This window comes from Lysinibacillus sp. UBA6686, from assembly GCF_002455205.1.
GTDB lineage: Bacteria > Bacillota > Bacilli > Bacillales_A > Planococcaceae > Lysinibacillus > Lysinibacillus pakistanensis.
Genome location: NZ_DKJS01000006.1, coordinates 57,672 through 104,426, shown reverse-complemented (window position 1 = coordinate 104,426; position 46,755 = coordinate 57,672). Strand labels below are relative to the sequence as shown.

At 36.7% G+C, this 46,755-nt stretch carries 44 protein-coding genes and 1 pseudogene (1 of these 45 cut by a window edge); 34 read left to right on the top strand and 11 right to left on the bottom strand.

What is annotated here, in order from left to right:
- Nucleotides 1-457: 457 nt before the first annotated feature.
- The 8 genes and pseudogenes from B2R82_RS01790 to dnaA all read right to left on the bottom strand — a co-directional run.
- Nucleotides 458-596 (bottom strand): annotated as a pseudogene (locus tag B2R82_RS01790) (IS4 family transposase); the annotation flags it as partial.
- A 130-nt stretch (nucleotides 597-726) separates the two neighbouring features.
- Nucleotides 727-1,809, bottom strand: coding sequence for an HD-GYP domain-containing protein (locus B2R82_RS01785; protein WP_286923234.1), 1,083 nt, complete (start codon nucleotides 1,807-1,809; stop codon nucleotides 727-729).
- Nucleotides 1,810-1,952: 143 nt separating this feature from the next.
- Complete coding sequence (gene gyrA / locus B2R82_RS01780; protein WP_286923233.1) at nucleotides 1,953-4,421, bottom strand: DNA gyrase subunit A; 2,469 nt, start codon at nucleotides 4,419-4,421, stop codon at nucleotides 1,953-1,955.
- Nucleotides 4,422-4,446: 25 nt separating this feature from the next.
- On the bottom strand, nucleotides 4,447-6,381 hold the full coding sequence (gene gyrB, locus B2R82_RS01775; protein ID WP_286923232.1) for a DNA topoisomerase (ATP-hydrolyzing) subunit B: 1,935 nt from the start codon (nucleotides 6,379-6,381) through the stop codon (nucleotides 4,447-4,449).
- 91 nt (nucleotides 6,382-6,472) lie between these two features.
- Nucleotides 6,473-7,588, bottom strand: a complete 1,116-nt coding sequence (recF, locus tag B2R82_RS01770; protein ID WP_286923231.1) for a DNA replication/repair protein RecF — start codon at nucleotides 7,586-7,588, stop codon at nucleotides 6,473-6,475.
- Nucleotides 7,589-7,591: 3 nt separating this feature from the next.
- On the bottom strand, nucleotides 7,592-7,816 hold the full coding sequence (gene yaaA / locus B2R82_RS01765) for a S4 domain-containing protein YaaA (protein ID WP_054771591.1): 225 nt from the start codon (nucleotides 7,814-7,816) through the stop codon (nucleotides 7,592-7,594).
- Between the two features lie 141 nt (nucleotides 7,817-7,957).
- Nucleotides 7,958-9,094, bottom strand: a complete 1,137-nt coding sequence (gene dnaN / locus B2R82_RS01760) for a DNA polymerase III subunit beta (RefSeq protein ID WP_286923230.1) — start codon at nucleotides 9,092-9,094, stop codon at nucleotides 7,958-7,960.
- Between the two features lie 168 nt (nucleotides 9,095-9,262).
- The gene (gene dnaA / locus B2R82_RS01755; protein WP_283870210.1) at nucleotides 9,263-10,612 is read right to left on the bottom strand and encodes a chromosomal replication initiator protein DnaA; all 1,350 of its coding nucleotides are present in this window, start codon (nucleotides 10,610-10,612) and stop codon (nucleotides 9,263-9,265) included.
- A 628-nt stretch (nucleotides 10,613-11,240) separates the two neighbouring features.
- Between dnaA and rpmH the strand changes: the two genes are divergently transcribed.
- The 11 genes from rpmH (at nucleotide 11,241) to B2R82_RS01700 (ending at nucleotide 22,135) form a co-directional block, all read left to right on the top strand.
- Nucleotides 11,241-11,375: a 50S ribosomal protein L34 gene (rpmH, locus tag B2R82_RS01750; RefSeq protein WP_004233310.1), complete on the top strand. Its 135-nt coding sequence runs from the start codon at nucleotides 11,241-11,243 to the stop codon at nucleotides 11,373-11,375.
- Nucleotides 11,376-11,473: 98 nt separating this feature from the next.
- The gene (gene rnpA / locus B2R82_RS01745; RefSeq protein ID WP_286923229.1) at nucleotides 11,474-11,818 is read left to right on the top strand and encodes a ribonuclease P protein component; all 345 of its coding nucleotides are present in this window, start codon (nucleotides 11,474-11,476) and stop codon (nucleotides 11,816-11,818) included.
- A 294-nt stretch (nucleotides 11,819-12,112) separates the two neighbouring features.
- On the top strand, nucleotides 12,113-12,883 hold the full coding sequence (gene yidC / locus B2R82_RS01740) for a membrane protein insertase YidC (protein ID WP_286923228.1): 771 nt from the start codon (nucleotides 12,113-12,115) through the stop codon (nucleotides 12,881-12,883).
- Nucleotides 12,880-13,680: an RNA-binding cell elongation regulator Jag/EloR gene (jag, locus tag B2R82_RS01735; protein WP_286923227.1), complete on the top strand. Its 801-nt coding sequence runs from the start codon at nucleotides 12,880-12,882 to the stop codon at nucleotides 13,678-13,680. The genes yidC and jag overlap by 4 nt, the downstream gene beginning before the upstream one ends.
- 201 nt (nucleotides 13,681-13,881) lie before the next feature.
- The gene (gene mnmE / locus B2R82_RS01730) at nucleotides 13,882-15,267 is read left to right on the top strand and encodes a tRNA uridine-5-carboxymethylaminomethyl(34) synthesis GTPase MnmE (RefSeq protein WP_283870206.1); all 1,386 of its coding nucleotides are present in this window, start codon (nucleotides 13,882-13,884) and stop codon (nucleotides 15,265-15,267) included.
- Nucleotides 15,268-15,295: 28 nt separating this feature from the next.
- On the top strand, nucleotides 15,296-17,188 hold the full coding sequence (gene mnmG / locus B2R82_RS01725) for a tRNA uridine-5-carboxymethylaminomethyl(34) synthesis enzyme MnmG (RefSeq protein WP_286923237.1): 1,893 nt from the start codon (nucleotides 15,296-15,298) through the stop codon (nucleotides 17,186-17,188).
- Between the two features lie 120 nt (nucleotides 17,189-17,308).
- Complete coding sequence (rsmG, locus tag B2R82_RS01720) at nucleotides 17,309-18,025, top strand: 16S rRNA (guanine(527)-N(7))-methyltransferase RsmG (protein WP_286923226.1); 717 nt, start codon at nucleotides 17,309-17,311, stop codon at nucleotides 18,023-18,025.
- Between the two features lie 179 nt (nucleotides 18,026-18,204).
- Nucleotides 18,205-19,104: a nucleoid occlusion protein gene (gene noc, locus B2R82_RS01715; protein ID WP_283870203.1), complete on the top strand. Its 900-nt coding sequence runs from the start codon at nucleotides 18,205-18,207 to the stop codon at nucleotides 19,102-19,104.
- Between the two features lie 632 nt (nucleotides 19,105-19,736).
- Complete coding sequence (locus B2R82_RS01710; RefSeq protein WP_283870202.1) at nucleotides 19,737-20,498, top strand: ParA family protein; 762 nt, start codon at nucleotides 19,737-19,739, stop codon at nucleotides 20,496-20,498.
- Nucleotides 20,491-21,339, top strand: coding sequence for a ParB/RepB/Spo0J family partition protein (locus B2R82_RS01705; RefSeq protein ID WP_286923225.1), 849 nt, complete (start codon nucleotides 20,491-20,493; stop codon nucleotides 21,337-21,339). Before B2R82_RS01710 ends, B2R82_RS01705 begins: the two co-directional genes overlap by 8 nt.
- 79 nt (nucleotides 21,340-21,418) lie before the next feature.
- Nucleotides 21,419-22,135 (top strand): DUF554 domain-containing protein, encoded by a 717-nt coding sequence (locus tag B2R82_RS01700; RefSeq protein WP_286923224.1) that lies wholly within the window; start codon nucleotides 21,419-21,421, stop codon nucleotides 22,133-22,135.
- On the opposite strand, the gene yyaC is transcribed toward B2R82_RS01700, so the two are convergent.
- Nucleotides 22,052-22,684 carry a spore protease YyaC gene (gene yyaC, locus B2R82_RS01695; protein WP_286923223.1) on the bottom strand — a complete coding sequence of 211 codons (633 nt, stop codon included), beginning with the start codon at nucleotides 22,682-22,684 and terminating at the stop codon, nucleotides 22,052-22,054. The two genes, B2R82_RS01700 and yyaC, sit on opposite strands and share 84 nt — an antisense overlap.
- 114 nt (nucleotides 22,685-22,798) lie before the next feature.
- On the opposite strand from yyaC, the gene B2R82_RS01690 reads away from it, so the two are divergent.
- From B2R82_RS01690 to B2R82_RS01675, 4 genes are all read left to right on the top strand, one after another.
- Nucleotides 22,799-23,653, top strand: coding sequence for a mechanosensitive ion channel family protein (locus B2R82_RS01690; protein WP_286923222.1), 855 nt, complete (start codon nucleotides 22,799-22,801; stop codon nucleotides 23,651-23,653).
- On the top strand, nucleotides 23,653-23,853 hold the full coding sequence (locus B2R82_RS01685) for a DUF951 domain-containing protein (protein WP_054771598.1): 201 nt from the start codon (nucleotides 23,653-23,655) through the stop codon (nucleotides 23,851-23,853). Before B2R82_RS01690 ends, B2R82_RS01685 begins: the two co-directional genes overlap by 1 nt.
- Before the next feature lie 96 nt (nucleotides 23,854-23,949).
- A complete protein-coding gene (gene ychF / locus B2R82_RS01680) occupies nucleotides 23,950-25,050 on the top strand; it encodes a redox-regulated ATPase YchF (RefSeq protein ID WP_286923221.1) in 1,101 nt (366 codons plus the stop codon).
- Between the two features lie 79 nt (nucleotides 25,051-25,129).
- Nucleotides 25,130-26,170: an acyl-CoA dehydrogenase family protein gene (locus B2R82_RS01675; RefSeq protein ID WP_286923220.1), complete on the top strand. Its 1,041-nt coding sequence runs from the start codon at nucleotides 25,130-25,132 to the stop codon at nucleotides 26,168-26,170.
- 88 nt (nucleotides 26,171-26,258) lie between these two features.
- On the opposite strand, the gene B2R82_RS01670 is transcribed toward B2R82_RS01675, so the two are convergent.
- Nucleotides 26,259-26,819 (bottom strand): DUF3267 domain-containing protein, encoded by a 561-nt coding sequence (locus B2R82_RS01670; protein WP_286923219.1) that lies wholly within the window; start codon nucleotides 26,817-26,819, stop codon nucleotides 26,259-26,261.
- A 172-nt stretch (nucleotides 26,820-26,991) separates the two neighbouring features.
- Between B2R82_RS01670 and rpsF the strand changes: the two genes are divergently transcribed.
- From rpsF to B2R82_RS01625, 9 genes are all read left to right on the top strand, one after another.
- The gene (gene rpsF / locus B2R82_RS01665) at nucleotides 26,992-27,282 is read left to right on the top strand and encodes a 30S ribosomal protein S6 (protein WP_054771600.1); all 291 of its coding nucleotides are present in this window, start codon (nucleotides 26,992-26,994) and stop codon (nucleotides 27,280-27,282) included.
- Nucleotides 27,283-27,318: 36 nt separating this feature from the next.
- On the top strand, nucleotides 27,319-27,897 hold the full coding sequence (ssb, locus tag B2R82_RS01660; RefSeq protein ID WP_286923218.1) for a single-stranded DNA-binding protein: 579 nt from the start codon (nucleotides 27,319-27,321) through the stop codon (nucleotides 27,895-27,897).
- Between the two features lie 40 nt (nucleotides 27,898-27,937).
- Nucleotides 27,938-28,174, top strand: coding sequence for a 30S ribosomal protein S18 (gene rpsR, locus B2R82_RS01655; protein ID WP_012296211.1), 237 nt, complete (start codon nucleotides 27,938-27,940; stop codon nucleotides 28,172-28,174).
- A gap of 287 nt (nucleotides 28,175-28,461) precedes the next feature.
- Entirely contained in the window at nucleotides 28,462-29,403 is a 942-nt protein-coding gene (locus tag B2R82_RS01650; RefSeq protein WP_286923217.1) for a YybS family protein, read from the top strand.
- A 12-nt stretch (nucleotides 29,404-29,415) separates the two neighbouring features.
- Nucleotides 29,416-31,389: a DHH family phosphoesterase gene (locus tag B2R82_RS01645; RefSeq protein WP_286923216.1), complete on the top strand. Its 1,974-nt coding sequence runs from the start codon at nucleotides 29,416-29,418 to the stop codon at nucleotides 31,387-31,389.
- Entirely contained in the window at nucleotides 31,386-31,832 is a 447-nt protein-coding gene (rplI, locus tag B2R82_RS01640; RefSeq protein ID WP_283870191.1) for a 50S ribosomal protein L9, read from the top strand. The genes B2R82_RS01645 and rplI overlap by 4 nt, the downstream gene beginning before the upstream one ends.
- Before the next feature lie 13 nt (nucleotides 31,833-31,845).
- Nucleotides 31,846-33,207: a replicative DNA helicase gene (gene dnaB, locus B2R82_RS01635; RefSeq protein ID WP_283870190.1), complete on the top strand. Its 1,362-nt coding sequence runs from the start codon at nucleotides 31,846-31,848 to the stop codon at nucleotides 33,205-33,207.
- Nucleotides 33,208-33,414: 207 nt separating this feature from the next.
- Entirely contained in the window at nucleotides 33,415-34,704 is a 1,290-nt protein-coding gene (locus B2R82_RS01630; protein ID WP_286923215.1) for an adenylosuccinate synthase, read from the top strand.
- A 3-nt stretch (nucleotides 34,705-34,707) separates the two neighbouring features.
- Entirely contained in the window at nucleotides 34,708-34,932 is a 225-nt protein-coding gene (locus B2R82_RS01625) for a hypothetical protein (protein WP_286923214.1), read from the top strand.
- A 156-nt stretch (nucleotides 34,933-35,088) separates the two neighbouring features.
- Here the strand turns inward: B2R82_RS01625 and B2R82_RS01620 are convergent, their stop codons facing one another.
- Nucleotides 35,089-35,901, bottom strand: coding sequence for a YitT family protein (locus B2R82_RS01620; RefSeq protein WP_286923236.1), 813 nt, complete (start codon nucleotides 35,899-35,901; stop codon nucleotides 35,089-35,091).
- A gap of 411 nt (nucleotides 35,902-36,312) precedes the next feature.
- Between B2R82_RS01620 and B2R82_RS01615 the strand changes: the two genes are divergently transcribed.
- The 10 genes from B2R82_RS01615 to B2R82_RS01570 form a co-directional block, all read left to right on the top strand.
- Complete coding sequence (locus B2R82_RS01615) at nucleotides 36,313-37,776, top strand: LysM peptidoglycan-binding domain-containing M23 family metallopeptidase (protein WP_286923213.1); 1,464 nt, start codon at nucleotides 36,313-36,315, stop codon at nucleotides 37,774-37,776.
- Nucleotides 37,777-38,264: 488 nt separating this feature from the next.
- Entirely contained in the window at nucleotides 38,265-38,978 is a 714-nt protein-coding gene (gene yycF, locus B2R82_RS01610; RefSeq protein ID WP_286923212.1) for a response regulator YycF, read from the top strand.
- A 5-nt stretch (nucleotides 38,979-38,983) separates the two neighbouring features.
- Nucleotides 38,984-40,849 carry a cell wall metabolism sensor histidine kinase WalK gene (gene walK, locus B2R82_RS01605; protein ID WP_286923211.1) on the top strand — a complete coding sequence of 622 codons (1,866 nt, stop codon included), beginning with the start codon at nucleotides 38,984-38,986 and terminating at the stop codon, nucleotides 40,847-40,849.
- Nucleotides 40,846-42,168, top strand: a complete 1,323-nt coding sequence (locus tag B2R82_RS01600) for a YycH family regulatory protein (RefSeq protein WP_286923210.1) — start codon at nucleotides 40,846-40,848, stop codon at nucleotides 42,166-42,168. Before walK ends, B2R82_RS01600 begins: the two co-directional genes overlap by 4 nt.
- Entirely contained in the window at nucleotides 42,155-42,979 is an 825-nt protein-coding gene (locus B2R82_RS01595; protein ID WP_286923209.1) for a two-component system regulatory protein YycI, read from the top strand. The genes B2R82_RS01600 and B2R82_RS01595 overlap by 14 nt, the downstream gene beginning before the upstream one ends.
- Entirely contained in the window at nucleotides 42,979-43,767 is a 789-nt protein-coding gene (locus B2R82_RS01590; protein WP_286923208.1) for an MBL fold metallo-hydrolase, read from the top strand. Before B2R82_RS01595 ends, B2R82_RS01590 begins: the two co-directional genes overlap by 1 nt.
- Nucleotides 43,768-43,931: 164 nt before the next feature.
- Complete coding sequence (locus B2R82_RS01585) at nucleotides 43,932-45,233, top strand: S1C family serine protease (RefSeq protein ID WP_286923207.1); 1,302 nt, start codon at nucleotides 43,932-43,934, stop codon at nucleotides 45,231-45,233.
- 246 nt (nucleotides 45,234-45,479) lie between these two features.
- Nucleotides 45,480-45,644: a CxxH/CxxC protein gene (locus B2R82_RS01580; RefSeq protein WP_283870180.1), complete on the top strand. Its 165-nt coding sequence runs from the start codon at nucleotides 45,480-45,482 to the stop codon at nucleotides 45,642-45,644.
- Between the two features lie 90 nt (nucleotides 45,645-45,734).
- Complete coding sequence (gene rlmH / locus B2R82_RS01575; protein ID WP_286923205.1) at nucleotides 45,735-46,214, top strand: 23S rRNA (pseudouridine(1915)-N(3))-methyltransferase RlmH; 480 nt, start codon at nucleotides 45,735-45,737, stop codon at nucleotides 46,212-46,214.
- A 218-nt stretch (nucleotides 46,215-46,432) separates the two neighbouring features.
- Nucleotides 46,433-46,755, top strand: partial view of a protein kinase domain-containing protein gene (locus B2R82_RS01570; protein WP_286923203.1) — the 5' end (the start) only. 619 nt of this gene lie beyond the right edge of the window; the window shows 323 of its 942 coding nt (coding positions 1-323); it begins with the start codon at nucleotides 46,433-46,435; its stop codon lies off the right edge, out of view.

Sequence of the window (46,755 nt, the reverse complement as noted above, 5' to 3'; positions counted from 1 at the left end):
GTTTCGTTCACTAGCAAAAGCTTGCTACTAAAAACTATATTGATTACGTTTTGCTTGTTCAGTTTTCAAGGTTCATTTACTTTATTTTCAGCGTCACCTCTTGGCGACTCATTAATAATATCAATATTCTATAACTATGTCAACACTTTCTCAAAAGAATTATATTGTTTTTTTATAATTAACTATTTCATTTCTATACTATCTTAATTAGAAAACAATAACATGCTCATTAACGGTGTATGAATTTCAATTAAATTTCTGTCTCTTTATTTCTTGCGTTTTTAAGAAAGCGAAGACAGTTAAACAAAAGTAGTTAACACTTAATTTTTTACTTTAAACTTTGACTTATGCAATGGACCGTTCTCAATCCTTATGAAACCATATTTCCTTCTATTTTTTCGAAGTAAAATACGTGTCTATTTTCATAATACTACTTTTGAGTATCTACTAATTTGTAGTTTGTATGAAGTTGTGCCAGCGCATTTAAGCAGTATACAATCATCGCAATGTTCCCTCGATAAGTGCACAGCTTGGTTGCTTTGCCCGTAGAACTTTTTAATATTCAGATGTTGTTTCATCCACACTTTAAAAAATACAGTCTCTTTCCTTATAAAGCTTACCTTCTTTGCTAATAGAAAAATCCCCTCCAGGCAGAATTGTATTGACTATTACTGTAGCCATTTTTCAACTCCTACTTAGAAGGGATAATATATCCTCATATTGCCTTTATAAATTTGTAATAATACGTGAAATATAGAATGTACGATGTTTCCCTAAATCAAAAATCTCACCTGAAAGGCATAATTTGATAAGTGGTCGTGTTGGTGCAAATTTATTTACAAACATTACTTCTCCGCGTTCCAAATTAGACAATTCTACGATTGTTCCTATTGGTAGGTCAGCAACAATATCAATAAGTGCTCGAACTACTTTAATATCAAATTTTCCAAATTCGGATTCATTAATCATTTCGATTACTTTAAAGGATGATTGTTTAGCTCTATATACACGTTCGCAAGTCATTGCATGAAATACATCTGCAACCGCTATAATTTGAGCAAACATCGAAATATTTGCGATTTTCTCAGCCTTTGGGTAACCGCTTCCGTTTAAGCGTTCATGGTGTTGAAAAATGGCTTCCTTCATTGTATCCTTTAAGATCGTTAAATCCTTGACCATATTATAACTATAGGTCGGATGCTTATAAATTTCATCAAATTCCTTCTCTGTTAAGGTTGTTTTCTTATCGCGAATCCTAGGGTGAATTTTTGCCATTCCACAATCAGCTAACAGTCCCCCAATTGCAACTTGAATGGTTGTTCCTCTATCATAGCCTAATTTTTGTGCTATCACTGCTGAAATCAAGGCCGTTGCAACACAATGATGATATAAATAATCTTTAGGGTTTGAATACTCATTTAAATCAAAAATGATTGTTCTATCCTCTAACACCATTTCCACTAACGGTAAAATAATTGAACGTGCTTTGGCAATATCAACTTTTGCACCAGCTTCCCAATTTTTAAATTCCTTTTTAAATTGTTCAACAGAATTATCATAGACCCTCTTAAATGTTGGAACTGCCTCAGGTGGTGCAACTAATTCGGTATCATTGACCTCTGATTGATGGTCCGTGCCATCCTTGTAAACAGAAACTCTTGAAATATTAAAAGCAAAAAAAACTTGTAAATGCTCATGGGAAATGATTGTGTTTTTAAATATTATAGGATATTGTGTATTTGCAAAAATATCCTCTGAAATTACTTTACCTACACGCAACTCCGATATTGGGACATGTATAGTTTCCATGCAATTAACACCTCTTCACTATTTCTCTTGCTTTAACAGTTAATTTCATTTTATCATGGAATTCAAAATAATTACTTATTTTTCATGAATTATGCTAAAAAACCGATGAACGGCAATTTTAGCTGCCGTCATCGGTCCCTTTATTATTCTTCTACTTCATCATTTTCTTCATTAGGCTCATCTTCTTTTTCAACTTTTGCTACAGTTGCAACAAGCTCGTCATCCCCTAAACGAATTAAACGAACTCCCTGTGTACTACGACCAATTAATGAAATATCATTGACATCCATACGAATCAACATGCCATTAATGGTAATAAGCATTAAATCCTCAGATCCATCAACAGTTTTTACAGCTACCATTGGACCGTTTTTATCAGTGATTTGCATGGTTTTCAACCCTACACCACCACGGCTCTGCAAACGATATTCTTCTTCAGAAGTACGTTTACCGTATCCTTTTTCTGTAACAACTAGGATTTCCTGACCTGGCTCTATAATTTCCATACCAACTACTTCATCACCATCACGTAGTTTGATACCACGTACACCGCCTGCAGTACGTCCCATTGAACGGATATCATCTTCTTGGAAACGAACAAGCATCCCATCGCGAGTACCTATTATGACTTGCTTGTCGCCATCTGTTAAACGAACTGAAATTAGATCATCATCTTCTCGTAAACTAATAGCTATTAACCCATTGGTGCGGATATTGGCAAATTGAGATATTGGTGTACGCTTTGTAATACCTGTCTTAGTAGTAAAGATGAAGTATGCCTCTTCATCATCAAATGAACCTACACGGATCATTGCTGTTACTTTTTCACCTTTTTCAATATTAAGTAAGTTAACAATTGGTAATCCCTTCGCTGTACGACCGAATTCTGGAATCTCATAACCTTTTGCTCTAAATACTTTTCCTTTTGAAGTGAAAAATAAAATTGTATCATGTGTGGATGTATTCATAAGATGCTCTACAAAATCGTCTTCATTGGTACCCATACCTTGCACACCACGACCACCACGTTTTTGACTGCGATATGTGTTTGCAGCTAGACGTTTAATATATCCATTATGCGTTAAGGTTACGACCGAATTTTCAACTGGAATTAAATCTTCGTCCTCAATCATTTCTAGACCGCCAGAAGTAATTTCAGTTCGACGTTTATCGTTAAAGCGTTCTTTCAATTCTAAGATTTCTGTACGAATAATATCGACAATTTTCGCCTCATCTGCAAGAATTGCCTTCAATTCAGCAATTAGTACTTGAAGCTCTTGATATTCAGCTTCAATTTTTTCACGCTCTAATCCACTTAAACGGACTAAACGCATATCTAAAATTGCTTGTGCTTGACGTTCCGATAAATTAAAACGCTCCATTAATTGTGGTTTCGCTTCTTCACCACTACGAGAACCACGAATAATAGCAATAATTTCGTCGATATGATCAAGCGCAATACGCAAACCCTCTAAGATATGCGCACGATCTTCAGCTTTCCTTAAGTCAAATTCTGTACGACGACGAATAATAACCTTTTGGTGCTCTAAATAATGATGCAACATCTCTTTAAGGCCCATCACTTTTGGCTGACCATTTACTAAAGACAGCATATTAATACCGAAGCTCGATTGCATTGCTGTTTGTTTATATAAATTATTTAATACTACATTGGCATTCGAATCTTTACGTATTTCTATGACTACTCGCATACCACGACGATCAGATTCATCACGTAGATTTGTAATACCTTCAACTTTTTTATCGCGTACAAGCTCTGCTATTTTTTCAATAAGCTTAGCTTTATTTACTTGGTACGGTAACTCATGAATAAGAATTGTTTCCTTACCATTCGATTTTTGTTCAATCTCTACTTTCGCACGAATAATAATTGAGCCACGACCTGTTTCGTATGCACGACGAATACCGCTTCGACCTAAAATCAATCCACCCGTTGGAAAATCAGGTCCAGGGATGATTTCCATTAATTCTTCAGTCGTAATTGCAGGATTTTCAGAAAGTGCTATTACCGCATCTATCGTTTCCCCAAGCTGATGTGGTGGAATATTCGTGGCCATACCAACAGCAATCCCTGCCGCTCCATTTACTAATAAGTTAGGATAACGACTTGGTAGCACAATAGGCTCTTTCTCTGAACCATCATAGTTATCTGTATAGTCAATTGTATCTTTATTAATATCGCGAAGCATTTCCATAGCAATACGAGACATACGTGACTCCGTATAACGCATTGCAGCTGCTCCATCACCATCCACAGATCCAAAGTTACCATGACCATCAACTAACATGTAACGATAGCTGAAATCTTGCGCCATACGAACCATCGCATCATAGATAGAAGAGTCACCATGTGGGTGGTATTTACCCATTACATCCCCAACGATACGTGCGGATTTTTTGTATGCTTTATCTGCTGTATTTCCAAGCTCCTGCATACCATATAAAATACGGCGGTGTACAGGTTTTAATCCATCACGTACATCAGGTAATGCACGTGAAACAATTACACTCATTGCATAATCAAGAAAGGATGTTTCAATTTCTTCTGTGATATTAACTCCTTTAACACCGGAGCGTTCTTGTTCTGACAAAGTGTAGACCTCCTCTCAAGAAAAATTAAATATCTAAATTAGCGTATACAGCATTTTCTTCAATAAATTGACGACGAGGTTCAACTTCATCGCCCATTAAGCGCTCAAATGCTTGGTTTGCTTTAATAGCATCATCTAATTCTACTTGTAATAATGTACGATGTTCAGGATCCATTGTCGTTTCCCAAAGCTGTTCTGCATTCATTTCACCTAAACCTTTATAACGCTGTACATTTGGTTTTGGCATTTTTGGTAGTCGCTCAAGAATAGCCTTTAATGTTTCATCATCATAGCAATACTCAACATGTTTGCCCTGCTTTACTTGATAAAGTGGTGGCTGGGCAATATAAATAAAGCCTGCCTCTATCAAAGGACGAAGGAAACGGAAGAAGAATGTTAACAATAATGTACGAATATGTGCACCATCAACATCGGCATCTGTCATAATGATAATTTTATGGTAACGAGTCTTTTCTAAATTAAATTCTTCCCCAATACCTGTACCAAATGCTGTAATCATTGCACGTATTTCAGCATTCGATAAAATTTTATCTAATCTTGCTTTTTCAACATTCAAGATTTTACCACGTAACGGTAGGATTGCTTGAAAATGACGGTCACGTCCAGATTTAGCAGAACCACCAGCGGAATCACCCTCAACGATATAAATTTCACATTCTGCCGGATTTGTCGAAGAGCAATCTGCTAATTTACCAGGTAAGCTAGATACTTCAAGAGCATTTTTACGGCGTGTAAATTCACGTGCTTTCTTTGCAGCTACACGAGCACGAGCAGCCATTAAACCTTTTTCAACAATTTTACGAGCAACTGTTGGATTCTCTAACATAAAACGTTCAAAACCATCTGAGAATAGAGAATTGGTAATTTGGCTTACCTCAGAGTTACCAAGTTTAGTTTTAGTTTGCCCCTCAAACTGTGGATCAGGGTGCTTAACAGATACAATTGCTGTTAACCCCTCACGAACATCCTCACCAGTAAGATTAGCATCTGATTCCTTTAACAGACTGCTTTTGCGGGCGTAATCATTAATAACACGTGTAAGGGCTGTTTTAAAACCAGATTCATGTGTACCGCCTTCATACGTATTAATATTATTAGCAAATGAAAAAATATTAGAGGAGAATCCAGCATTATACTGCATAGCAATTTCAACTGAAATACCATCCTTTTCTCCAAGAACATCAATTGGATCATGGATAGGCTCTTTCGATTGATTTAAATGCTCTACATAAGAACGAATACCACCTTCATAGTGATATGTAGTAGAACGCTCCTCACCTTCACGCTCATCAGCAATCGTAATCTTTATCCCACGATTTAAATAAGCTAATTCACGAATACGATGTGCTAAAATGTCATATTCATAGACAGTGGTTTCTTTAAATATTTCAGGGTCGGCTTTAAAACGTGTAGTTGTGCCATTATGGTCTGTATCTCCAATAATTGTTAGCTGTTGTACAGTTTGACCGCGCTCAAATTTAATCTCATGAATATGACCTTCACGATGTACTTGAACAATCGTTTCAACTGATAATGCATTCACAACAGATGCCCCAACACCATGAAGTCCACCAGATACTTTGTAGCCACCGCCACCGAACTTACCACCCGCATGCAGTACTGTCATAATAACCTCTACAGCAGGCTTACCCATTTTTTCTTGAATACTTACTGGTATACCACGACCATTATCTTCTACTCGAATCCAATTGTCTTTTTCTATCGTTACTTTTATATCTGTACAAAATCCTGCTAGTGCCTCGTCAATACTATTATCAACAATTTCCCATACTAAGTGGTGAAGCCCTTTAGAACTTGTTGAACCGATATACATACCTGGTCTTTTACGTACGGCTTCTAAACCTTCTAATACCTGTATCTGATCAGCCTCATAAGCTTGATTTTGTAAACCTTCGTTCTCTATAGCCACGGCTTTCATCTACTCCTTCATAACATCATTTGTGTAAATGAATGAACAGTCAACCGAGCTGACTATTACCATTCTTTTGTAATCTAAAAAACTACCCGGGCTAACTTTCTTCAATCGCTCCTTGTTTCACGTGGAACAGCTGTGCATGCTCCATTGTCTCATGATGAATTCCATCAACACTTGTAGTCGTTACAAAGGTTTGAACCTCACCCTGAATGGTATTTAATAAATGCGATTGGCGATAATCGTCGAGTTCCGACAATACATCATCTAAAAGTAGTATGGGTGTTTCATTTGTTTCTTGTTTAATTAATTCGATTTCAGCAAGTTTTAATGAAAGAGCGGTAGTACGTTGTTGCCCTTGCGAACCATAAGTCTGTACATCATAGCCGTTTACTAAAAACTGCAAATCATCTCGATGTGGCCCCACTAATGTTACTCCTCGATCAAATTCTCGTTCCTTAGCTTCAACCAGCTTTTTATGCAAGAAGTTTTCAATTTCACTGGAAGCATGATCCTTTTCTATACCAGCTACAGTGCGATATTTAATAAGCAATTTTTCCTTCTCTTGTGAAATACCTCCGTGAATTGGTTCTGCCCACTCTTGCAATAAATCCATAAATTGAAATCTTTTTCGAATAATTTGGGTAGCAGCGTGAATATATTGTTCATTATAGACCTCATACATCACGGTATCTGTTATTGTTTTTCCTTGATTCATTTTTAAATAGTGGTTACGTTGTTTTAAAATTTTTTGAAAGGTTAATAAATCATGTAAATAAACAGGCGAAATTTGCCCAATCTCCATATCAATAAAACGTCGTCGTATTTGCGGGCTCCCTTTTACAACATTCAAATCCTCGGGAGCAAACATCACGACATTCATTTGACCAATATAATGACTAAGGCGACTTTGCTCTATATGATTAATCTTACCCTTCTTACCTTTTTTTGTAATCGTAAGCTCTATTGGTAAAATGCCATGCCTTTTTTGAACGGCCCCTTCTATTTTACCATAGTCTGAATCCCAACGTATCAATTCTTTATCGTTCGTCGTTCGGTGGGATTTAGCCATCGCCAAAACGTAGATAGATTCCATTACATTTGTTTTTCCTTGCGCATTTTCACCAATGAAAACATTAATTTTTGGAGAGAATTTTAAAGCTAAGGCATCATAGTTACGGTAATTTGTTAGTTTTAACTGCTCTATATGCATATCTTACTGTCCAGTGGATCCAACGATACGAAATCGACCACATCCAGGAATATTAACAATGTCTCCGTCACGTAATTTACGACCGCGGCGATCATCCACTTCTCCATTTACATATACATCATTTTCTTGTAAAAACCATTTCGCCATACCACCTGAGCTAATCGCATCGGTCATTTTTAAAAGTTGCCCTAACGTGACAAACTCCACATCAATTTCAATGTCCTTCATAGCTATGTTCCCTCCAAATTCAGACTGTCTATCTCTCTATCATACCTAAAATCTCATCATAAGTAAAAAAAGATAGCCGCAATTAGCGACTATCCTAATGTTTTCAAAGTCAATACAATCCATCGAACGTGCTTTTAATTATTAATACGTACGTACAGGTAAAATTAACTGTAGTATTGCATCATCATGAACAGAACGTAAAATAAATGGTCTCATTGCCCCTGTAAATTGGATGACGACATCTTGGCCATCGATGGCTTTTAATGCCTCCATCATATATTTCGCGCTAAAGGAAATTTTTAAGTTCTCCCCTTCAAGTAATTCTACCGGAATCTCCTCTTGTACTTTACCGATTTCTGGAGAGTTTGAAGAAACTTCAACAGCTTGGTTGTCTAAAATTTCAAAACGCACAACATTATTACGGTCACCACGAGCAACGAGCGATGCACGATCGATTGCTTGTAACAATGATTTCCCATTAATCGTTACATTAGTTTGATACTCTTCTGGAATTAAACGTGTTGTATCTGGGTAGTTCCCTTCTAGTAAACGAGAGAAGAACAATACTTCTCCAGTTTTAAATAACACCTGTTGGCTCGTAATAACAATTTGAACAAGGTTCGTTGAATCTTCTAATACTTTATTTAACTCATTTAAGCTTTTCCCAGGAATTACGACACTATGTTCAACTTCAGGTAAGTTTTCTAGCTGAACTTTTCGTCTTGCCAATCGGTGGCTATCTGTTGCAACACAGATTAATGCTTCATTTTTTATTTGCCAGTTTACACCTGTCAACACAGGTCTGCTTTCTGAAGTAGCAACAGCGAATACTGTTTCACGGATAATAGACTTTAATAGGTCAGCAGGAATAGTAAATTTTTGATCTTCCGTTAATTCAGGTAGTAATGGGTATTCTGTAGCATCTGATCCAATTAAATGGAATTCCGATTTCCCAGAACGAATATGCGTTTGAAAACCAGGCGTTACGTTAATTTCAACCTCATTTGTTGGCAATTTACGAACGATTTCATTAAACATACGGGCTTGAACAACAATTGATCCTGTCTCTGTGATATGAATAATTTGTTGTCCATCTTCTTCCACTGGAATGAACGTTTGAATCGTAATATCAGCATCACTACCAGTTAGGCGAACTCCTTCCACAGTAACATCAATTTTTATCCCCGTTAAAATAGGTATTGTTGTTTTAGAACTTACAGCTTTCATGACATCATTTAAACCTTCTAATAAACGGTCACGTAAAATATCAAATTTCATTCGTTTTCCCTCACATATTTATATTATTTATTTATATAAAATAAAAAAGATATAGTAATAGGTCCTGTGGATTTGTGGATAAGTATATTTAAGTGAATAAAATCAGTCTATCCACATGTAGATAGACTGTGCATAAGTTTGTGTTTAAATAATTGAATTGTCCACAGATTATTTTCCTAACATGCTTCTAATTTGTTTAATATCTTGTTGTAGTTGAACGTCATTTTTCAACATGGAAGATATCTTTTCGTGAGCATGTATAACAGTAGTATGGTCACGTCCACCAAATTCTTCGCCAATTTTCGGCAGCGAGAAATCTGTTAATTCGCGGGATAAAAACATCGCAATTTGACGTGGGAAAGCTATTAATTTTGTACGTTTTTTGGCAGCAAAATCTTCTAAACGTATATTAAAATGCTCCCCTACTGCATTTTGAATGTCTAATATAGTGACAGTTCGCGGCTTTGAATTAGGAATGATATCCTTTAATGCTTCTGCAGCCAAAGTAGCATTAATATCCTTGTTTACTAGTGATGAATAGGCAACGACGCGAATAAGCGCACCTTCAAGCTCCCTAATATTGGAGTCGATCTGGTTCGCAATATAGAGCATTACCTCATTTGGCACTTCTAAACCGTCAGCCTTTGCTTTTTTTCGAAGGATGGCGATACGAGTCTCCAAATCTGGTGGTGCAATATCTGTGATTAATCCCCATTCAAAACGAGAACGTAAACGGTCTTCCAGAGTCGGAATTTCCTTTGGAGGACGGTCACTGGAAATAACAATTTGTTTCGATTCTTCATGCAATGTATTAAAAGTATGGAAAAATTCTTCCTGAGTTGATTCTTTTCCAGCTAAAAATTGAATATCATCAATTAGCAGTACATCTACATTGCGGTATTTGTTTCGAAAATCAAGTGCCTTATTATCCCGAATTGAGTTAATAAATTCATTTGTAAATTTTTCAGATGATAAATAGACTACCTTGGCATTTGGGTTATGTTCTAAAACATAATGACCAATTGCATGCATTAAGTGTGTCTTGCCAAGCCCTACTCCCCCATAAATAAAAAATGGGTTATAAGCCTTTGCGGGTGCTTCAGCCACAGCCAGTGAGGCAGCATGTGCAAAGCGGTTACCAGAGCCAATAACAAACGTATCAAAAGTATACTTCGGGTTTAACATACCTGGTGAAATATCATGGTGATCGTTATTTTTTGCTTGGATGATCGGCGCTGGTAAATCAAAATCGTCCGAATCCTGGTTTTTTTGAACAACAAATTTAATAAGCAAGTCTTCGCCTGTAAGCTCCGTTAATATACCTGTAATCAAATGAATATAATGATTCTCAAGCCAGTCTCGAGCAAACGAATTTGGCGCGGCTATTGTAACAGTAGAACCACTACCATTATAAGTAAGTAGTTTCGTAGATTTTAGCCATGTTTCGAAGCTTGGTTTAGAAATTTTTTGTTCAACTTGAGCCAGGACATTGTTCCATAGTTCTTCTAAATGTTCCAAGCTGCTAATCTCCTTTACAGTTCAATACATTTACAACAAAAAAATAGTGCATTTATAAAAGGGAAAATACGTTCATTTTACACTTCATCCACAAACTAACAAGCTGTGGATAAAAGTTAACCAAAGGCTGTGATAAAAATTATCCACAGCATATCAACAGTTGTGGATAAAATAAAAGTAAATTTTAGTTTTCAACAAAGTGAAGCACAGTAATCGTATCAGAAAAACAAAGCTATTTCAATAGTTTACGAAACTTATCCACATACCATTCATTTATGCACTTACGAGTTGTCCACAGCCTCTGTTTATGTGAAAAAGCTGTAGATAAATGTTGTGGATAAAAAAACATGCAAAAAATACTATACACAACTCTGTGTAAAAAAAACAAGCCCCCTGTGGATAATTATTTTTTATGTAAGAGGCAGATATAGGGTATGAAGAATATTGAGAAAGTCTCATTGAACAAAAAGCGGCAAATAAACTGGCGTGAAGAATAGTAGAGGCGAGATTAAACTCGTTTGACGAAACAAATTTGTGAAATTCATTGACAAAACAACTAGATGCTTTATATAATATTCAGGTCTGTATGTTGAAAAATTCAACTTTCATTCAGGAGGTGTCTATATAAATGAAACGTACTTACCAACCAAAAAAACGTAAGCACAGTAAAGTTCACGGTTTCCGCGCGCGTATGAGCACGAAAAACGGTCGTAAAGTTCTTGCTGCTCGTCGTCGTAAAGGAAGAAAAGTTTTATCAGCATAAAATAAGTCCACTGAGCCACATCAGTGGTCTTTTTTTTCTTTATTTTTAGTAAAGCTAAATGAGGATCAAAAGATATTATCTAGTAGCAGGTGAAAGTAATGAAAAAACGCCAACGAGTAAAGAAGAATGAGGATTTTCAAAGGGTGTTTAAAAATGGTAAATCTTTCGCTAATCGTCAGTTTGTCGTTTATTTTCTGATGAAAGAGGAACAAACTGAATTTCGTATAGGTTTATCAGTAAGCAAGAAGCTTGGGAATGCAGTAACCCGCAACCAGATTAAACGCTATATTCGACAAAGTATTCATGAGTTAAAGGACGAGCTTAAGCCGAATATAGACTATGTTATTATCGCCAGACAACCGGCGGCCACTATGGATTTTCATGATGTAAAACAAAGTTTGCAGCATGTACTACGAATCGCAAAGGTATTGAAGAAAACGTAATACAGATGGTAACCAAAGTGGAAAAAGCGCCTTATTTTTGAAGTATTTCTTTTGTAAAATAAAGCCAGGGAATACGTATAGGGGTATTTAGTAACAAGGTTTCACAGCAATATATGAAGAATTAGTAACAGTACTTAAGTAAATAAGCGTATATTGTTAGAATATTTAGTAGAGTGAAACGTGATAGACATGATAAAATAACTGATAACTTTATTCAGCAAAAAACAAAAAATGAATAGAGTAGCACGAATATAGATTTAGAAAAAGTGAATAGTATTTGTAGGGGGAAGAAGGTTGAAGAAACAACTTTGGGTAATTTTGTCGCTAGTAACAGTAGCATTACTGCTTTCTGGTTGTACAGAATTCAATGAACCAATTTCCAAAGATAGCACTGGCTTCTGGAATGAATTCATTGTTTGGCCGTTGGTATCAGCGATAAAATACTTTGCTGATCTGCTCGGTACGTATGCATTGGGAATTATTGCTGTAACGATTATTATTCGTTTAGCGATCCTACCATTGATGATTAAACAAACGAAGAGCTCTAAAAAGATGCAAGAAATTCAGCCAAAATTGAAGGAACTGCAAAAGAAGTATGCTTCTAAGGATGCACAAACACAGCAGCAATATCAGCAAGAAATGATGAAGCTAATGAGTGAGTCAGGTGTAAATCCAATTGCCGGATGTTTACCAGCAATCATTCAAATGCCAATTTTAATTGGCTTCTATCATGCGATTAGCCGTATGAATGCTACATCTACTTTTGATTTAGGGAATTTCTTTATCTTCCCATTAGCAGATCCTGCACCAGCATTAGCAATTACTGCAGGTTTAATGCAATTTATTGTATTACGTACGGGTCCAGCGATGGATAACCCTCAAATGAAAATGATGATGTACATTATGCCATTTATGATTATTGCTTTCGGTATGGCATTGCCAGCAGCATTATCACTATACTGGGTAATCGGTAATATTATCTCGATTATTCAAAACCTGTTTATTTATAAACCTTGGAATAAAGATAAAACACAACCTGCTCAAAATGGAGGGGCTAAAAAGTGAAACAACTTACGCAAATAGGCGCAACAACACAAGAAGCGATCTCATTAGCGTTACAGAAACTTGGCAAAACCCGTGAACAAGTAGATGTTGAAGTTTTACAAGAAGGTAAAAAAGGATTTTTAGGTTTTGGGGCACGTTCTGCACAGGTACGTGTGACAGTAAAGGAAGCACAGATTCCAATAGTTGAGACAGAAAAGGTTGAACAGCAAAATCTGACTCAATTGAACGAACAAGTAATAGATGATGTTGAAACAATAAGTTCACAAGTTTCTGAACAACCAAGTGAAATCGAAGCAGTTCAACAAGTCAAAGAAGACTCTGAAGAGGAAGAAGCCTCAGTTAATCCTATTGATGAGGCAAAAGCTTACTTAGTAAATATTGCTAAGCAATTGGATATCCATGATCTTGACATTGAAACGACACGGGAAGGAAAATATGTATTATTTCAGCTAAAATGTGAGAAAGCTGCACTGCTTATAGGGAAGCGTGGTCAAACATTAAATTCTCTACAGCAATTGACACAACTTGTATTAAATAAAAGTGCTAAGCAATTCTTAATGGTGAAATTAGATGTTGAAAACTATCGTGAACGTCGTCAAGAGGCATTAGAGTTACTAGCAGACCGTATGGCAGATAAAGCGCTTCGCTTAAATCAACGAGTAGCTTTTGAGCCGATGCAGTCATACGAAAGAAAAATTATTCATAATCAATTGGCAAATCGCCTTGATATTGAAACATACTCAGAAGGAACGGAGCCAAACCGTTATTTAGTAATTGAACCTGTAAAGAACGGTTAAACTTCGTAAAAAACATACAGACAAAACATGAGCCATTTTATCTTAACGATAAAATGGCTTTTTTTAATCACTATTGATTTATCCACAATTGGAAAATATCCTTACTTTAGATTTTGTTGAAAATATGTTAGTCTAAGGTGTTAGTAAGTTTTGGTCGGTTTTTAATTATCCACATGTGGATAACGTTGAGGAGGTCATTAAATGGAGTTTGATACAATTGCTGCGATATCCACACCAATGGGTGAGGGAGCCATAGCCATCGTCCGTTTAAGTGGAGATGAAGCAGTGGCAATTGCAGATAAAATATTCAGATCGCCTGGTGGAAAAAGCTTAAAAACGAAGGCTTCACATACGATTCATTATGGGCATTTAGTCGATCCTAAAACAAATGAGGTAGTAGAGGAAGTAATGCTGTCATTAATGCGTGGACCAAAAACATTCACGCGTGAGGATGTAGTAGAAATCAATTGTCATGGTGGGCTAGTTTCTGTAAATAGAGTGTTGAAATTAGTGTTAACGAATGGGGCAAGACTAGCAGAGCCAGGTGAATTTACAAAACGAGCATTTTTAAATGGACGTATAGATTTATCACAAGCTGAAGCGGTAATGGATTTAATAAGAGCTAAGACAGACAGGGCGATGAATGTGGCTTTAGGTCAAATGGATGGAAAATTGTCGCGTTTAATAGGTGATCTACGCCAAGCATTACTAGAGACATTAGCACAAGTAGAGGTTAATATAGATTATCCTGAGTATGATGATGTAGAAGAGATGACAGTACCTGTTTTGGTAGAAAAATGTACGTGGGTACGTAATGAAATTATGAAACTTCTGCAAACATCCTCTCAAGGGAAAATACTACGTGAAGGTTTATCTACGGTTATTTTAGGTCGCCCAAATGTCGGTAAGTCTTCTCTTTTAAATAGTTTAGTCCAAGAGAATAAAGCTATTGTGACAGATATTGCAGGGACAACTCGTGATATTATAGAAGAGTACGTCAATGTACGTGGAGTACCACTTCGTTTAGTGGATACAGCTGGAATTCGAGAAACAGAGGATATTGTTGAACGAATTGGAGTTGAACGTTCTCGTGAAGCTTTACGTGGAGCAGATTTAATATTGTTTGTATTAAATTATGCTGATGAACTGACTGCCGAGGATGAACGCTTATTCGAAACAATTGAGGCAATGGATTATATCGTTATTATTAATAAAACAGATTTACCACAGAAAATTGATATAGCTCGCGTAAAAGAGTTAGCGGGTAGTCATCGTATTGTGACAACATCTCTTTTACAGGAGGAAGGTATCACGGAATTAGAGGAAGCAATTGCGGCGCTATTCTTTGAAGGACAAATCGAAGCGGGCGATTTAACATATGTTTCAAATGCAAGACACATTGCACTATTGCATCAAGCACAAGCAACGGTTGAGGATGCATTAGCTGCAGCCCAGGCAGGTGTACCTGTGGATATGGTGCAAATAGATGTAACAAGAACGTGGGAAATACTTGGTGAAATTATTGGTGACACTGTACAGGAAAGCCTTATAAATCAGCTATTTTCACAGTTCTGCTTAGGAAAATAAATTTATGAAAGAAAGGAAGATACGAGCTATGCCAACAAAATATGAGGCAGGCACGTTTGATGTTATCGTCATTGGCGCAGGTCATGCAGGCTCAGAAGCTGCTCACGCCGCTGCCAAAATGGGTGCTAACACACTGATGCTGACGATCAATTTAGATATGATTGCGTTTATGCCATGTAATCCATCAATAGGTGGCCCTGCAAAAGGTATTGTAGTACGAGAAATTGACGCTTTAGGCGGAGCTATGGGGAAAGTCATTGATAAAACCCATATTCAAATGCGTATGTTAAATACAGGGAAAGGTCCTGCAGTACGGGCTTTACGAGCACAGGCAGATAAAGTTTTATACCAACAAGAAATGAAACGTGTGTTGGAGGAAACTGCAAATTTAACGATCCATCAAGGAATGGTGGATGAACTAATTATTGAAGATGGGGAAGTAAAAGGTGTCATTACACAAATTGGCGCCGTTTATCGTGCTAAAACAGTTGTTGTCACAACGGGAACATTCCTTCGTGGTGAGATCATTATTGGAGATGTTAAATATTCAAGTGGTCCTAATAACCAACAGCCTTCTATACGATTAGCCGATAATTTAAAAGAGCTTGGTTTTGATCTTGTTCGCTTTAAAACGGGAACTCCACCACGTGTGAACAGCCGTACAATTGATTACGACAAAACGGAAATTCAACCAGGAGATGATGTTCCACGTGCATTCAGCTTTGAAACGACTGAATTTATCATGGATCAGCTTCCTTGCTGGTTAACCTATACAAGCCCTGAAACGCACGAAATTATTGAGGCGAACTTACATCTATCTCCGATGTACTCTGGGATGATTAAAGGAACGGGACCACGTTATTGCCCATCTATTGAAGACAAGGTTGTTCGCTTTAATGACAAGCCACGCCATCAGATTTTCCTAGAGCCAGAAGGTCGCAACACACGTGAGGTCTATGTTCAAGGTTTATCAACAAGTTTACCAGAGCATGTACAATCTCGTTTACTAAAATCAATTCCTGGTTTAGAAAAGGCAGAAATGATGCGTGCCGGCTATGCCATCGAATATGATGCGATTGTGCCTACACAGCTATGGCCAACATTAGAAACAAAACGCATTAAAGGGCTATATACAGCCGGTCAAATTAACGGAACATCTGGTTACGAGGAAGCGGCTGCACAAGGCTTAATGGCAGGGATGAATGCTGCGGCAAACTCACTTGGAAAAGAAGAGCTCATTTTAAGTCGCTCAGATGCTTATATTGGTGTATTAATCGATGACCTTGTAACAAAAGGTACAAATGAACCGTATCGCTTACTAACATCTCGTGCTGAATACCGTTTACTACTTCGCCACGATAATGCTGATTTACGTTTAGTAGAGCTAGGGTATAAAATGGGGATGGTTGCAGAAGAGAGATATGCCCAATTCAATGAGAAAAAAGAGCTGATTGAAAAGGAAATCGCACGTCTTCGTGAAATTATTATTAAACCAAATGAAGCTACACAGGCTGTTATTCGTTCAGTAGGCGGTAGTGAACTGAAAGATGGTATTCGTGGAGCGGATTTATTAAAACGCCCAGAGATGCATTATGAATTAATTTCTTCACTTATTCCTGCAGATGTTGAGTTTTCGGAAGAAGTAAAGGAACAAATCGAGATTCAGCTTAAATATGAAGGTTATATCGAAAAAGCATTGCAACAAGTGGAAAAGCTTCATAAAATGGAAACTAAAAAAATCCCAGAAAATATTGATTATGATGCTATTTCAGGTTTAGCAACAGAGGCGCGTCAAAAATTAAAACAAGTTACACCACTTTCTATTGCACAGGCCTCTCGTATTTCTGGTGTGAATCCAGCTGATATTTCCATTCTGCTTGTTTATATTGAACAAGGTAAAATCGCGAAAGTAAGTAGCTAATCATCAAGAACAGTAAAGTGAATAAGGGGCGGGCATACCTTTGTGCCCGCTTCCTATTTTTCAGGCTATTTAACATAGCTTAAATACGCTTACTGGCCATATAGCTAAAGGAGACTTTACATGAACGAACAACAATTTATTGAGGCTTTAAAGGAAAAGGGGATAGAGCTCTCCGATCATCAAATTACTCAATTTAAAAAGTACTTTCAACTCCTTGTTGAGTGGAATGAAAAAATGAACCTAACGGCTATTACTGATTTAGAGGGTGTTTATTTAAAGCATTTTTATGATTCCATTAGTGCATCCTTCTATTTTGATTTTTCAACCGTGACAACAGTTTGTGATGTAGGAGCAGGGGCTGGTTTCCCAAGTATCCCAATTAAGATCTGCTACCCACATTTACACATCACTATTGTAGATTCTTTAAATAAAAGAATTACATTTTTAAATCATCTTAGTGATGAGTTGCAATTAGAGAATATGCATTTTGTACATGCTCGAGCAGAAGAGTTTGGCCAAAATCCAAAATATCGTGAGCAATTTGATATTGTAACAGCTCGTGCAGTAGCCCGATTAGCGGTCTTATCAGAGCTATGTGTACCATTAGCAAAACAAGGTGGATATTTTGTTGCCTTAAAAGCAGCAGCAGGTGCAGAAGAATTAAAAAATGCTAAAAAAGCATTGACTACATTAGGCGTTTCATTAAAAAAAGAATTTTCTTTCCATTTACCAGTTGAAGAAAGTGACCGTATTTTATATATCTTTGATAAAATAAAAGGAACACCGAAAAAATATCCGCGTAAACCAGGTGTACCAAATAAAACACCAATTCAATAATTAGTGTTTCATGTGAAACTTCTCAAAGTAGAAAATATTTTTTCTATTTTGAGCATACATACTAGTTATGGATGGTTCACGCAAATGACATCTATGAACTATATACATTTTAGGAAATATAATAAATAATAATAGAATGACACAGAGCAAGATAGTTACTTAAAGGTGGTGCCACTTGGATGAAAAGTCCTTTTTCACGTTTTTTTGGAGGCGGAAGTAAAACAGAGCCTAGTGTGAAAAATGAAGTAGAACAAGCAGAGGCGGTTCATGCAGCAGAAGAAGTCATAAAATTGCCTATTGATCAAATTGTACCTAACCGTTTTCAGCCACGTACTATTTTTGATGATGAAAAAATTGAAGAATTATCAAGAACCATTCATACACATGGTGTGATTCAGCCAATTGTTGTACGTAAAACATCAGAAAATCAATATGAAATCATTGCTGGAGAACGTCGTTATCGAGCGATGAAAAAGCTACAATGGACAGAAGTCCCTGCTATTGTACGTAATTTAACTGATAAGGAAACAGCATCTATTGCATTAATAGAGAACTTACAGCGTGAGGAGTTAACGGCGATTGAAGAAGCTGTAGCCTATCAAAAATTATTAGAGCTTCATGAGCTAACACAGGAAGCTCTGGCCCAGCGACTTGGAAAAGGACAATCCACTGTAGCTAATAAATTACGTTTATTAAAACTGCCGGATGAAGTGCAGCAAGCAATTTTGAAGCGTAAAATATCTGAACGACATGCACGTGCATTAATTGCAATTAAAGATCAGCCATTACAACTAGAGATTTTACAACAGATAATTGAAAATGATTGGAATGTTCGTCAGCTAGAAGAGCACATCCATCTATTATTGCATCCAGAGACAGCAGATCAAGAAGAAGATGCACCAAAGAAGGCGAGACCAAAACGTAAGGCAATTAGTAAAGATGTCCGCATTGCATTGAATACGATTAAACAATCGCTATCAATGGTAACCAAAAGTGGGATAACGGTTAAGACCGAGGAAGAAGACACAGAGGAATATTATCAAATTACAGTGAAAATACCTAAAAAGAAAAAATCTTAGAGTTAATATTATTTTAGAAAAATAATCAATTTCGTCTTGGCGTAATTGTTGCTGTCGCTTCGCTTTCGCACAGATAAACAATGCGTCCGGATTTTGAATTGTGCCCGCACAATTCATTCCTTTGAAAATCCATGACATCCGCCAGAGGGCTTTGAGCCAACAGATGTTTTTGTGCGAAAGCGTAGTGCTAACGTAGCGACATGTAGCATGATGTTGGTCACTCAGTCGTGTGTTGCTGTCGCTTCGCTTTCGCACAGATAAATTGCCACAGGACGTGGCGTTCTTAGACTAAGTTCCGCTATTTCAGTAGGTGTTTGGACATCCACTGAAAAGGAACCAACACCACTTTCATCTCACTACCTGTAGAGGTGGGAGTCTTCTGTATCTGCCGCTATGCTTTCGATACAAAAAACATCTGCAAAATGAAGATAAATTAACTTTTATCCCTCTGTTTAGAGGAGGCATTTCAGAAATATATCTGAGATGCCTCCTTTTTTGTATATATTCTTAATATTTTATACAACTCTTTTCTGTTTTTTTGATAGAATGAGAATTAGATAGCGGTATGGAGTAGTGATTTTACAAATGATTTGTCAAAGTAAGCTTTGATAGATGAAAGCAGGTGCTTTTAAATGGGTAGAATTATAGCAATCGCCAATCAAAAGGGTGGCGTAGGTAAAACAACGACATCGGTCAATTTGAGCGCTTGTCTAGCATATTTAGGAAAGAAAGTGCTATTAATTGATGCTGATCCACAGGGCAATACAACGAGTGGTTTAGGTGTCAATAAAGGAGAACTTCAAGGCTGTATTTATGATGTCTTAATTGATGATGAAAACGTTGAAAATGTCATTCAAGAAACAAATGTAGAAAACTTATCTATAGTTCCAGCAACGATTTCACTGGCTGGAGCGGAAATCGAATTAGTTTCAACTATATCAAGAGAAGTACGTTTAAAGCACGCACTTCAAAATGTGAAAGAAGCCTATGATTATATTATTATTGATTGTCCACCGTCTTTAGGGCTTTTAACTATTAATGCTTTAACGGCATCTGATGCATTAATTATTCCAGTTCAATGTGAGTATTATGCATTAGAAGGGCTTAGTCAGCTATTGTCTACTGTTCGTTTAGTGCAGAAGCATTTAAATCAACAACTTTACATTGATGGTGTATTGTTAACGATGCTTGATGCACGAACAAACTTAGGCTTACAAGTAATTGATGAAGTAAAAAAATATTTCCAAGATAAAGTATATAGAACAATTATTCCTCGAAATGTGCGATTAAGTGAGGCTCCAAGTCATGGGCAGCCAATTATTATTTATGACGCAAAATCAAGAGGTGCAGAAGTTTATCTAGAGATGGCGAGGGAAGTGATTAAAAATGGCTAAAGGTTTAGGAAAAGGCATTGGTGCATTATTTCCTGGAGAGTCTTTAGAACAAAGTGGGCAAGTAGAAGAAATTCAATTAGAGTTAATCGTTGCAAATCCATTTCAGCCTCGTAAAATTTTTGATGAAGAAACGTTACAAGAATTAGCAGACTCTATACAGGAACATGGCATTCTACAACCTATTGCAGTAAGGAAAAAAGGGCGTAAATATGAAATTGTTGCTGGGGAACGTCGTTATCGTGCCGCTCAATTAGCAGATTTAGAGGTTATTCCAGCTATTATAAAAGAATTTTCAGATGCACAAATGATGGAATTAGCTATTTTAGAAAATTTACAACGTGAAGATTTAACAGTTATTGAAGAAGCTGAAGCTTACCAAAGCTTAATGGAAAACTTACATTTAACACAGGAGGAGTTATCCAAGCGATTAGGGAAGAGTAGACCACATATAGCCAATCATGTTCGTTTACTAGCACTACCAGAGGATGTTCGCACATTAATGAATGATGGTACTCTATCAATGGGTCAGGGACGAGCATTACTAGGATTGAAAAATAAAAGAAGGATTCCTGAGGTTGCAAATAAGGTCATTAAACAAGGCTTAAATGTACGTCAGGTAGAAATGCTCGTACAAACAATAAATGAAGAAGTTTCACGTGAAACAATTCAGCCAAAGAAAAAGGATATATTTGTTGTCGCTAAGGAAACACAACTACGAGATTATTTTGGAACAAATGTCCAAATAAAGAAGGCTAATAATAAAGGGAAAATAGAAATTGAATTTTACTCTGAGGATGATTTAGAACGTATTTTAGAAATATTAAATTTACAAGATGAGTAATGCTAAATTTCTATAACTAAATCAGAGCGCCGAGCTATAAGGCGCTCTCTATTTTTCTAGAGAGAAGGAAGGCTGAAATGTGGTTTTATTTGGAGCTCTAATAAATGCACTATTAATAATAGCAGGCTCAATCGTGGGAAGAATTTTTAAAAATATCCCTGAATCAATGAAGTCTACCGTATTATCAATCATTGGCTTAGCAGTTGCACTTTTAGGGATTAAAATGGGCTTTGAAAGTGATAACTTTATTATAATGGTGGTAAGTTTAGTAGTAGGTACTGTTATTGGTGAATGGTTAGATTTAGATAAGCAAATGAATCGACTAGGGCAATGGGTTGAATCTTTATTTAGCAAAAAACGTACCGATAATAATCAAATTAGTATTGCAGAAGGCTTTGTAACGGCTTCATTGATTTTTGTAGTTGGTTCTATGGCTGTTATAGGTGCTTTAGATAGTGGTCTGCGCAATGATCATAATGTACTCATAACGAAAGGTTTAATCGATGGATTTACTTCGATTATCTTAGCATCTACATTAGGCATAGGTGTACTATTATCTGCAGTGCCTGTTTTTCTTTATCAAGGAGTAATTGCACTTTTCGCAGGTGTTATTAGCTCCTTTATACCAGATGAAGCGTTACAAATGTTTATAACTGAGATGACTGCTGTAGGTGGTGTCATGATTTTAGCCATTGGTTTAAATATTGCAGGCTTAACCAAGATCAAGGCTGCTAACTTGTTGCCAGGTATCGTCGTTGTCGGCATTATGGTCGCTATCTTCTATACTTTTCAGTGAGAAACGATGTGCAGCGAGTAATAGCGCTCTGGAAAGTTTTTCAGCCATCGCATAAGAAATATGAAGTCTTGTATTTTGTAAAACAAGCATCTCCATAAAGCCTCCAATATTGACGATTCCTTTAACCGAAATGTCACCAATTGGAGGTAATTGCTTTTTAACAGCCTTACCAGGGAAAATAGGTCCACTCTGTACAGAAATATGCCCAACATTTTGTTCACTACCAAGACAGGCATCAATCGCAATAATAAAAGGTTTTGTAGTATGATTGTGTAGCTGTTGGATTGTAGCGTCTAAATTAAGAGCATGTAAAGGATCCTCTAAAGAACCTACAACATCATATGGAAAACTAACAGATTTTTTTAGAAAACTACCTGTTAATGGCCCCAGGGTATCACCTGTACAACGGTCACTTCCAATACAGCAGAAAATAAGTCGTTCATGATGAAATGGTATATGTTCTAAAAACAATGTACTTAGTTGCCAAACAGCATTTTTACTTTCATGATGAAGAGAATAAGGAAGTAATAAATTTGGTATAGTATTCATAAAAAAACTCACTTTCTTTTTTATTTGGAAGAAGTGCTCAATTTTTATGCAGTATACACAAATTTTTAGAAGGCTATACAAGAGGTGGTAATATTGGAATTCAACAAGAGATTGATGGAGAATTATTGGAATAAACTAACATCGGAAGAGTTTTGGGAACAGGCTGTAGATGCAACCATTGATATTATGATTATCCTTATTGTTTCATGGATTGCAGTACGATTAGGGAAAAAATTTATTAAAAAAGTTTTCTTAATACGCATTCGTTCACCATTAAACCATTCAGAGCGTCGACAGCGAACAATTTCAAGATTATTACAAAGTATTATTTCCTATGCTGTTTATTTTTCCGCCATTATTGCCATTTTATCTAGACTAGATATTAAAATAGCGGGATTATTGGCTGGTGCAGGAATAGTTGGTTTAGCAATTGGTTTTGGTGCACAAAGTTTAGTAAAGGATGTTATTACTGGATTTTTTATCATTTTTGAAGATCAATTTGGTGTTGGTGATTATATAAAAATCAATGGTGCTGAAGGAACTGTTGTAGAAATAGGCTTACGAACAACAAAGATTAACGGAGGTACTGGTGAGCAATTTATTATTCCAAATGGTTCAATTGGGGAAGTTGTGAACTATTCTGTCAATAACTCTAAAATTTTTATAGATTTACAGATGACAAGTGATGCCGACTTTGAAAGGGCAGAATCGATTATAAAGAAATATTTAGAATCATTACCAGATGTTCATAAAGAGCTAGTAACAGTACCTGCCTTTTTAGGGGTACAAAATGTCAAGGGCACTGAAGTAACGATACGTATCGTGGCTGAGACATTACCACAGCAACAATATGGAGTGGCACGTACTATTCGTAGAGATGTGACAAAGCTTTTTGAAGAAAACAATATACCAATGTCTCATCCAAAAATGATGTTATATGGTGTTAAAGATGAAGGGAGAAATGAATAATGGAACCGAAGAAATTTGGTCTAAATGATATTGTTGAAATGAAGAAGCAGCATCCATGTGGCACAAACAAGTGGAAGATTATTCGTATGGGTGCAGATGTCCGAATTAAATGTGAAGGCTGTCAGCATAGTGTCATGATTCCACGCCGTGAATTTGAAAAAAAAATGAAGAAGGTTTTAATTTCTGCTAGTGAGGCATAGCTTCAGGCTTATTAGACTTTTTAAGAGTGAATCAATATAATAGATAAGGTTATATGAGAGAAAAATGAACAGATCATAGAAAGGTTGTGTCCATTCATGGCATTAACAGCTGGAATCGTTGGTTTACCTAACGTTGGGAAATCAACATTATTTAACGCAATTACAAAAGCGGGCGCATTGGCTGCAAACTATCCATTCGCAACAATCGATCCAAACGTTGGTATTGTTGAAGTACCAGATGCACGTTTAGATAAATTAACAGAATTAGTAATACCGAAAAAAACAGTACCAACAGCGTTTGAATTCACTGATATCGCAGGAATTGTAAAAGGTGCTTCCAAGGGTGAAGGATTAGGAAATAAATTCCTTGCGCATATTCGAGAAGTAGATGCCATCTGCCAAGTTGTACGTTGCTTTGTAGATGAAAACATTACGCACGTATCAGGAGCAGTTGATCCAATTGATGATATTGAGGTCATTAATTTAGAGCTTGCACTTGCTGATTTAGAATCTGTAGACAAGCGTTTACAGCGTGTTAGTAAAATGGCCAAGCAAAAAGACAAGGAAGCAATGATTGAAGAGCCTGTACTACTAAAAATTAAAGAACAATTAGAAAACGGTCGACCTGCACGTGCTGCTGAGCTTTCTGAGGATGAATTAAAGGTTATCAAGGGCCTTCATCTTTTAACAATTAAACCAATGCTTTATGTGGCTAACGTTTCAGAAGATGAAGTGGCAGATGCTGATAACAACGAGTATGTGAAAAAAGTACGTGAGTATGCGTCTGCTGAAGGTGCGCAAGTTATTACAATTTGTGCAAAGATTGAAGAAGAAATTTCCGAGCTTGATGATGAAGAAAAAGCCATGTTCCTAGAAGAACTAGGCATTAAAGAATCAGGTCTAGATCAATTAATCCGTACTTCTTATGATTTACTCGGACTAGCAACTTACTTTACTGCAGGGGTACAAGAGGTACGTGCTTGGACTTTCCGAAAAGGGATGAAGGCACCACAATGTGCTGGGATCATTCATACTGACTTTGAACGTGGTTTTATTCGTGCAGAAACAGTTGCCTTCGATGATTTAGTAGAGGCTGGTTCTCAAGCTGCTGCTAAAGAAGCCGGTAAAGTACGTCTTGAAGGTAAAGAGTATATTGTACAAGATGGAGATATTATGTTATTCCGTTTCAATGTATAAACATAAACAGGGGCAATCTTAAACAGATTGCCTCTTTTATTTAGGATAATCTGTTTCATTTGGAAAGGTGGGTACAGCGATGAATTTATTACACATAAAAGAGCAAGGACTGGAAATTGAGCAGCTAGGACATTTACCGAAAGATATCTTAGAAGCTATTTACGAGCAAAAATTGTTTAAGCTATTTACACCTAAAGAACTAGGCGGTAAAGATTTAAACCTAATGGAGGGCATGAAAGTATTTCAGGAGATGTCTGCACTTGATGGAAATTTAGGCTGGCTGGTCACAATTGGTACAGGTGGCAATGCATTTATCCCAACATTCAATCAAGCCATCTGTAAAAAAATATTTTCACCAAGAAATGCTGTTATCGCAGGTAGTGGCTATCCAACAGGCATAGCGGTGCAAGTGGAGGGTGGCTATCGTGTAACAGGGCAATGGAAGTATTGTAGTGGTGCAGATTATGCTACTACTTTTACAATGAATTGCTTTGTTGAGTACGAAGGTATAAAAACGGATCAAATCATTAGTTGTTCGGTTGAACGTGATCACGTTGAGATTCTTCAAGATTGGTGTGCAATGGGTTTAAAAGCAACAGCCAGTCATACGATTAGTGTACAAAATGCATGGGTGCCACAAGAAGCAACATTTCAGTTAGGTGCTATTCGTAATAATTACGGAAGCTTTGTACATAGCTTTCCGTTCGGCACATTTGCAGAAGCTTCCTTCCTAAGTGTTTGCCTCGGCATAACAGAAAATTTCTTACAAGAGATATCTATTATAATCAAACAGAAAAGTGATGATCCAAGCCGTGCAGAACGTATTGATTCATTACACTCTTTATTAATGCAGCAGCAACAAAAATTTAATCAGCTTGAAGAACAATTTTATGCAATATTGACGCAATACTGGGAAAGACATAACGCCGGGCAAAATTTAACGGAAGAAGAGCTACTACAATTTTCACAAATGAGTAAGGATAGTGCAGCAACCTGTATCGATATTGCCAACAGCTTCATTCGTAATCTTGGAATGGAGGCAATTACTGAGACATCATCGATTAACCGTATTTGGAGAAATTTATATACAGCTGCACAGCATGGTTTTTTAACTCCATAAATTTTTTAAAGGATAGATCAGAAAATGCCAAAGCGCGGATTAAATAGCGTTTTGGCATTTAGGGATTTTTAGGGTGTCCCAACCACTTCTATTCCTTTTCTGAGGTAGTATATACATACAGCTTAGGTAACTGAGGATCATCTTTAATAAGTGCATCTTTTGGATATTTACGTAACTCTTTATACATTGCAAAATCTCCCACTGCTCCAGCTATTAAAAAAGCCCCCACTAGGACTATCACAGTGCTGTTAAGGTAAAAACCTACAATAGTAGGTAAAACGCCTGTCGTCCAAAAAGGGAGCAGCAAGGCCTTTTTCATTGCATGATTAGGTAGTGGTTGGTCTGTTGTAGCATAAGCTATACCAAGCTCTAAATTAAGACCATATTTTAATGACTTAAAAGGAACACCCCCAAATAACATAAATCCAATTAAATGAGAGGCTTCATGTAATACAATTAAAAAAATATACAGGACAACAAAGAGAATGGACCCAATGATCATTTCCAAAAATGAGAAATGGAAATCTTTAAAGCAAATATATTGTATAGCCGCAAATAATATAACAAGTCCACTTGTGACAACAACATTGTCCATCATTAGCTTTTTTATATCGAGTTCAATCACAATCGGCTCTTTCTCTGGTAGCATGAAAGCTCTCCTTCCATGAAGCTATTATATTCATTATATAGGAAGAATTATTAGTTTGCGACTTGAAAGACATGTCTCTGTATGTTACAATTCATTGATGTGAGTAATAATTATTACTTGCTCCTTGCTCCCTTATATAGGAGAGCCTAAGTCCATAAGGAGGTGTAAACAGATGAGAAAATACGAATTAATGTACATCGTACGTCCGAACATTGAAGACGAAGCGAAGAAAGCTTTAGTTGAACGTTTCAACGAAATCTTAACTTCTAACGGTGCAGAAGTCATCGAATCAAAAGAGTGGGGCAAACGTCGCCTAGCTTACGAAATTCAAGACTTCCGTGAAGGTTACTACCAAATCGTAAAAGTAAACGCTCCTTCAGAAGCAATTAACGAATATACACGTCTTGCTAACATCAGCGAAGATATCATTCGTCACATTGCAGTTCGCGAAGAAGAAAAATAATTTTTAACAAAATGCTGAAAAGGAGGTTGTATTCTGATGATAAACCGTGTCGTTTTAGTTGGAAGACTAACAAAAGATCCTGAGCTACGCTATACACCGAATGGTATTGCGTCTACACGATTTACAGTTGCTGTGAATCGAACATTCTCAAACCAACAAGGTGAACGCGAAGCTGATTTCATTAGTTGCGTTGCGTGGCGCAAACAGGCTGAAAACCTAGCGAACTTCATGCGAAAAGGAAGTTTAATTGGAGTGGAAGGTCGTATCCAAACAGGTAGCTATGAAGGACAAGATGGTAAGCGAGTATACACAACAGATGTAGTGGCAGATAGCGTACAGTTTTTAGAGTCTCGTAATGCTAGTGCTAGCGGTGCTCCTGCTCCACAATACAGTGGACAGACTTACGGTAATAACCAGCCGTCGTATGGTGGTGGTGGTCAACCACAGCAATCATTTGGTGGCTCGATGCCTGGGCAGGGTTCATTTGGCAACGATGCTGCTTATCAACAAAATCAACCACCTATGAATCAGCCGAACTATACACGTGTAGATGAGGATCCATTTGCGAATAGCAAAGGACCAATTGAAGTATCTGAGGATGATCTTCCATTCTAAATACTTCTAACATAAAAAATTAATAAGGAGGAGACATACTATGGCACCACGTCGCGGAGGCCGCAAACGCCGTAAAGTTTGCTACTTCACTGCTAATAACATTACGCATATCGACTATAAAGATGTGGATTTATTAAAAAAATTCATCTCTGAGCGCGGTAAAATCTTACCACGTCGCGTAACTGGCACTAGCGCTAAGTACCAACGTAAATTAACTTCAGCTATCAAAGTATCTCGTATCATGGGATTACTTCCATTCGTAGCAGAGGACAAATAAGATTGATGTCGCCAAGGTATTGACCTTGCATCAATTTTTAAGACCAGCATATTTCGATATTCGTATCGGTTTATGCTGGTTTTTTGTTGCAAAATGTTTTTTTAGAAAGAATTTAGGCGATTCGGTAAAAAATCCTCTATATAGACATATATTTAGCTCTAATAGTCAAGAGTTCTACAAAATATACAACAATCTATCCAGTTGTTCTTAGCGTTTTTTGTTCAATAACGTGAAAAAATGGTACAATAAAGTTTAGTTAGTTTTGACTGAAAAAAGGAAGGTTTTCAATGCCGAATAATCAAACAAAGGCGCTTGTACAGGGTGCTGCAATGGTGGCAGTTTTTACGTTGATGATGATAATATCTGCGTATATTCCTCTTGCTTTCATGCTAGTATTTTTATTTGCACCATTACCCTTTGCATGGTATAGCGCAAAATATAAGCGCTCCACATCAATTTTAGTAGCAATTGTCGGATGTATTCTAACATTTATAACTAGCGGTTTAGCCATACTGCCATTCGCATTTATTTTTGCGGTATTAGGAATAATTATGGGTGCTGCTATTCGCCAACAAAAAAGTAAATTGTATTTATTTATGTCATCAGGTATTGCAGTTCTTTTAACGACTGCAATTGTATTTCTCGCGTATTTACGTCTCGCAGGCATTAATATGGTTGAGATTGGTGTAGAAATGGCGAAAAAAAATTATGAGCAAACAGCTACAATGTCACAAAATATAACTGGGCAATCGACTATTACTCCTGACCAGATAGAAGCTGTTTCGAAGATGATGGAATTAACGATTCCATCAACAGTAACATTGGGGGCATTTTTTGTAGCATTTATACTGATGTCAATTAATTTACCTGTTTTAAAACGTCTAGGATTAGATGTACCTAAATTTTCACCATTTCAACATATGCGTTTACCACGTTCAATATTATGGTATTACATGATTGTTCTGTGTATCAATTTATTTATACGCCCAGATTTAGGTTCTACATTAGATGTTATTGTCATTAATGTTTCATATATTTTATGGGTTTTATTAATATTACAGGGAATTTCCTTTATCCATTATTTTATTTCCAAAAAGGGTATGCCAGTAGGTGTAAAATGGATTGCGACTTTGCTCGCGATACCATTATCATCCTTTATGATATTACTTGGTATCATAGACTTAGGTTTCGATGTTCGTTCACTTGTGAAAGGGAAAACTCAAGAATAAGGAGCTGATGTAATGGGGACTTTTAGAAAACGACCAATTCGCTATCCGCTTTTTGTTCTTTCCATTTTTGGCATTGTGACGTTCATGCTTCTATGTTTTTGGAATATCGGGATAGGTATTGGGTATGGAGTAGGCTTTGCACTGTTAATGGCCTATACGTGGAAGGTAGAACAAGTAGCCTTTGATGAAACAGAAAAGCATATTGAATCCATTTCTTTTCGTATGAAAAAGGTTGGAGAAGAGGCATTGCTTGAAATGCCAATTGGAATTTTACTTGTCAATGATCAATATGAAATAGAGTGGTCCAATCCATATATGCAGGGAGTTTTAAATAGGGAAACATTAGTAGGTGAAGGAATAGTCAATATTTCCGATGACATCTATGTACTGATGAAGACAGAAGAATCAAATGAAGCAACAATTACGCTACGTGAACGAAAATATCGTGTTTTTTATAAAAAAGAAGAACGTCTTCTCTATTTCTTTGATATTACAGAGCAGATTGCGATTGAAAAGCAATACTTTGCAGATCGTACAGTCATTGCCATTTTATTTGTTGATAATTATGATGAAATTACGCAGGCGATGGATGACCAGCTACGTAGTTTAACCAATACAATGGTTACATCCATTGTCAATGAATGGGCTGCAGAGCACGGAATATTTGTCAAAAGAATTTCATCTGACCGTTTTTTAGCAGTATTAAATGAATCTATCTTAATTGAGCTCGAAAAGAAAAAATTTGCTATTTTAGATACCATTCGAGAAAAAACAGCGCAAAAAAATCTCTCATTAACATTGAGTATTGGTGTTGGTGCAGGATCATCATCATTAGTGGAGCTTGGTGAGCTAGCACAATCCAGTCTTGATCTTGTTTTAGGACGTGGTGGCGATCAGGTGGCTATTAAGCAGCCAACAGGAAAGCTAAAGTTCTATGGGGGAAAAACCAATCCAGTGGAAAAACGTACACGTGTAAGAGCAAGGGTTATTTCCCATGCTTTACGTGATTTAATTCAGGATAGTGATCAAGTATTTGTGATGGGACATAAAAATCCTGATATGGATTCAATTGGTGCGTCTGTCGGTGTACGAAAAATGGCGCAAATGAATGATGTAAAGGGTTATGTTATCATAAATTTTGATGAATTAAACGGAAGTGTCACACGTTTAATGAATGAAATTGAGAGTAAATCGGATTTCTATGAAAATTTTCTAACACCAGAGGAAGCTGCGGCAAAAATGACCGAAAAGTCGTTGCTCGTTATAGTTGATACACATAAACCGGATTTAGTCATCGATTCTCATCTTTTAAGATTGGCTGAAAAGGTTGTTGTGATTGATCACCATCGTAGAAGTGAGGATTTTATAGAGAATCCAACACTTGTTTATATGGAGCCGTATGCCTCGTCGACTGCTGAGCTTATTACAGAGTTACTAGAATATCAACCAAAGCGGGCGAAGATAAATATGCTAGAGGCAACAGCCCTACTAGCGGGAATTATTGTTGATACGAAGAGTTTTACCTTGCGTACTGGCGCTCGCACATTTGAAGCAGCTTCTTATTTACGGACAAATGGTGCTGATACGGTGCTTGTCCAGCGCCTTTTAAAAGAAGATGTGGATACGTATATAGAGCGTTCTAAAATTGTACAAACCGTAAAATTTGTAAAACCTGGTATTGCCATTGCTGTCGGTGAGGAATCGAAAATTTATGATTCCGTATTAATTGCGCAAACAGCAGATATTTTATTAACAATGAAGGATGTCGGTGCTTCCTTTGTTATAGCACATCGAGCAGATGGAAAAATCGGTATAAGTGCAAGGTCGCTCGGCGAAGTAAATGTCCAGCTTATTATGGAGAAGCTCGGTGGTGGCGGTCATTTAACAAATGCAGCCTGCCAGATGGAGGGTAATTCCATAGAGGACGTGAAAAAATATTTAGAAGAGGCCATAAATGAGGTACTTGAAGGGAGTTTTGAATCATGAAAGTAGTTTTTTTAAAAGATGTTAAAGGAAAAGGTAAAAAAGGAGAAATTAAAAACGTAGCTGACGGCTATGCACAAAATTTCTTAATTAAAAATGGCTATGCAGCTGAAGCTAATGCACAAGCATTAAGTCAATTAGAAGGACAAAAGAAATTACAAGCCAAAAATGCAGCAGCAGAATTAGCCGAAGCAAAAGCGTTAAAAGAAAAATTAGAAGCTTTAACTGTAGAACTAAAAGCGAAATCAGGTGAAGGTGGTCGCTTATTCGGTTCTATTTCTACTAAACAAATTGCTGATGCACTACAAAAAGTACATGGCATTAAAATTGATAAACGTAAAATGACTTTAAATGAGGGTATTCGTGCACTAGGATTTACAAATGTACCTGTAAAACTACACCATGAAGTAACTGCAACATTAAAAGTACATGTAACGGAAGAATAAGGGGCGACAATTCATGAGCGAACCGATGATGGACCGCGTTCCACCGCATAACCGGGAAGCGGAGCAATCGGTTATCGGTGCCATTTTCCTTGATCCACAAGCATTAATTACAGCGTCGGAAATTTTATTAGCGGATGATTTTTATCATAATGCACATAAGAAAATTTTCGAAACAATGCTACGCTTAAGTGACCAAGGAAAAGCGATAGATGTTGTTACAGTTACTGAAGAATTATCTGCAAAAAAAGAGATTGAGGACGTTGGCGGGCTATCGTATTTACTAGAGCTCGCCAATGCTGTCCCTACGGCTGCTAATGTCGCACACTATGCAAAAATCGTTGAAGAAAAGGCACTCTTAAGACGTTTAATTCGCGTCGCTACTAAAATTGTAGAAGATGGCTATACACGTGAAGATGAAGTAGAAGCATTGCTAGGTGAAGCAGAGAAGAAAATGATGGAGGTAGCCAATCGTAAAAATGCTGGTGATTTTAAGCATGTTAAAGACGTTTTGGTGGAAACCTTTGATAACATTGAACAGCTCCAATCTCGTAAGGGAGATGTTACAGGTATTCCGACGGGCTTCCGTGATTTAGATAATATTACTGCTGGATTCCAGCGCAACGATTTAATTATTGTAGCGGCACGTCCATCAGTTGGGAAAACAGCCTTTGCTTTAAATGTTGCGCAAAGTGTTGCTGTCCAAGCCCGTGAGAATGTTGCAATCTTCTCACTGGAAATGGGTGCAGAGCAGCTTGTCATGCGTATGCTTTGCGCAGAGGGAAATATAGATGCACAAGTTTTGCGTACAGGTGCTTTAACTACGGAAGATTGGGGTAAACTAACTATGGCAATGGGAAGTTTATCGAATTCTGGAATCTTTATTGATGATACGCCAGGTGTACGTATTAATGAAATCCGAGCAAAATGTCGACGCTTAGCACAGGAGCATGGGCTTGGAATGATTTTAATTGATTATTTACAGCTCATTCAAGGTAGTGGTAAACCTGGAGAGAACCGTCAGCAAGAGGTATCTGAAATTTCACGTTCATTAAAGGGATTAGCGCGTGAATTAAAGGTTCCGGTAATTGCCTTATCACAGCTATCGCGTGGTGTTGAGCAGCGTCAAGATAAGCGACCAATGATGAGTGACCTACGTGAATCAGGAAGTATTGAGCAAGATGCTGATATTGTGGCCTTCTTATATCGTGATGATTATTACGATAAAGAATCGGAAAATAAAAATATGATTGAAATCATTATTGCAAAACAGCGTAATGGTCCAACAGGTACAGTTACACTTGCATTTAAAAAAGAATTCAATAAATTTATTAACGTGGACTGGTCTCAAATGCCACCACCACCTCCACGTGATTAAGAATATCTAACGATCGAAAAGCTTTTAATCTAAATGTTAGATAATATTCATACCATTCTGTCATTAAACACGAACGTTAAATCATATTTTTTGATTTTATGTTCGTGTTTTTAACTATTTTTTGTTGACTTGTTGTTTCTATCATTGTTACAATAGTTAACGGCTTAAAAATTGAGATACAAAGCGTATCTAACGGAGGTGCTGATTATGACATCAGTAGTTGTTGTAGGAACACAATGGGGAGACGAAGGAAAAGGTAAAATTACAGATTTCCTATCGCAAAAAGCCGATGCAATCGCTCGTTTTGCAGGTGGTGATAATGCAGGACACACCATTAAATTTGATGGTGAAACATATAAGCTACATTTAATTCCATCAGGTATTTTCTATAAAGATAAGACGTCAGTAATCGGCAATGGATTGGTTGTTAATCCAAAGTCATTAGTAACGGAGCTTAGAGGTTTACAGGAGCGTGGCATAAATACAGACAACCTACGTATTTCTAATCGTGCCCATGTTATTTTGCCATATCATATCAAACAAGATATTGCTGATGAGGAGAGCCGTGGTGACAATAAAATTGGCACGACTTGTAAAGGGATTGGCCCTTGCTATCAAGATAAAGTAGCCCGCATTGGTATCCGTATGGCTGATTTACTGGACAAAGAAATATTTGAAGAAAAACTACGTCATAATTTAGCAATTAAAAATAAATTATTTGAGAAGTTTTATGAAGTTGAAGGTGTAACGTTTGAAGAAATTTTTGAAGAGTACTATGCATATGGGCAAGAAATCGCAAAATATGTAACAGATACATCAAAAATTTTAAATGATGTTTTAGATGAAGGCGGCAAAGTGTTATTTGAAGGTGCTCAAGGTATCTTGCTTGATGTCGATCAAGGCACATATCCATTTGTAACATCTTCAAATCCTGTTGCTGGTGGAGTAGCAATTGGTGCTGGGATCGGTCCATCAAGAATTTCCAGTGTAATTGGTGTATGTAAAGCTTATACATCTCGTGTTGGTGATGGTCCATTCCCAACTGAATTATTCGATGAAGTGGGTCAGCAAATCCGTGAAGTCGGTCGTGAATATGGTACAACAACGGGTCGTCCACGTCGTGTGGGCTGGTTTGATACGGTAGTTGTCCGCCATTCACGTAGAGTAAGTGGAATTACACATCTTGCACTTAATTCAATTGATGTTCTATCTGGCTTAGACACTGTAAAAATTTGTACTGCGTATAATTATCAAGGTGAAACTATTACCGAATATCCTGCAAATCTTCATATTATTGAACAATGTGAACCAATCTATGAGGAGCTACCAGGCTGGTCAGAGGATATAACAGGCTGCAGAACTTTAGAGGAGCTACCTGAAAATGCGCGCCGCTATGTAGAGCGTGTAAGCGAATTAACAGGAATTCAAATTGCCACATTCTCTGTTGGCCCTGCACGTGAACAAACTAATGTTTTAGTGGATATTTGGGAAGCATAATATATGAAATATACTAAATGGGCGTCCATATACGGAACGCCCATTTTTATCTTCATTCAGCAAATGTTTTTTATATCGAAAGCGTTGCAGCAGCGGCAGATACAGCAGACTCCCACCTCTATAGGTGATGAGATAAATGCGATTTTGGTTTCTTTTCAGTGGGTGTCCAAACACCTACTGAATGAAGATAAAGCCTCCGGCGGATGTCACGGATTTTCAAAGGAATGAATTGTGCAGGCACAATTCAAAATCCGGANNTTTATCTGTGCGAAAGCGAAGCGACAGCAACAAATGTTTTCTGTAGCGAAAGCAAAGCGGCAGCAACAAATGTTTTCTGTAGCGAAAGCAAAGCGGCAGCTACAATTACGCCAAGGCGAAATTGATTTAGTGAATATCCTTTTTCTTAAAGCGTCCACCTTTAACCTCTGCTATATTACCAATTGCAAGGAATGCATTATCATCAATTTCAGCGACAATCGATTTAAGTTTCGACTCCTCTAATCGTGTAATAACAGTAAAAATAACCTTTTTATCGTTACCTGTATAAGCTCCCTCCCCATGAAGGAAGGTTACACCTCGACCGAGTCGATCCATTATGGTTTGACCGATTTCATCTATTTCATCACTAATAATGTATACTGATTTTGATTCCTCCATTCCTTGAATAACAATGTCAATCATTTTATAGGCAATATAATAGGCTAGGATAGAGTACATAGCTTGTTCCCAGGTGAAGACAAAGCCTGCTACCGTAAAGATAAGGATATTGAAGAACATAATAATTTCACCCACAGAAAAGGGGGTTTTTCGATTAAATAAAATGGCTAAAATTTCGGTACCATCTAACGATCCACCATACCTGATAACAATGCCGACGCCAATTCCTAAAATCATGCCACCAAAAACGGTCGCTAATAAAGTATCCTGTGTAAATGGTTGTAGATTATGTAATAAGATTGTTGTTACTGATAGTACGGTAATACCTAGGCCTGTAGAAAGTGCAAAGGTTTTACCAATTTGCTTATAGCCTAAAAAGATAAAGGGTAGGTTTAAAATGAAGATAAATATACCAAGAGGTAATGTTAATAAATGTGAAGTGATGATAGAAACACCTACGATTCCACCATCCATAATGTGGTTTGGTACTAAAAATAATTCTAATCCTAGTGCCATTATTATTGCACCTAGTGCCACCATAATGCTCCTTATGACAATTCTACGAGCCCTATTTTTTTGTGGCTTGACCAATCTAGGCGTTATTTCAGTGGTCTGTGAATCACTCAATGTTAATCGCTCCAATCAAGTAGTGTATCCTTCTTCTCTATTTTATCGGAATATTAAAAAAGTAAAAAGAAATAAGTTTAACTCTCATAAAAAATATATGAATAGTATTGTGAAAATATCAACCAATAAATATATAAAATGACAATTATAAAAGAATATAACAGATAAGAGTTATGTAACAATTAGTCGAAAAATAATACATTTATATTACAAAAGTATGAAAATATTCAATCCCTTTACCCTTTATGGTACAGTATAGTGGTGCAAAAATATTTTGTGGGTAATTAATCCTACGATAGCATAAAGTTGGAAGGGGCTTTATTGATGAGTTCGTCTTGGTATAAAAAAGAAGAAAACAATAGATTCACTTACAATCTATCTTCATTCAAAAAAATGTCTATTATAGCTATTTTAATGACAAGTTTAACCGTTAATACTGGTTTTGCAAAAGAAAATCATAAAGAGGATTTAAATAAAATTTTTCATATTTATATAGGTAATCAATATATTGGAGCAGTATCTAACGAGAAGGCTGTTCAGGAAATTATTAAATCGAAAGAAAGAGAAGTTGGTCAACAGTATAAAGAATTGTCCATTGATGCTAGTACGTCTGTTAAAATTATCCCAGAGCAGGTGTTTAGTAATGAAACTAAAGATGCTGAAATATTAGCGAAATTAGAGCAATCCTTGGTTGCTAAGTCTCAAGCCTTTACATTATTTGTAGATAATAAGCCCCTAGTATCCTTAAAAGATGCAAAAGCTTATGAAGATACTATACGTTTACTAAAATTACAGTATGTTTCACAGCAAGAGATAAATAGTTTACATACTAATCAGCAATCAATGAATCAATTGTCGCCATTAAAATCTGGCGAAACTCGTCTGTTAGATGTTTCCTTTAAACAAGGAGTTTCAGGTGTTTCACAAAATGTTTCTCCAAGTACTATTGTAACTCCTGAGAAAGCCGTGGAATATTTAATGACAGGCTCTTTAAAGCAGGAAACCTATAAAATTCAATCAGGTGATGTTCTAGGCTCAGTTGCTCAAAGGCATAACCTAACGACAGCTGAGTTACTAGCCTTAAATCCTGGTATTACTGTAGATACTGTTCTACAAATTGGACAGGCATTGAACGTAATTGTTGCTAAACCATTTGTTACTCTTGAAGTCAAACAAGAGAAAAAAGTTATAGATACAATACCTTTTAAGAAAATAGTTGAAGAAGACCCAAACATGTATAAAGGTGAGAAGGTAGTGAAGCAGCAGGGCGCTGATGGTAAAAAAGAAATATCGTATCTATTAACTTCTGAGAATGGATCGCGAACATCCAAGGTAGCGTTAGAAGAGCAGATTATACAGCAACCAGTAGATGAGATTGAGGTTGTTGGTACGAAGGTCATTTCTTCTCGTGGGACAGGTGAATTTACTTGGCCTACTGTAGGAGGCTATATTTCAAGTCAAATGGGTCAACGATGGGGAACTGTCCATCGTGGTATTGATATTGCTCGACCAAGTAATTATAATATCTTAGCTTCTGATAATGGAGTTGTAGTTGCAGCAGGTAACTCAGGAAGTTATGGTAATCGAATTGTTATCAATCATAATAATGGTTATACAACACTATATGGACATTTATCTTCAATCAATGTTGAAGTGGGACAGGTAGTGGAAAAAGGTTCTGTGATCGGCATTATGGGATCTACTGGAAATTCTACAGGTACACATCTGCATTTTGAAGTTGAAAAGGATGGTTCATTAGTCAATCCTTTATCATATGTAGGACGTTAATTTTTTCGAATAACAGGCAGTCCAAAAAAATGGACTGTCTTTTTGTATATTTCTTCTCTATTATTTCCCGAGAAATATTTGTCGAAATTCGTTTATCTTTATTCCGCAAATGTTATTTTGTATCGAAAGCGAAGCGGCAGCTACACGGTTTTATCTGTGCGAAAGCGAAGCGGCAGCTACAAGTACGCCCATACGAAATTGATTTTAATAGTTAATAATTGTTATTGAATTTAGAATAATGCATTGAAGCTAAAAGCATGATAGAGTTAAGAGTAGTGAATTTAACTTCTTTCAGTTTTTTTGTGACCAATGTCAAGCGTCAGCCATAGAAATCTAATAAATCGTAGTGGGTGTCTAAACATCTACTGAAAAGATAGAATAAGAAGTGAAAATCTAGAAGTAACTAACTACAGCTTCTAATGAATGACACAAATTTCAGAGAAAAATTAAAATACACATTTAGATAAATAGCGAAAGGGAGAAAATGTATGGATAAAACAATTTTAGTTGTTGATGATGAAAAACCAATCGCAGATATTTTACAGTTTAATTTAATAAAAGAAGGCTATAAGGTTATTTGTGCTTATGATGGTGATGAAGCTCTCGCGAAGGTTGAGGAAGAGCAGCCAGATTTAATGCTTTTAGATATAATGCTACCAAAGCGTGATGGTATGGAGGTTTGTAGGGAAGTCCGAAAAAAATATGATTTTCCGATTATAATGCTAACAGCAAAAGGCTCTGAGATTGATAAAGTATTAGGCTTAGAAATGGGTGCTGATGATTATGTAACAAAGCCTTTTAGTACGCGCGAATTGATTGCACGTGTCAAAGCCAATATGCGCCGTTTACAGGTGGTTGCTCCTGCTGCTGAGGAGGTTGCAGAAGAGTCGAATGAGATTGTGGTAGGCTCGCTTGTCATTCAACCTGATGCTTATTTAGTATTAAAACGGGATGAAGCCATTGAGCTTACACATCGTGAATTTGAGCTATTACATTATTTGGGGAAACATATTGGTCAAGTCATGACACGTGAGCATTTATTGCAAACTGTATGGGGCTATGATTATTTTGGTGATGTTCGAACAGTTGATGTAACGATTCGTCGTTTACGTGAAAAAATAGAGGATAATCCTAGTCACCCAGCTTGGATTGTAACACGTCGTGGAGTAGGTTATTATTTGCGAAATCCTGAGCAGGAGTAAATGGTATGCAAAAAGTTAGCTTCTTTAAATCAATTCATGTCAAGCTAGTGCTTATTTATATTTTGTTAATATTACTTGCTTTGCAAATAATAGGTATATATTTTGCACGTGAATTGGAGGATAATTTAAAAACCAATTTTCGAGATTCCATTTTCCAACGTGTTGATTTAATGCAATACAGCATTCGTGAGGAAATTTTAAAGGAACGCGATGAAAGTATGCCAACACTTGAAGAAAGCCTGAAAACGATTGTGATGGAGTTTTCTACAGGGTTGAAGGATGTTTCTTATGGAGATATTTTAGAGATTCGTGTTATTGACAATCGACAGCGGATACGTGCAACATCTGAGTTAGAAAATCAAAATCTGATTGGACAGCGCTCAAATACGGATCTTGTCCGACGTGCATTGTCAGCAGAGACATTATTTGAAAATATCAAACTTGATAATAAAACGAGAAATCGAATTTGGGTGTTAGCGACACCCATTCGAAATGGTGCAGGTACGGATGATGAAGTTATAGGGGTTCTTTATATTGAAGCTAATATTGAATCTGTTTTTGGACAAGTGAATGACATTAACCGTATTTTCCTTGGTGGGACTGCTGTGTCCTTGGTGATTACTATCTTTTTAGGAATTTTAGTAGCACGAACAATAACACAGCCGATTGCAGATATGCGTAAACAGGCACAGGCGATGGCAAAAGGAAATTATTCACGAAAAGTACGTGTTTATGGAACAGATGAAATAGGACAGCTTGCTATAACATTTAATCATTTGACAAATCGCTTGCAGGAAGCCCAATCCACTACAGATGCAGAGAGACGAAAGCTTGATTCGGTCCTTAGTAATATGACGGATGGTGTTATTGCGACAGATCGAAAGGGACGCATCATCCTTATTAATGATCCCGCATTAGAGCTCTTACATATTTCTAGGGATATTACATTAGGCCGCCCAATTGCGTCTGTTTTAGGAATTGATCAAGAGTATAGCTTTGAGGATTTAATACACATGAATGATGCGTTGAATTTAAATTTTAGTATAACTGACGCACCCTATATTTTGCGTGCGAATTTCTCGGTCATTCAAAAAGAAACAGGTTTCATCAATGGTTTAATTACTGTACTGCACGATATTACAGAGCAGGAAAAAATTGAAATGGATCGTCGGGAATTTGTATCCAATGTATCACATGAGTTACGCACACCATTAACAACGATGCGCAGCTATTTAGAGGCATTGGCGGATGGTGCCTGGAAAGATGAAAATATTGCTCCAACTTTTTTGAATGTTACACAAACAGAAACAGAGCGAATGATTCGCTTAGTGAATGACTTGTTGCAGTTATCACGCATGGATAGTGCGGATTATGAATTGAATAAGGATATTGTTCTTTTCAATTCATTCTTTAATCGTATTATTGATCGCTTTGAAATGTCAAAGTCTGACAAGGTAACGTTCCAACGTTTATTCCCAGAAGCATCTTATTATGTGGAAATTGATACAGATAAAGTGACACAGGTAATTGATAATATCATTTCTAATGCAATAAAGTATTCTCCAGATGGTGGAAATGTCCGATTTGGTTTTACTGTGCAAGGTGAGATGTTGAAGGTTATGATTTCTGATGATGGTATGGGCATTCCTAAGGAAAATGTAGGACGCATTTTCGATCGTTTTTATCGTGTGGACCGCGCACGTGCTCGTTCTATGGGCGGTACAGGTCTAGGACTAGCTATTGCCAGGGAAATGATTGAAGCGCATGGAGGTAAAATCTGGGCTGAAAGTGAGGAAGGTCAAGGTACAACCATATTCTTCACATTACCTTATGATTTAGATGATTTTGACGAGGCAGGTGAGTGGGCATGAAATATATAGAGCCAGTTAAATCAGTTGTATTATTTCTACTCGTCATGTTGAGTGTCATTTTAACCTTTATCATTTGGACATATACACCAGATTATAAAATTATTGAACAAACTGAGGGAAAAGAAATCCTAATTGGATCTCAGAAGAGGATGGAGGATATCATTCGTCCCTATAAGGCAATTTATCGTTTTGATGAGGAGTTCACGGGAACGGCATCCAATGGCGCGATGAAGGATATTATGAAAGCTTTTCAAGGCTGGAATATTCTTGATTTAGTGCCAATCAATAATAATCTTACTGCGAATTATGTAAATGAAATGATTCGTACGAATAATCGTATGACCATCTTTTTTACAGGTGAAATACCTTACTCTGCCTTTAGCTCTATTTTCCAGTTTGCTGATAAGGAAATACCTGAAACAACCTTTAATCGTATGATTATTGATTGGACGAATTATGGCAACAAAGAATTACAGATCTTTTTCATTAGTAGTAATAATAAGACTTTAATGCGTTCACGTGTAAGCCTGCAAAATACCAATCCATTTATAAGGGATGTTATTGAGCCAGCGAAAACATATAGCGCTTTTAAAGAAATTGAACGTGATGGCTTTACCTCACTTTATATGCCTAATGATAAAATTGAATCTACCAAATATATGTATACGTTTATAGAGGAGCCACTTGAATCTTTTAAAAACGTGTTATTTCCAAATCCAAATATTGTTCAGCGTAGTATTGAAAGTGCAATGACTGAAAAATATCAGGATGGCAAATCACGAATGACTGTTGATTCAAACTTAAAATCTTTAACCTATGTATATCCAGCTGTAGAAAGTAGTGCCATCATAGAGCCATCTAAGCTCTTGAAGGATAGCTTTGAATTTATCAACGAGCACGGTGGATTTACAGCTGATTATCGCTATGTATCAAAAAATACTAATAAAAATCAGCTAGAGTATCAGCAATATTTACAGGGGTTACCAGTTTATAGTGATCAAGTTATCAGCAAGATTACGACTGTTTGGGGGGATAATGTTATATTCCGCTACAAACGCCCTTATTATTCCTTAGTTTTCGATATTCCAACCGAGAAGGAGATAAAAGAGCTGCCTTCAGGTGTGGAGATTTTGGAAAAGATTCAGCAACTGAATAATTTTGTTCTGTCAGATATAGATGATGTTGTGGTAGGGTATTATTTAAAACAAGATTCCACTAGCATAATGACATTAGAGCCATGCTGGTTTGTTGTTCATAACGGTATAGCGACAAAATTGACGCCTGAATTATTAGGAGGTGTCGTAAATGGATTGGAATAGAACAAAATCTATTTTCATCATCGTTTTTTTAATACTGGACATCTTCTTGTATTCGTTATATTTAAAACGTTATAATGAAGCGCAGAGCGTAGAAATACCTGGTGAAAGAACAATAGAAACCCGTTTAAAGGATGATAAAATTACGTATGGTGCATTGCCTAGCAATGAATCTGCAACTTATATTACGGGCAAAGTGCATAAGTTTACGGGTAGTGATTTCCCTGATAAAAATCAGCAAGCTAATATTGATGGAACACTAGCTCATGTTGTTTTTATAAATCCTGTGAAGTTACGAAATATTAATGATAATACAAGCTTTACTGAGTTTCTCCATACAAATGTTAAAGCGGGAGATTCCTATGCATTATGGAAGGTAGATCGTGAGGAGCGAGTCGCTATCTTCTTTCAGAAGAAAAATAATCAAATGTTCTATTACAATGAGAGTGCCTCATTAAAAATAAAATGGAATATGGACGACGAAGTTATTATGTATGAGCAGACCATGATTGATAATATTGAAGAAATAGAACAACAAGAAACAGTTATTCCACCACTTCAAATTATCCAAACATTGTATGCAAAAGGACTATTAAAGGCAGAATCACGTGTTACTCATATAAAGCTGGGCTATTCGACTTTTAGTAATTTAACACAAACACAAACACAAGTGTTGATACCAACATGGGAAGTACAAGTAAAATTAGCAGACGGTGAGTCAGAAGAATACTTTGTTGATGCGATGGAAGGAAAAATTATTGATATTCAAGAGGACAAGCAAGAGGGAGAAGAGGAAGACTGGGGAGTTGAATAATGCGATTTAGTGTTTTAGCAAGTGGCAGTACAGGCAATTCGATATATGTAGAGAATGATGAACATTCATTTATTGTCGATGCAGGGCTAAGTGGAAAAAGGATGGAGCAGCTATTTGCGAAAATCGACCGTAATATGAAACAGCTGAGTGGCATCTTCGTGACACATGAACATAGTGACCATATTAAGGGAATTGGTGTATTGGCACGAAAATATAATGTACCTGTTTATGCAAATGCCAAGACATGGCAGGCGATGGACGGGCTTGTTGGTGATATTCCCCTAGAGCAACGTTTTGAATTTGAAATGGATACAGTAAAGCACTTTGGCTCAATAGCTATTGAATCCTTTGCTGTGTCACATGATGCAGCGGATCCAATGTTCTATACTTTTCATGAAAATGGGCGCAAGCTTGTTGTTATCACGGATACAGGCTATGTTAGCGACCGCATGAAGGGTATTATTCGAGGTGCAGATTCCTTTGTCTTTGAAAGTAACCATGACGTGAATATGCTACAAATGGGCCGTTATCCATGGTCAATAAAACGCCGTATTTTAAGTGATGTAGGGCATGTTTCAAATGAAGATGCGGCAGTAGCTATGAGTGAAGTCGTATTTGAAAAGCCAACAAATATTTATTTATCGCATTTAAGTAAGGATAATAATATGAAAGAGCTTGCACGCATGAGTGTCACACAAACATTACAATCCTGCGGTATTATTGTAGGAGAGTATGTTAAGTTATTTGATACGGATGCAGAGGAACCAACCCAATTGGTAACAGTTTAATATTATTGAAACTTTTTAAGAGGCTGTTTCATCGTAATTTAAAAAAATACGATGAGACAGCCATTTTTATGTCCATTTTATTTATTTTTCATCTGATTTTAATGTTTGAATCGTAATATTAGGGTAACAACTAACAAATACTAATACATGAAAGGATGAGGAAAATGGGCTATTTCCAAGATGATGATAAAAATCGTGATTTCCTAAATAATGATGAAATACAGAAATCACCTCTTCAAGAGCGACTTGAAAAAGAGGAGCGAGAAATACAAGAGAAGCGTCAAAAAAAGAAAGGTGGCGGCGGAGGAGGTAAAGGCGGTTACTTCTTTAGTGGTCTCATTGGGGTCATCATAGGTGCTCTGCTTGTGTGGCTTATGCTACCTGGGCTTGTTAACCAGATGCCTGGTACAACGACAAGCAATACAGGTAAAAATGAAACGACCATCAATCAAGTAGCAACAGAAGTGACAACGGATGTTACAAAAGCAGTAGATATGGCCTCAGGTGCAGTTGTAGGTATAACTAATATACAAGAAGTGACTAGCGGTGGATTCTGGAATCCGCCAACAACATCAACACAGCCTGCTGGAAGCGGTTCAGGTGTTATTTATAAGGTTCAGGGTGACAAGGCATTTATCGTGACAAATAACCATGTTATTCAGGGCGCAAAACAGCTAGAAGTAACAATGCCAGATGGAACGAAGGAAGAAGCGCAGTTAGTTGGTAGAGATGAATGGACAGACTTAGCGGTTATTTCAATCAGCTCTAAGGATGTTAAAACAGTTGCAAAATTTGGGAGCTCAGATGTCCTAAAACAAGGTGAAACAGTAATCGCAATTGGTAACCCACTTGGCTTAGAATTTTATGGATCTGTTACGACAGGTGTTGTTTCTGGTAAGGATCGTTCTGTACCGGTTGATATAAATGGTGATGGAACAATTGATTGGCAGCAAGAGGTTTTACAAACAGATGCTGCTATCAACCCTGGTAATAGTGGAGGTGCATTAGTAAACCTTGCAGGAGAATTAGTCGGCATTAACTCCATGAAAATTGCTGAATCCTCTGTAGAAGGATTAGGCTTCTCAATTCCAATTAACTCAGCCATTCCAATTATTGAGGAATTAGAGAAAAATGGTGAAATGAAACGTCCAACAATGGGTATTCAGCTAGCTGATTTAACGGATGTACCATCATTCTACCAACAGCAAACATTAAAATTACCGAAAGATATTACGACAGGTGTTGTCATTACAGACGTTGTAAATAACTCACCAGCATCAAAAGCAGGTGTCCAACAATATGATGTCATTGTAGAAATGGATGGCAAAAAAATCGAAACAGCAATTGATTTACGCAAACATTTATATAATGATAAAAAAATTGGTGATAAATTAACAATGAAAGTATACCGCCAAGGTAAATTAGTGGAGCTATCACTAACTTTAACAAATAGCAATTCATTGTAAATATAAATCAGTGAGGGGTTAATAATCCTCACTGATTTTTTTGTGGATACTAGCCTTATACAGAAGGATAGAGCAAATATTGTGGATAACTAGAAAATTGTGAATAATATCTCTACACATCAAAACAGCAAGAGAAAGCCTTTTCTTTCATACTTGTCAGTCCTTTGTTACAATAGATTGTGGATAACATAGACTGAAATGTGAATAAGTTTGTGGAAATTTCGGAAAACAAGGAGACATAGAGAAATGGAAAAATACAGCTGCGAAAACCATATAGATCACGCTTTAGACATGTTTGTAGCGGAGCAAAAAGTATTCCCAATTATGGATAAAGTCGAAGAGGAAAAAAAGTTATCCACAAAATGTAGTTACTGTGAACAACCAGCAGAATATATTGTATCAAGTAAATAACTTTACACAATATATAGGAATGCTATGTGGATATGTTGATAACTTCTGTGGATAATTTGTTTGTAAATGAATTGTAAAGGTGGATAACGTGTGAATATAACGATTGTATCAGTCGGCAAACTAAAAGAAAAGTACTTAAAAATGGGCATCGATGAATATGTGAAACGACTCGGTGGTTATGCAAAGATGGATATCATTGAGGTACCAGATGAAAAAGCCCCCGAGCAGCTAAGCGATGCCGAAATGGACATCGTCAAGAAAAAGGAGGGTGAACGTATCCTCTCCAAAATTAGTCCAGATACATACGTTATCGCCCTAGCGATTAACGGCAAAATGAAAACCTCTGAACAAATGGCAGCAGATCTTGAATCCCTCATGACCTATGGCAAAAGCAAAATCGCCTTCGTCATCGGTGGCTCCCTCGGCCTACACAATGAAGTATTGAAGCGAGCTGACGAGCAGCAGTCCTTCGGCAAAATGACATTACCCCACCAGCTAATGAAGCTAGTCCTGGTGGAGCAGATTTATCGGAGTTTTAGGATTATGAAGGGTGAACCGTATCACAAGTGATAGTAAAGCGGAAGTTTGAGATAGAAATTTTTTATTGAATAGTTTCACATAAAAATCTCTTCAACAAGTTATATGAACGTATTGAAGGGATTTTTTATTTTTTTATACCAAAACATACATATTTAGAAATATACTACATTGGTAATATGATACAATAATTTATAGGTGAGAAGTAATAAAGGGATAACACTAATTTATTTTTTTGTAAAGGAGAAATTATGGATCCATACATTATAAATGATGAAGATGTTCAGAACATATTACAACAAAAAGGATTAATAGTAACATCTGTTAATAAGTTACCTAGAAGTGGGCAGAGGCAGGTATTCCAAGTAGCTCTTAGTACTGGAAATGTAAGTATGCTTAAATTTGTTGATGTTTCACCCTATATCACGTTTAACAAATTAGCATTTAGAGAAATATCAACTAGTGACTTTGAATCCGAACGAGATTATGAAATAGAGGCTAAATCTAAAAGAATTATCAGAGAGCTTAATGCATCAAAAAAATGCCCTATTCTACCCCAATTAGAGATTTTTGA

Bases quoted from the DNA above. Each gene is read 5' to 3' on its own strand.
- walK (WP_286923211.1), top strand. From the start codon at position 38,984: ATGCAAAAAGTTAGCTTCTTTAAATCAATTCATGTCAAGCTAGTGCTT.
- B2R82_RS01650 (WP_286923217.1), top strand. From the start codon at position 28,462: ATGCCGAATAATCAAACAAAGGCGCTTGTACAGGGTGCTGCAATGGTG.
- B2R82_RS01590 (WP_286923208.1), top strand. From the start codon at position 42,979: ATGCGATTTAGTGTTTTAGCAAGTGGCAGTACAGGCAATTCGATATAT.
- mnmE (WP_283870206.1), top strand. From the start codon at position 13,882: ATGGAGTTTGATACAATTGCTGCGATATCCACACCAATGGGTGAGGGA.
- B2R82_RS01630 (WP_286923215.1), top strand. From the start codon at position 33,415: ATGACATCAGTAGTTGTTGTAGGAACACAATGGGGAGACGAAGGAAAA.
- rpsR (WP_012296211.1), top strand. From the start codon at position 27,938: ATGGCACCACGTCGCGGAGGCCGCAAACGCCGTAAAGTTTGCTACTTC.
- rnpA (WP_286923229.1), top strand. From the start codon at position 11,474: ATGAAAAAACGCCAACGAGTAAAGAAGAATGAGGATTTTCAAAGGGTG.
- B2R82_RS01620 (WP_286923236.1), bottom strand. From the start codon at position 35,901: ATGGTGGCACTAGGTGCAATAATAATGGCACTAGGATTAGAATTATTT.
- B2R82_RS01785 (WP_286923234.1), bottom strand. From the start codon at position 1,809: ATGGAAACTATACATGTCCCAATATCGGAGTTGCGTGTAGGTAAAGTA.
- B2R82_RS01625 (WP_286923214.1), top strand. From the start codon at position 34,708: ATGAAATATACTAAATGGGCGTCCATATACGGAACGCCCATTTTTATC.
- rpmH (WP_004233310.1), top strand. From the start codon at position 11,241: ATGAAACGTACTTACCAACCAAAAAAACGTAAGCACAGTAAAGTTCAC.
- B2R82_RS01685 (WP_054771598.1), top strand. From the start codon at position 23,653: ATGGAACCGAAGAAATTTGGTCTAAATGATATTGTTGAAATGAAGAAG.
- rsmG (WP_286923226.1), top strand. From the start codon at position 17,309: ATGAACGAACAACAATTTATTGAGGCTTTAAAGGAAAAGGGGATAGAG.
- dnaN (WP_286923230.1), bottom strand. From the start codon at position 9,094: ATGAAATTTGATATTTTACGTGACCGTTTATTAGAAGGTTTAAATGAT.
- gyrB (WP_286923232.1), bottom strand. From the start codon at position 6,381: ATGAAAGCCGTGGCTATAGAGAACGAAGGTTTACAAAATCAAGCTTAT.
- B2R82_RS01670 (WP_286923219.1), bottom strand. From the start codon at position 26,819: ATGCTACCAGAGAAAGAGCCGATTGTGATTGAACTCGATATAAAAAAG.
- B2R82_RS01675 (WP_286923220.1), top strand. From the start codon at position 25,130: ATGAATTTATTACACATAAAAGAGCAAGGACTGGAAATTGAGCAGCTA.
- noc (WP_283870203.1), top strand. From the start codon at position 18,205: ATGAAAAGTCCTTTTTCACGTTTTTTTGGAGGCGGAAGTAAAACAGAG.
- B2R82_RS01615 (WP_286923213.1), top strand. From the start codon at position 36,313: ATGAGTTCGTCTTGGTATAAAAAAGAAGAAAACAATAGATTCACTTAC.
- yycF (WP_286923212.1), top strand. From the start codon at position 38,265: ATGGATAAAACAATTTTAGTTGTTGATGATGAAAAACCAATCGCAGAT.
- ssb (WP_286923218.1), top strand. From the start codon at position 27,319: ATGATAAACCGTGTCGTTTTAGTTGGAAGACTAACAAAAGATCCTGAG.
- B2R82_RS01585 (WP_286923207.1), top strand. From the start codon at position 43,932: ATGGGCTATTTCCAAGATGATGATAAAAATCGTGATTTCCTAAATAAT.
- rplI (WP_283870191.1), top strand. From the start codon at position 31,386: ATGAAAGTAGTTTTTTTAAAAGATGTTAAAGGAAAAGGTAAAAAAGGA.
- B2R82_RS01600 (WP_286923210.1), top strand. From the start codon at position 40,846: ATGAAATATATAGAGCCAGTTAAATCAGTTGTATTATTTCTACTCGTC.
- yaaA (WP_054771591.1), bottom strand. From the start codon at position 7,816: ATGAAGGACATTGAAATTGATGTGGAGTTTGTCACGTTAGGGCAACTT.
- B2R82_RS01595 (WP_286923209.1), top strand. From the start codon at position 42,155: ATGGATTGGAATAGAACAAAATCTATTTTCATCATCGTTTTTTTAATA.
- recF (WP_286923231.1), bottom strand. From the start codon at position 7,588: ATGCATATAGAGCAGTTAAAACTAACAAATTACCGTAACTATGATGCC.
- B2R82_RS01690 (WP_286923222.1), top strand. From the start codon at position 22,799: ATGGAGAATTATTGGAATAAACTAACATCGGAAGAGTTTTGGGAACAG.
- B2R82_RS01705 (WP_286923225.1), top strand. From the start codon at position 20,491: ATGGCTAAAGGTTTAGGAAAAGGCATTGGTGCATTATTTCCTGGAGAG.
- B2R82_RS01710 (WP_283870202.1), top strand. From the start codon at position 19,737: ATGGGTAGAATTATAGCAATCGCCAATCAAAAGGGTGGCGTAGGTAAA.
- ychF (WP_286923221.1), top strand. From the start codon at position 23,950: ATGGCATTAACAGCTGGAATCGTTGGTTTACCTAACGTTGGGAAATCA.
- rpsF (WP_054771600.1), top strand. From the start codon at position 26,992: ATGAGAAAATACGAATTAATGTACATCGTACGTCCGAACATTGAAGAC.
- B2R82_RS01645 (WP_286923216.1), top strand. From the start codon at position 29,416: ATGGGGACTTTTAGAAAACGACCAATTCGCTATCCGCTTTTTGTTCTT.
- B2R82_RS01580 (WP_283870180.1), top strand. From the start codon at position 45,480: ATGGAAAAATACAGCTGCGAAAACCATATAGATCACGCTTTAGACATG.
- mnmG (WP_286923237.1), top strand. From the start codon at position 15,296: ATGCCAACAAAATATGAGGCAGGCACGTTTGATGTTATCGTCATTGGC.
- yyaC (WP_286923223.1), bottom strand. From the start codon at position 22,684: ATGAATACTATACCAAATTTATTACTTCCTTATTCTCTTCATCATGAA.
- dnaB (WP_283870190.1), top strand. From the start codon at position 31,846: ATGAGCGAACCGATGATGGACCGCGTTCCACCGCATAACCGGGAAGCG.